General features: G+C 46.0%; 53 protein-coding genes, 3 pseudogenes and 3 other annotated features. Of the genes and pseudogenes, 37 read left to right on the top strand and 19 right to left on the bottom strand.

Annotated features, from left to right (window positions below; all coding sequences use genetic code 11):
- Positions 1–129: 129 nt before the first annotated feature.
- The 6 genes from NSQ83_RS19825 to NSQ83_RS19800 all read left to right on the top strand — a co-directional run bounded on the left by NSQ83_RS19825 (position 130) and on the right by NSQ83_RS19800 (position 7,250).
- Positions 130–1,431 (top strand): HD domain-containing protein, encoded by a 1,302-nt coding sequence (locus NSQ83_RS19825; protein ID WP_327839234.1) that lies wholly within the window; start codon positions 130–132, stop codon positions 1,429–1,431.
- A gap of 35 nt (positions 1,432–1,466) precedes the next feature.
- Positions 1,467–1,967: a YwgA family protein gene (locus tag NSQ83_RS19820; RefSeq protein ID WP_003227524.1), complete on the top strand. Its 501-nt coding sequence runs from the start codon at positions 1,467–1,469 to the stop codon at positions 1,965–1,967.
- 111 nt (positions 1,968–2,078) lie between these two features.
- Positions 2,079–2,549 carry an Rrf2 family transcriptional regulator gene (locus NSQ83_RS19815; protein WP_017696247.1) on the top strand — a complete coding sequence of 157 codons (471 nt, stop codon included), beginning with the start codon at positions 2,079–2,081 and terminating at the stop codon, positions 2,547–2,549.
- A complete protein-coding gene (locus NSQ83_RS19810; protein WP_106073294.1) occupies positions 2,549–3,958 on the top strand; it encodes an MFS transporter in 1,410 nt (469 codons plus the stop codon). Before NSQ83_RS19815 ends, NSQ83_RS19810 begins: the two co-directional genes overlap by 1 nt.
- 46 nt (positions 3,959–4,004) lie before the next feature.
- Positions 4,005–4,233: a binding site (T-box leader), on the top strand.
- 33 nt (positions 4,234–4,266) lie between these two features.
- Positions 4,267–4,488 (top strand) — a binding site (T-box leader).
- Positions 4,489–4,519: 31 nt separating this feature from the next.
- Positions 4,520–4,741 (top strand) — a binding site (T-box leader).
- Positions 4,742–4,794: 53 nt separating this feature from the next.
- Positions 4,795–6,711, top strand: a complete 1,917-nt coding sequence (gene thrS, locus NSQ83_RS19805) for a threonine--tRNA ligase (RefSeq protein WP_106073295.1) — start codon at positions 4,795–4,797, stop codon at positions 6,709–6,711.
- 119 nt (positions 6,712–6,830) lie between these two features.
- Positions 6,831–7,250, top strand: a complete 420-nt coding sequence (locus NSQ83_RS19800) for a MarR family transcriptional regulator (protein WP_003242889.1) — start codon at positions 6,831–6,833, stop codon at positions 7,248–7,250.
- A gap of 42 nt (positions 7,251–7,292) precedes the next feature.
- Here the strand turns inward: NSQ83_RS19800 and NSQ83_RS19795 are convergent, their stop codons facing one another.
- Complete coding sequence (locus NSQ83_RS19795; RefSeq protein WP_003222038.1) at positions 7,293–7,481, bottom strand: 2-hydroxymuconate tautomerase; 189 nt, start codon at positions 7,479–7,481, stop codon at positions 7,293–7,295.
- Between the two features lie 108 nt (positions 7,482–7,589).
- On the opposite strand from NSQ83_RS19795, the gene NSQ83_RS19790 reads away from it, so the two are divergent.
- Together NSQ83_RS19790 and NSQ83_RS19785 are read left to right on the top strand one after the other, a co-directional pair.
- Entirely contained in the window at positions 7,590–8,249 is a 660-nt protein-coding gene (locus tag NSQ83_RS19790) for a site-2 protease family protein (protein WP_080529923.1), read from the top strand.
- A 13-nt stretch (positions 8,250–8,262) separates the two neighbouring features.
- A complete protein-coding gene (locus NSQ83_RS19785; RefSeq protein ID WP_017696251.1) occupies positions 8,263–8,781 on the top strand; it encodes a YwhD family protein in 519 nt (172 codons plus the stop codon).
- A 292-nt stretch (positions 8,782–9,073) separates the two neighbouring features.
- Here the strand turns inward: NSQ83_RS19785 and NSQ83_RS19780 are convergent, their stop codons facing one another.
- The gene (locus tag NSQ83_RS19780; RefSeq protein WP_038427996.1) at positions 9,074–11,149 is read right to left on the bottom strand and encodes a transglycosylase domain-containing protein; all 2,076 of its coding nucleotides are present in this window, start codon (positions 11,147–11,149) and stop codon (positions 9,074–9,076) included.
- A 202-nt stretch (positions 11,150–11,351) separates the two neighbouring features.
- On the opposite strand from NSQ83_RS19780, the gene speE reads away from it, so the two are divergent.
- Positions 11,352–12,182: a spermidine synthase gene (gene speE, locus NSQ83_RS19775; RefSeq protein ID WP_003227543.1), complete on the top strand. Its 831-nt coding sequence runs from the start codon at positions 11,352–11,354 to the stop codon at positions 12,180–12,182.
- Between the two features lie 60 nt (positions 12,183–12,242).
- Positions 12,243–13,115 carry an agmatinase gene (gene speB, locus NSQ83_RS19770; RefSeq protein WP_198878426.1) on the top strand — a complete coding sequence of 291 codons (873 nt, stop codon included), beginning with the start codon at positions 12,243–12,245 and terminating at the stop codon, positions 13,113–13,115.
- 30 nt (positions 13,116–13,145) lie between these two features.
- Here the strand turns inward: speB and NSQ83_RS19765 are convergent.
- The 3 genes and pseudogenes from NSQ83_RS19765 to rapF form a co-directional block, all read right to left on the bottom strand.
- Positions 13,146–13,594, bottom strand: a pseudogene (locus NSQ83_RS19765) (YbaK/EbsC family protein).
- A 115-nt stretch (positions 13,595–13,709) separates the two neighbouring features.
- On the bottom strand, positions 13,710–13,829 hold the full coding sequence (gene phrF / locus NSQ83_RS19760) for a phosphatase RapF inhibitor PhrF (RefSeq protein ID WP_009968329.1): 120 nt from the start codon (positions 13,827–13,829) through the stop codon (positions 13,710–13,712).
- Positions 13,813–14,958 (bottom strand): response regulator aspartate phosphatase RapF, encoded by a 1,146-nt coding sequence (gene rapF, locus NSQ83_RS19755; RefSeq protein WP_029318693.1) that lies wholly within the window; start codon positions 14,956–14,958, stop codon positions 13,813–13,815. The genes phrF and rapF overlap by 17 nt, the downstream gene beginning before the upstream one ends.
- A gap of 2 nt (positions 14,959–14,960) precedes the next feature.
- Between rapF and NSQ83_RS19750 the strand changes: the two genes are divergently transcribed.
- Genes NSQ83_RS19750 through NSQ83_RS19740 form a run of 3 tightly spaced genes read left to right on the top strand, consistent with a single transcriptional unit; the run spans position 14,961 to position 17,959 of the window.
- Positions 14,961–15,191 carry a hypothetical protein gene (locus NSQ83_RS19750; protein WP_069703618.1) on the top strand — a complete coding sequence of 77 codons (231 nt, stop codon included), beginning with the start codon at positions 14,961–14,963 and terminating at the stop codon, positions 15,189–15,191.
- Positions 15,188–16,543: a YncE family protein gene (locus NSQ83_RS19745; protein ID WP_069322965.1), complete on the top strand. Its 1,356-nt coding sequence runs from the start codon at positions 15,188–15,190 to the stop codon at positions 16,541–16,543. The genes NSQ83_RS19750 and NSQ83_RS19745 overlap by 4 nt, the downstream gene beginning before the upstream one ends.
- A 39-nt stretch (positions 16,544–16,582) precedes the next feature.
- Positions 16,583–17,959, top strand: coding sequence for a YncE family protein (locus NSQ83_RS19740; RefSeq protein ID WP_198878427.1), 1,377 nt, complete (start codon positions 16,583–16,585; stop codon positions 17,957–17,959).
- Between the two features lie 5 nt (positions 17,960–17,964).
- Here NSQ83_RS19740 and albG read toward each other — a convergent pair whose 3' ends face one another.
- From albG to sboA, 9 genes are read right to left on the bottom strand one after another with little or no spacing between them, the layout of a single operon-like run.
- A complete protein-coding gene (gene albG / locus NSQ83_RS19735) occupies positions 17,965–18,666 on the bottom strand; it encodes an antilisterial bacteriocin subtilosin biosynthesis protein AlbG (protein WP_015250988.1) in 702 nt (233 codons plus the stop codon).
- Positions 18,663–19,943, bottom strand: a complete 1,281-nt coding sequence (locus NSQ83_RS19730; protein WP_032722698.1) for a pitrilysin family protein — start codon at positions 19,941–19,943, stop codon at positions 18,663–18,665. The genes albG and NSQ83_RS19730 overlap by 4 nt, the downstream gene beginning before the upstream one ends.
- 4 nt (positions 19,944–19,947) lie before the next feature.
- Entirely contained in the window at positions 19,948–21,108 is a 1,161-nt protein-coding gene (albE, locus tag NSQ83_RS19725) for an antilisterial bacteriocin subtilosin biosynthesis protein AlbE (RefSeq protein WP_080287644.1), read from the bottom strand.
- A complete protein-coding gene (gene albD, locus NSQ83_RS19720) occupies positions 21,098–22,408 on the bottom strand; it encodes an antilisterial bacteriocin subtilosin biosynthesis protein AlbD (RefSeq protein WP_198878428.1) in 1,311 nt (436 codons plus the stop codon). The genes albE and albD overlap by 11 nt, the downstream gene beginning before the upstream one ends.
- Positions 22,401–23,120: an ABC transporter ATP-binding protein gene (locus NSQ83_RS19715; protein ID WP_003227564.1), complete on the bottom strand. Its 720-nt coding sequence runs from the start codon at positions 23,118–23,120 to the stop codon at positions 22,401–22,403. Before NSQ83_RS19715 ends, albD begins: the two co-directional genes overlap by 8 nt.
- A complete protein-coding gene (gene albB, locus NSQ83_RS19710) occupies positions 23,117–23,278 on the bottom strand; it encodes an antilisterial bacteriocin subtilosin biosynthesis protein AlbB (protein WP_003222006.1) in 162 nt (53 codons plus the stop codon). Before albB ends, NSQ83_RS19715 begins: the two co-directional genes overlap by 4 nt.
- 12 nt (positions 23,279–23,290) lie before the next feature.
- On the bottom strand, positions 23,291–24,637 hold the full coding sequence (albA, locus tag NSQ83_RS19705; protein ID WP_024573031.1) for a subtilosin maturase AlbA: 1,347 nt from the start codon (positions 24,635–24,637) through the stop codon (positions 23,291–23,293).
- 24 nt (positions 24,638–24,661) lie between these two features.
- Positions 24,662–24,814 (bottom strand): bacteriocin-like protein SboX, encoded by a 153-nt coding sequence (sboX, locus tag NSQ83_RS19700; protein WP_119899890.1) that lies wholly within the window; start codon positions 24,812–24,814, stop codon positions 24,662–24,664.
- Positions 24,771–24,902 (bottom strand): subtilosin A, encoded by a 132-nt coding sequence (gene sboA / locus NSQ83_RS19695; protein ID WP_003222002.1) that lies wholly within the window; start codon positions 24,900–24,902, stop codon positions 24,771–24,773. The genes sboX and sboA overlap by 44 nt, the downstream gene beginning before the upstream one ends.
- Positions 24,903–25,214: 312 nt before the next feature.
- Here sboA and NSQ83_RS19690 point away from each other — a divergent pair, with 312 nt between their 5' ends.
- The 4 genes from NSQ83_RS19690 (at position 25,215) to fnr (ending at position 29,448) form a co-directional block, all read left to right on the top strand.
- Entirely contained in the window at positions 25,215–25,643 is a 429-nt protein-coding gene (locus NSQ83_RS19690; RefSeq protein ID WP_017696263.1) for a DUF1934 domain-containing protein, read from the top strand.
- On the top strand, positions 25,640–27,310 hold the full coding sequence (gene argS / locus NSQ83_RS19685) for an arginine--tRNA ligase (protein WP_038427988.1): 1,671 nt from the start codon (positions 25,640–25,642) through the stop codon (positions 27,308–27,310). The genes NSQ83_RS19690 and argS overlap by 4 nt, the downstream gene beginning before the upstream one ends.
- Before the next feature lie 135 nt (positions 27,311–27,445).
- Positions 27,446–28,633, top strand: a complete 1,188-nt coding sequence (gene narK, locus NSQ83_RS19680) for a nitrate transporter NarK (protein WP_010886631.1) — start codon at positions 27,446–27,448, stop codon at positions 28,631–28,633.
- A 98-nt stretch (positions 28,634–28,731) separates the two neighbouring features.
- A complete protein-coding gene (fnr, locus tag NSQ83_RS19675) occupies positions 28,732–29,448 on the top strand; it encodes a fumarate/nitrate reduction transcriptional regulator Fnr (RefSeq protein ID WP_339238779.1) in 717 nt (238 codons plus the stop codon).
- 31 nt (positions 29,449–29,479) lie between these two features.
- On the opposite strand, the gene NSQ83_RS19670 is transcribed toward fnr, so the two are convergent.
- Complete coding sequence (locus NSQ83_RS19670; RefSeq protein ID WP_014481214.1) at positions 29,480–30,199, bottom strand: YwiC-like family protein; 720 nt, start codon at positions 30,197–30,199, stop codon at positions 29,480–29,482.
- A gap of 143 nt (positions 30,200–30,342) precedes the next feature.
- On the opposite strand from NSQ83_RS19670, the gene arfM reads away from it, so the two are divergent.
- The 9 genes and pseudogenes from arfM to NSQ83_RS19625 all read left to right on the top strand — a co-directional run bounded on the left by arfM (position 30,343) and on the right by NSQ83_RS19625 (position 41,769).
- Positions 30,343–30,819, top strand: coding sequence for a Crp/Fnr family transcriptional regulator ArfM (arfM, locus tag NSQ83_RS19665; protein ID WP_046663998.1), 477 nt, complete (start codon positions 30,343–30,345; stop codon positions 30,817–30,819).
- Positions 30,820–31,009: 190 nt separating this feature from the next.
- Positions 31,010–34,696 carry a nitrate reductase subunit alpha gene (locus tag NSQ83_RS19660; RefSeq protein WP_046663997.1) on the top strand — a complete coding sequence of 1,229 codons (3,687 nt, stop codon included), beginning with the start codon at positions 31,010–31,012 and terminating at the stop codon, positions 34,694–34,696.
- On the top strand, positions 34,686–36,149 hold the full coding sequence (gene narH, locus NSQ83_RS19655) for a nitrate reductase subunit beta (protein ID WP_014481212.1): 1,464 nt from the start codon (positions 34,686–34,688) through the stop codon (positions 36,147–36,149). The genes NSQ83_RS19660 and narH overlap by 11 nt, the downstream gene beginning before the upstream one ends.
- A gap of 25 nt (positions 36,150–36,174) precedes the next feature.
- On the top strand, positions 36,175–36,729 hold the full coding sequence (narJ, locus tag NSQ83_RS19650; protein WP_017696266.1) for a nitrate reductase molybdenum cofactor assembly chaperone: 555 nt from the start codon (positions 36,175–36,177) through the stop codon (positions 36,727–36,729).
- Positions 36,726–37,397, top strand: a complete 672-nt coding sequence (gene narI, locus NSQ83_RS19645) for a respiratory nitrate reductase subunit gamma (protein WP_046663996.1) — start codon at positions 36,726–36,728, stop codon at positions 37,395–37,397. The genes narJ and narI overlap by 4 nt, the downstream gene beginning before the upstream one ends.
- Positions 37,398–37,582: 185 nt before the next feature.
- Positions 37,583–37,787 (top strand): annotated as a pseudogene (locus NSQ83_RS19640) (YitT family protein); the annotation flags it as partial.
- 130 nt (positions 37,788–37,917) lie between these two features.
- Positions 37,918–39,420: a cardiolipin synthase gene (gene cls, locus NSQ83_RS19635; RefSeq protein WP_003242612.1), complete on the top strand. Its 1,503-nt coding sequence runs from the start codon at positions 37,918–37,920 to the stop codon at positions 39,418–39,420.
- An 88-nt stretch (positions 39,421–39,508) separates the two neighbouring features.
- Entirely contained in the window at positions 39,509–41,236 is a 1,728-nt protein-coding gene (locus tag NSQ83_RS19630) for an ABC transporter ATP-binding protein (RefSeq protein WP_042975468.1), read from the top strand.
- 9 nt (positions 41,237–41,245) lie between these two features.
- Positions 41,246–41,769: pseudogene (locus NSQ83_RS19625) on the top strand (dihydrofolate reductase family protein).
- A gap of 41 nt (positions 41,770–41,810) precedes the next feature.
- Here NSQ83_RS19625 and NSQ83_RS19620 read toward each other — a convergent pair.
- The 3 genes from NSQ83_RS19620 to cls (NSQ83_RS19610) all read right to left on the bottom strand — a co-directional run bounded on the left by NSQ83_RS19620 (position 41,811) and on the right by cls (NSQ83_RS19610) (position 44,335).
- A complete protein-coding gene (locus NSQ83_RS19620; protein WP_003227597.1) occupies positions 41,811–42,083 on the bottom strand; it encodes a hypothetical protein in 273 nt (90 codons plus the stop codon).
- A gap of 80 nt (positions 42,084–42,163) precedes the next feature.
- A complete protein-coding gene (gene uvsE / locus NSQ83_RS19615; protein ID WP_198878429.1) occupies positions 42,164–43,126 on the bottom strand; it encodes a UV DNA damage repair endonuclease UvsE in 963 nt (320 codons plus the stop codon).
- A 12-nt stretch (positions 43,127–43,138) separates the two neighbouring features.
- Positions 43,139–44,335 (bottom strand): cardiolipin synthase, encoded by a 1,197-nt coding sequence (gene cls / locus NSQ83_RS19610; RefSeq protein ID WP_339238775.1) that lies wholly within the window; start codon positions 44,333–44,335, stop codon positions 43,139–43,141.
- 154 nt (positions 44,336–44,489) lie between these two features.
- Between cls (NSQ83_RS19610) and NSQ83_RS19605 the strand changes: the two genes are divergently transcribed.
- The 4 genes from NSQ83_RS19605 (at position 44,490) to pyrG (ending at position 50,296) form a co-directional block, all read left to right on the top strand.
- Positions 44,490–46,607: a heterodisulfide reductase-related iron-sulfur binding cluster gene (locus NSQ83_RS19605; protein ID WP_029318706.1), complete on the top strand. Its 2,118-nt coding sequence runs from the start codon at positions 44,490–44,492 to the stop codon at positions 46,605–46,607.
- On the top strand, positions 46,604–47,743 hold the full coding sequence (gene acdA / locus NSQ83_RS19600; RefSeq protein ID WP_217024053.1) for an acyl-CoA dehydrogenase AcdA: 1,140 nt from the start codon (positions 46,604–46,606) through the stop codon (positions 47,741–47,743). Before NSQ83_RS19605 ends, acdA begins: the two co-directional genes overlap by 4 nt.
- A 182-nt stretch (positions 47,744–47,925) precedes the next feature.
- Positions 47,926–48,447 (top strand): DNA-directed RNA polymerase subunit delta, encoded by a 522-nt coding sequence (gene rpoE, locus NSQ83_RS19595; protein WP_003243661.1) that lies wholly within the window; start codon positions 47,926–47,928, stop codon positions 48,445–48,447.
- Between the two features lie 241 nt (positions 48,448–48,688).
- Positions 48,689–50,296, top strand: a complete 1,608-nt coding sequence (pyrG, locus tag NSQ83_RS19590; RefSeq protein WP_217024055.1) for a CTP synthase (glutamine hydrolyzing) — start codon at positions 48,689–48,691, stop codon at positions 50,294–50,296.
- A gap of 81 nt (positions 50,297–50,377) precedes the next feature.
- Here the strand turns inward: pyrG and NSQ83_RS19585 are convergent, their stop codons facing one another.
- A complete protein-coding gene (locus tag NSQ83_RS19585) occupies positions 50,378–50,899 on the bottom strand; it encodes a DUF2529 domain-containing protein (RefSeq protein WP_181217509.1) in 522 nt (173 codons plus the stop codon).
- A gap of 165 nt (positions 50,900–51,064) precedes the next feature.
- Here NSQ83_RS19585 and spo0F point away from each other — a divergent pair, with 165 nt between their 5' ends.
- From spo0F to rho, 7 genes are all read left to right on the top strand, one after another.
- Positions 51,065–51,439: a sporulation initiation phosphotransferase Spo0F gene (gene spo0F / locus NSQ83_RS19580; RefSeq protein WP_003227621.1), complete on the top strand. Its 375-nt coding sequence runs from the start codon at positions 51,065–51,067 to the stop codon at positions 51,437–51,439.
- Positions 51,440–51,619: 180 nt separating this feature from the next.
- Positions 51,620–52,477 (top strand): class II fructose-bisphosphate aldolase, encoded by an 858-nt coding sequence (locus NSQ83_RS19575; RefSeq protein WP_003243339.1) that lies wholly within the window; start codon positions 51,620–51,622, stop codon positions 52,475–52,477.
- 119 nt (positions 52,478–52,596) lie between these two features.
- Positions 52,597–53,235: a fructose-6-phosphate aldolase gene (gene fsa / locus NSQ83_RS19570; protein WP_003227626.1), complete on the top strand. Its 639-nt coding sequence runs from the start codon at positions 52,597–52,599 to the stop codon at positions 53,233–53,235.
- A 378-nt stretch (positions 53,236–53,613) separates the two neighbouring features.
- Positions 53,614–54,903 (top strand): UDP-N-acetylglucosamine 1-carboxyvinyltransferase, encoded by a 1,290-nt coding sequence (locus NSQ83_RS19565; RefSeq protein ID WP_003227628.1) that lies wholly within the window; start codon positions 53,614–53,616, stop codon positions 54,901–54,903.
- 30 nt (positions 54,904–54,933) lie between these two features.
- Positions 54,934–55,899 (top strand): class II fructose-bisphosphatase, encoded by a 966-nt coding sequence (gene glpX, locus NSQ83_RS19560; RefSeq protein WP_003242962.1) that lies wholly within the window; start codon positions 54,934–54,936, stop codon positions 55,897–55,899.
- Between the two features lie 214 nt (positions 55,900–56,113).
- Positions 56,114–56,275: a hypothetical protein gene (locus NSQ83_RS19555; RefSeq protein WP_003227632.1), complete on the top strand. Its 162-nt coding sequence runs from the start codon at positions 56,114–56,116 to the stop codon at positions 56,273–56,275.
- A 30-nt stretch (positions 56,276–56,305) separates the two neighbouring features.
- Positions 56,306–57,589, top strand: a complete 1,284-nt coding sequence (rho, locus tag NSQ83_RS19550) for a transcription termination factor Rho (RefSeq protein WP_003221939.1) — start codon at positions 56,306–56,308, stop codon at positions 57,587–57,589.
- Positions 57,590–57,671 lie beyond the last annotated feature (82 nt).

Raw genomic sequence — 57,671 nt, 5'->3', positions numbered from 1 at the left:
TCAGGCTTTTTTGCTTCACAAGATGTGTTTTTCATGAAGATGGAACAAATCGCCGGGCAAATTCAAGGATGTTTTCAAAGAATAGAGTCGATATAATAGAAACACGGCTAAAAAAAAGAGGGAATGACGATGGCGTATCCAAATGGAAAATTATCAGAAGAAAAAGTGTTTAAAGATCCGGTGCACCGCTATGTTCATGTTCGGGACAAGCTGATATGGGATTTAATCGGAACCCGTGAATTTCAGCGTCTCCGCAGAATTAAGCAGCTCGGCACGACCTATTTGACGTTCCATGGGGCTGAGCACAGCCGGTTCAACCATTCTCTCGGTGTCTATGAAATTGTCAGAAGAATGGTTGATGACGTCTTTAAAGGCCGCCCTGAATGGGATGACAGTGAGCGCGAACTCTGTTTGGCCGCGGCGCTGCTTCATGACCTCGGGCACGGGCCGTTCTCGCATTCATTTGAAAAGGTCTTTCACCTTGACCACGAGGATTTTACAAGAGGTATCATTTTGGGAGACACGGAGGTTAATCAGGTGCTCAGAAAGGTGAGCCCGGGTTTCCCTCAGGATGTTGCTGAAGTCATTGCCAAAACATATAAAAACAAGCAAGTGGTCAGCCTGATTTCGAGTCAGATTGACGCAGACCGCATGGATTACCTCCAGCGCGACGCATATTATACGGGCGTCAGCTACGGCCATTTTGATATGGAGCGGATTCTTCGGGTGATGCGGCCGCGCGAGGATCAGATCGTCATTAAAGAAAGCGGAATGCACGCTGTCGAAGACTATATCATGAGCCGTTACCAAATGTACTGGCAGGTCTATTTCCATCCTGTGACCAGAAGTGCAGAGGTCATATTAACGAAGATTCTTCACAGGGCGAAGCAGCTGCACGATGAAGGCTATATCTTCACTCACGCTCCGGTTCATTTCTATTCTATTTTTGAAGGGAAATTGACACTGGAGGATTATGTAAAGCTGGATGAATCTATTATTTTGTATTACTTCCAGGCCTGGGAGGATGAAGAAGACACGATTTTATCCGACTTGTGCCGCAGATTCATTAACCGCCAGCTGTTCCAATACGTTGAATTCAATCCGAATGAAGAAATGTCGGCTTATTTTGAGCTGACTTCATTGTTCAAAGAGGCGGGAATCGATCCGAGCTATTATTTGGTCGTTGATTCTTCATCAGATCTGCCATACGATTTTTACCGGCCGGGAGAGGAAGAAGAGCGTCTGCCGATCCATCTCTTGACGCAAAACGGCCAAATTAAAGAGCTGTCCAGACAGTCGGCTATTGTGGAATCCATCTCAGGTAAACGGCGGACGGACCACAAGCTGTACTATCCAAAGGACTTGATTTGTGACGGCACTAAACATCCGGAAGCGAAAATGAAAATCCGGCAGCTGCTGGGACTGACATAGAAATTGGAAAGAAGGAAAAAGGAGATGTCGGGAATTTGTTGAAAGAACATGCAAAACTGATGAAGGTGTTCTCGGATTCTGGAGAAATCATCGGGCGAAAGAAGCTGCAGAAAATGATTTATATCGCCAAGAAAATGCAGTTTCCTTTCTATGAGAAATATGATTTTCACTTTTACGGACCATATTCAGAGGAACTGACGCTCCAGATTGAAGAGCTGTGCAACCTTGGATTTCTGCATGAGGTGAAGGAAAAAAAGGGCGGCTACTTTCAATACCGGTATTCGCTGACTGAGACAGGCTCCGCATTTTTAGACCATGCTGATCTGGACATGCCGGATATGAAAGGCTATATCGACAGTGTAAACAGCCGTTCATCACGGTTTTTAGAGCTGGTTTCCACGATCCTTTACTTTGACGGGCTTGAGGATGAGGAAAAGAAAGAAAAAGTCTTTACCATCAAAAGCAAGCAAAAATATACAAATGAAGAATATGACGAAGCGCTTCAATACATAGAGGAACTGAAGCAGATTTGTTAACCATACCAAGCAAAAGAAATGAATCGTTTCTTTTGCTTTTTTTATTGACAAAAGCTGCTAAGAGATTCATTATGGATAATAGTTATCCATAATGAATCAGGAGTTAATAGGATGAAAATGAAATCAGGAATGGAGCAGGCGGTTTCTGTGCTGCTTTTACTGTCACGGCTGCCTGTACAGGCTTCTTTGACGTCAGAGGCAATAAGCCAGCGATTGCGCGTGTCTCCGTCTTATTTGAAGAAGCTGATGAGAACATTGGTTCAAGCAGGTTTGGCAGAATCCTTGCCAGGGACGAAGGGCGGTTTTACCCTGACGAAGCCTTTGGCTGACATTACGCTTTATGATGTTTATCAAGCGGTCGAAGGCAGAGGCTCGATGTATCAGGGGAAAGGCCTGCTGCAATCTGTATTTGAGGGTGAAAGTCACTGTGTGCTGGAGACAGTCATGGGGGAAATCGAGGATAAATGGTCCAATCTTATGAGAGAAGAATCCTTGCAGCATGTCATGGACAGAGTCGGGGAATTGTATGATCTTGAAAAAATAGATGATTGGGTAATCAAGCAAGTGAAAGGGCAATTGTAATGAAAAATAGCGGGTCTATACAAGAATCAACATCATCAACAGGCATATCCGTGCTGATCGTGCTCGCACTTGGTTTCCTCATGGCAACTCTTGATGTGACCGTTGTGAATGTGGCGATGGCTGATATGAAAAACACTCTTTCAATGTCACTTTCAGGTGTAACGTGGGTTGTGGACGGGTACATTCTTACTTTTGCGTCGCTTCTGCTGGCGGGCGGAGCCTTGGCTGACCGTTTCGGCTCGAAGACGATCTATATCTTGGGTCTAGCCGTTTTTGTTCTGGCCTCCTGTCTATGCGCTGCATCTATAAATGGGCAGATGCTGATTGCCGGACGTCTCATACAGGGAATTGGGGCAGCATTGTTTATGCCAAGCTCACTCAGCCTTTTGGCTGCCTCTTACCCTGATGAGCGGGCGCGGGCGAGAATGTTTGGACTGTGGGCCGCGCTTGTTTCCGCCGCTTCAGGCCTTGGGCCCTTTATCGGGGGAGTGCTGGTACAGTTGGCGGACTGGCAGAGTATTTTTCTGATCAATGTGCCAATAGGGGCTGCTGCGCTCATTTCAGCTTACCGAATCCTAAGCCGCGTCCCGGGAAAAAACGGCCGCGTGAACATCACCGGGCATCTGCTTGGCATGATGGCTCTCGGGTTTCTTTCCTATGCTTTGATACAGGGGCCTTCAGCGGGCTGGCGCTCGCCAGTGATTCTTGTAGCATTTACTGCAGCGATTTTGGCATTTGTGCTGTTTTTGCTGCGGGAAATTTCTGCAAAAGCACCCATCCTGCCGGCGTCCTTATACAAAAACGGCCGCTTCTCAGCTGCCCAATTTATCGGGTTTTTGCTGAATTTCGCCCTTTTTGGCGGCATGTTTATGCTCAGCCTTTTTTTGCAGGAAGCAGGAGGGGCAAGTTCCTTTATGGCTGGAGTGGAGCTGCTGCCGATGATGGCGGTCTTCGTGATCGGCAATCTGCTGTTTGCCCGTCTGGCGAATCGGTTTGAAGCTGGTCAGCTTATGTTTGTATCAATGGCGGTCAGCTGTATCATTGCATTGCTGTTGTTTGTGCTGATTTCTCCGGATTTTCCTTATTGGCAGCTGGCGGTGTTGATGTCTGTTATGAACCTCTGTACCGGTATTACAGTTCCTGCCATGACAACTGTGATCATGCAGGCTGCCGGGCAAAGACATGCGAATATCGCGGGTGCGGCGTTAAATGCAAACCGGCAAATCGGAGCCTTGGTCGGCGTAGCGATAACCGGGGTGATCATTCATCTGTCCGCCACTTGGTATGCCGGTGCCGGGTTTACATTTTTGATGATGGGGGCGGCATACAGCCTCGCTGCATTGCTTGTATGGCTGTTTCTGGCTGCCCATAACGGAACTGCTGCGTCAGAAAAAAATGTAAATCACTGATTGCGCTTTGTGGGAATATATAGTAAGATATAAAAAATTATTGAAACAACAGGCACTGATAAGGACACGAGATGCTTTTTACGGTTTCCAGAGAGGGAAGGACAGCTGAGATCTTCCTAACGCAGGGAAAGCAGCTTACCGCCTTTGAGCCGTATCGGGGAAAACAAGTATCTGATACCGTCATGCTGCGTTACAGCATCTTTAAGCCGATCACCATGTGTAATTGATCGGGAATTTGGGTGGAACCACGGATGATCAACACATTCGTCCCTTTTAGAGGGATGGGTGTGTTTTTTTATATGAACTACATAAATGCGTTGAAAAGGACACGAATGATAGTTACGGTTTTCAGAGAGGGAAGGAAAGGTGAGAGCTTCCCAGCTTAGGAATATCATTTACCGCCTTGGAGCAGCATTGGGGAACTGAAGTAACCAATGCCGTCTATGCTGCGTTACAGCACCGAGCCGACAACATAGTATTTGTCGGGAACTTGGGTGGAACCACGGGTTAATCACACACTCGTCCCTATCTGTGGGACGGGTGTGTTTTTTTATGAATTGAATACATGCGATGAAAAGGACATGAATGATAGTTACGGTTTTCAGAGAGGGAAGGAAAGGTGAGAGCTTCCCAGCTTAGGAATATCATTTACCGCCTTGGAGCAGCATTGGGGAACTGAAGTAACCAATGCCGTCTATGCTGCGTTACAGCACCGAGCCGACAATATCGTATTTGTCGGGAACTTGGGTGGAACCACGGGTTAATCACACACTCGTCCCTATCTGCGGGACGGGTGTGTTTTTTTATATACAACAATGAATAAGGAGTGTTCTAAAATGAGTAAACATGTGCACATTCAGCTTCCGGACGGACAGATCCAGGAATATCCGAAAGGCATCACAATCAAAGAAGCGGCTGGTTCTATCAGTTCCAGTCTGCAAAAGAAGGCTGCCGCAGGTCAGGTCAACGGCAAGCTTGTTGATCTCAGCTTTAAGCTGGAGGAAGATGCTGAGCTTTCGATTGTCACACTCGATTCACAAGAAGGCTTGCAGGTGCTTCGCCACACAACAGCGCACGTGCTGGCCCAAGCAGTAAAACGGCTGTACGGCGAAGTGTCATTGGGGGTAGGGCCTGTGATTGAAGACGGCTTCTACTATGACATGAAGCTGGGGAAAAGCTTGGCATCAGGAGACTTAGAGGCCATCGAAAAAGAAATGAAAAACATAATAAATGAGAACCTTGAAATCAAACGTATAGAGGTTTCTTACGAAGAGGCTGAAGAGGTGTTTGCACAAAAAGACGAGCGGCTCAAGCTTGAGATTTTAAAGGATATTCCGCGCGGGGAGGATATCACATTGTACCAGCAAGGGGAATTCGTTGACCTGTGCCGCGGGCCGCATCTTCCTTCTACAGGGATGATCAAGGCGTTCAAACTGACAAGAGTATCAGGCGCTTATTGGCGCGGAGACAGCAAAAATGAAGTCCTGCAGCGGGTGTACGGGGTTGCGTTTCAAAAGAAAAAAGATTTGGATGCGCACCTGCATATGCTGGAAGAAGCGGCAAAACGAGACCATCGCAAGCTCGGCAAACAGTTAGGGCTGTTTATGTTTTCTGAAGAAGCGCCGGGGATGCCGTTTTATTTGCCGAAAGGGCAGATTGTCCGCAATGAGCTGGAGCGCTTCTCGCGTGAGCTGCAAACAAATGCCGGCTACGATGAGGTGCGTACGCCGTTTATGATGAATCAGCGGTTATGGGAGCAGTCAGGCCATTGGGACCATTATCGCGACAATATGTACTTTTCAGAAGTGGATGATACAAGATTCGCAATGAAGCCGATGAATTGCCCCGGCCACATGCTCATCTTTAAAAACAGCCTGTATTCTTATCGGGATCTGCCGATTCGCATGGCGGAATTCGGACAGGTGCACCGCCATGAATACAGCGGCGCTTTAAACGGAATGCTTCGCGTTCGGACGTTCTGTCAGGATGACGCCCATATTTTCGTTCGGGAGGATCAGATTGAGAGTGAGATCAAAGAAGCGATTCGGCTGATTGATGAGGTATATCGGACATTTGGTTTCGAGTATTCAGTTGAGCTTTCGACTCGCCCGGAGGATTCATTAGGCAATGACAGCCTTTGGGAAGCGTCGGAACGTGCCTTAGCACGCGTCCTTGAGGAGCTTGGCCTCTCTTATGAGATCAATGAAGGCGATGGGGCGTTTTACGGGCCGAAAATTGATTTCCACATAAAAGATGCCCTGAAACGGAGCCACCAATGCGCGACTATTCAGCTTGATTTTCAAATGCCGGAAAAATTTGATTTAACATATATCAACGAACACAATGAAAAGGTTCGTCCCGTTGTCATCCACAGAGCGGTTTTCGGCTCAATCGACCGTTTCTTCGGCATTTTGATCGAGCATTACGGCGGGGCTTTTCCAGTCTGGCTCGCACCGCTCCAGGTTCAAATCATACCGGTTTCTCACGTTCACTTAGACTATTGCAGAAAGGTACAGGCGGAGCTGAAGCAGGCGGGGATAAGAGCCGGCATTGATGAGCGCAATGAGAAGCTGGGCTATAAAATCAGAGAATCGCAGGTGCAGAAAATCCCGTACGTGCTGGTGCTTGGAGATCATGAGGAGCAGGAGAATGCGGTAAACGTCCGCCGATTCGGACATCAGCAGAGTGAACACGTTCCTTTCCAAACTTTTAAAGATAAACTTGTCAAACAGGTGGAAAATCGAGGCATGTAGGATAAAAGCTGTGAATTCACATTTTGCTTTTTTGACTTTCCCTATTCGGAATCAGTAAAATAATAAGTAAATCATATCGTTCGTATGTTATGAATGCATCTCGAAATGGGGAAATTTACATGGACCATGACAAACTGGAAGCAAATTTGCTGGATCACGCACTTACAAAATATTTGAAAAGCACGAAGCAATTAGATGAAGCCACCGTTCCGAAACACGTGAATAATGTAAGAGGATTTATTCTGCGGATCATATACAGACATGGGAGCTGCACCATAAAGGATATTTTGAAGGAGGTCACACTGTCTCCCTCTGCCACGACCACAGCTCTGAATCATTTAGAGCAGGAAGGGTTTATTGAGAGATCCAGAAATAACAATGACCGCCGCACTGTATGGATTACTCTTTCTGAATCGGGCCGGGGAGCGGCTGAACAAATGATCGAAAACCGCCAGCAGCTGATTGATGGCATGTTTGAACGTTTAACAGCCGAAGAGAAAAAGACGTTCTTGGCGATTATTGCGAAGCTGGCTCAATAGGGATAATAAAAGCCGGTGCGCGAAGCGCCGGCTTTATAGAGATTATTCCATATCGCTCAGGCGTTTGCCTGCGACGGCATAATGGTCTTTTCTCATTTCTTCTATAAAGACAACAATTTTTTCTTCAGAAGCACCGGTTGTTTCCTTTACGGCTTCTGTTACTTTCTCGACAAGATTGCGTTTTTGCTCGTCTGTACGGCCTTCGAGCATTTTGACAGTTACGTATGGCATGGGTGCTGAATCCTCCTTTATCTCGTTTCCTCTCTTTAGAAAAAGAGGCTTCTTATAGTATACTGAATAAAGTAAATTCTTGCATTTTGAGAAAGAGGGATATCTCACTTGGACCGTTTTTTATATTATCCGTTATCTTTAATGCCATACCTCGTCATCACGCTAATTGTGTCGTTTACGATGCACGAGCTTGCCCACGCTTATGTCGCATACAAATTCGGTGACGATACGGCGAAAAAACAAGGAAGACTGACGCTGAATCCCATTAAACACCTTGATCCGTTCGGAACCATTTTGATTTTGGTGGCCGGCTTCGGGTGGGCGCGCCCCATTCCCGTGAATCGCCGCTTCTTTAAGAAACCCCGGCTTGCCGGTGTGCTCGTATCTATAGCCGGGCCCGTCAGTAACCTGATTCTTGCGTTTATCGGTTTCTTTTTGTTAGTGTTGATGCATGCGTACGGAATGGAAATGCTTGCGGCGTTCAGCACGGGGCTGGATCAGTTTTTTTCCATTTGGATACAGCTGAATCTTGTCTTGTTTTTATTTAATCTGCTGCCGCTTCCTCCGCTCGATGGCTATCGAATTATAGAAGATCTCGTTCCGCCGGGCGTGCGTACCAAAATGACGCAGGCGGAGAGCTACGGCTTTATCGTATTTTTGGTGCTGTTTGTGACACCGCTAGGATCTTACGTGCTGTGGCCGATGCTCAATGCAGGAAGAGATTCGATTTTAAAGCTGTTTTCAGCGATATTTCAACCGCTTTTGTAGGAGGTAGAACTTCATGGAAGAAAAAAAGAAAAAATCAATCGGGTTTAATATTATCAAAAGTGATCCGACAGACGGACACGGCGGTTTTGGCGTAGGGGCACTCAGCCTTGATAACATTTCTCCCGTATTCGTTGATGTAGAAGAAAAAGAAGCGTTCGTAGACATCGGCGCCATGCATGCCCGCAGCACCGTTGAAAAAGGAATTAAATTTCTCCCGAATAAAGAAGAAGTGCCGAACGGAAAACCATACTGGCTTGTGTGGGTAACGATTGACAGAAAAGAAGAGGGGCCTTATTACGCTGGTGTGACAGCCTGTGAAATGACGGTCGACAGAAGCATCAGAAGAGGCTACAAGTCGCTGCCTGAGCATGTGAATTTGATGGATAAATCCATGAAACGGAAAATCATCGTTGATAAAATGGACGACAGCTCGAAGCATGTACTAGGCGAATTTCTGAAAAAGCATGATCAGGGCCTATGGGACCGTTCCTCAGATGAGTTAAAAAAGAGCCTGCTTCCGGAAAACAATTAATTTATGAATTTTCTGTGAACTTTTAAAGTATTTGAGATATTTTTCGTAAACATTGAGTAAACTGGTGATACAGAAATAGGACATGGAAAATCCCGAGCCGAAACAAGACTCGGGGTTTTTCATTTTTAGGGGGATATGAGTCGGCGACTGGGAGATGAAAGCCAGCGCCGAAGAAATGAGAAATTCACCACTTTATCCCAAAACTGATTGTTCAGCTCGATTGTTTAACATTCTTCCATCGATTATGAAGGAACCATACGAATAACCCGGCCTCCGATGAGCCGGGTTATTTTCAATGATGTCGCCCCAGCCATTTGTCCCACCACTTTTTCTCGGAAGCGGGCTTTTCTTTGGATGGAAGCCGGTCTTTTGTTTGTTTTGCGGGTTCTGCCCCGTAGCACATGTTTGCTGGTTCTGTGCCTTTCACAAAATATGTGTAATGCTTAGCGGCACAGCCGGGACCTGATGAGTAGCCTGTTTCCGGATCAATGTACACACCGGTTACGCCTTTTGGCGGCTTGAACGCGGTTTCTGGTTCGCCTTTGAGCGCGTCCTCCATGAAGTCCGCCCAAATGGTTTTAGCATAGCTTTTTTCTTCGACCGAGTCGATGGTGCTGTTTTTGTCATAGCCGGTCCAAACACCTGCGGCCAGCTTCGGATTGAAGCCGATCATCCAGCTGTCTGCGCTGGTGGTTCCTGATTTTCCGGCATACGTTCTTGTCAGGCGGTTGGCTATCGTTCGCCCCGTTACCGACGTATATCCATTTAAATCGGTATCAAACATGCCTGTCATCATACTCGCTGTGACAAAAGCGGCTTTTTCATCAAGCACTTGTTTATGCTGATTCGGGTTTTCGTACAGCACGTGGCCGGCTGCGTCCGTTACCCTTGAAATAAAAGTCGGTTCGATTTTCTTTCCGCCATTTGCGAGCATGGCATAGGCGTTGACCATCTCAATCGGACGCACGGGTTCGGTGCCGAGTGCCAGAGACGGCAGTGCTTGAAGAGGGGCGGTAATGCCGAATTCCTTTGCCGTCTTTACAAGTTTGTTCGTGCCGAGAAAAAGATGCGTTTTCACAGCGTAAATATTGTCGGAAAGCGCCAGCGCCTGCAGAAGCGTAATCGGCTTGTTGGCATAGTATCCGTTATAGTTGCTTGGAGAATAGGTTTCTCCCTTTGCATCAATTTGAAACTCGGTTTCTTCGCTTTTCATCAAAGTGACTGGCGTAAATCCGCTCTGAATCGCTTTATAGTACAGCAACGGCTTGATCGTCGAAGCAGGCTGGCGCTTCGCCTGTGTCGTCCGGTCAAACGGGCTTTTTTGATAATCCCTGCCGCCGACAAGGGCGAGAACGTTTCCGGTGCGGGGATCAATGGCTGAAAACCCGACTTGAATGTCAGATCCAGCGTTAACTGTTTCGGTAATGGTCTCCTCGGCGATGCGCTGCATCCGCTTATCTACCGTTGTATAGACATTTAACCCACTTGTTTCAATTTGCTCCCGTGTCATGCCGAGCTTTTTCTCCAGCTCTCTCATCGCATTGTCATAGAAATAAGGAGCCTTTCTCTTGGAAACTTGTTTATTCAAAGGCTGATAGGAAAGAGGTTCCTTGATCAATTCATCCGCTTTCTTTTGGCTGATCATCTGCTGCTTTTCCATCATCCGCACAATCGTTTTCTGGCGTTCCTTGGCCTTCGTCTCATTGACATACGGTGAATAGCCGGAAGGGCCTTTCGGGATTCCTGCCAAAAGCGCCGCCTCCGCATCCGTCAGGTTTTTGGCATGTTTGCCGAAATACAGGCGGGAAGCTGCTTCAATGCCGTAGGCGCCGTGTCCGTAGTAAATCGTATTTAAATAGCCTTCTAATATCTCGTCCTTAGAATAGTTTTGTTCCAGACGGATCGTGTAGAACGCCTCATTCCATTTCCGTTTCCACGTTTTGTCGTGTTCAAGGTATAAGTTTCTCGCATATTGCTGGGTGATGGTGCTTGCACCCTGAACCTTGGCAAATGCTTTCAGGTCAGCAAGCGCCGCGCCGGCCATGCGTTTATAATCAAAGCCGTGATGATCGTAGAAATTCTGGTCTTCAATCGCCACTGTCGCTTTTACGATCGTCGGATTCATGTCCTTTAAGGGGACCCAATAGCGCTTTTCGCCGTAGTTCGTTTCCCCGAGCTTTGAGCCGTCACTCGCATACAAAATCGTGGATTGCGGCACTTGCACCGAGGGAGCGCCCTGGTATTTGGCTATCAAAATGACAGTCATAAACACGGCAGCTGCCGCCAAGGCCGCAAAAGCCCCTAAAAAGATAAAGGCGCGAACGGTTTTCAGCGTCAGTCTCAGCCGTTTATTTGTCATTGCATCCACAACGGGTTTCCCCCTTTTTTTATGTTTCTACTATTATGAGAAAAAAAGATCGTTTTTAAACATCGCAGAACAGGACGCATCTTTACTTTTTCCCCGCCATCCTCTATACTTTTTCCTTAGGTGAAAATGAGATTTCAACCGAGAATAAAAGCTGATAAGACGCTTACAATAAATGAATACAGCCTCGAAAGGGAGATGACAATTGAGCGAACTTTGGTACACAGAGAAGCAGACGAAAAACTTTGGCATTACGATGAAGGTTAACAAAACGTTACATACAGAACAAACGGAGTTTCAGCATTTAGAAATGGTGGAAACAGAAGAGTTCGGCAACATGCTGTTTTTGGACGGCATGGTGATGACATCTGAAAAAGACGAATTCGTTTATCACGAAATGGTGGCGCATGTGCCATTATTTACGCACCCAAATCCGGAGCACGTTCTTGTAGTCGGCGGCGGTGACGGCGGCGTTATCAGAGAAATCCTGAAGCACCCAAGCGTGAAAAAAGCGACACTTGTAGATATTGACGGCAAGGTGATCGAATACTCTAAAAAGTTCCTTCCTTCTATCGCAGGCAAACTGGATGATCCGCGCGTTGACGTGCAGGTAGATGACGGATTTATGCACATTGCAAAATCTGAAAATCAATATGACGTCATCATGGTAGATTCGACTGAACCAGTCGGACCGGCTGTAAACCTGTTTACAAAAGGATTCTACGCAGGAATCGCTAAAGCGCTGAAAGAAGACGGCATTTTTGTCGCACAGACGGACAACCCATGGTTTACACCGGAATTAATCACAAATGTACAGCGCGACGTGAAGGAAATCTTCCCGATTACGAAGCTGTATACGGCGAACATTCCGACATATCCAAGCGGTTTGTGGACATTTACAATTGGCTCGAAAAAATATGATCCGCTTGCAGTGGAAGACAGCCGTTTCTTCGATATTGAGACGAAATATTACACAAAAGATATTCATAAAGCGGCGTTTGTTCTGCCGAAATTTGTGAGTGACCTGATTAAATAATGAAGGTATGGCGCAGGAGCGAATCTTGCGCTTTTTTACAGGAAAGCGAGGGTATTATAGATGAGATTTGATGAAGCTTATTCAGGAAAAGTATTTATCGCGAGCCGTCCCGAGTGGGAAGAGGCGGACGCCATTCTTTACGGCATGCCGATGGACTGGACAGTCAGCTATCGCCCGGGCTCACGCTTTGGTCCAAGCAGAATCCGTGAGGTGTCAATCGGCCTTGAGGAATACAGCCCATATTTAGACCGCGATCTGGCTGACTTGAACTTCTTTGACGCCGGCGACATTCCGCTGCCGTTCGGAAATCCGCAGCGAAGCCTTGATATGATTGAGGAATACGTGGACAGCATTTTAGAAAAAGGGAAGTTCCCAATGGGTATGGGCGGGGAGCACCTCGTGTCATGGCCTGTCATTAAAGCGATGTACAAGAAATATCCAGACCTTGCGATTATCCATTTTGACGCACATACAGATCTTCGTGTTGATTATGAGGGAGAACCGCTTTCTCACTCCACGCCGATCCGTAAGGCGGCAGAATTGATCGGACCGCACAATGTGTATTCATTCGGAATCCGTTCCGGCATGAAAGAAGAGTTTGAATGGGCGAAGGAAAACGGCATGCACATCTCAAAATTTGAGGTGCTTGAACCGCTGAAAGAGGTGCTTCCGAAGCTGGCGGGCCGTCCGGTTTATGTCACAATTGACATTGACGTATTAGACCCTGCACACGCACCGGGTACAGGAACGGTTGACGCCGGCGGCATCACGTCTAAAGAATTGCTTGCATCCGTCCATGAAATCGCGCGTTCAGAGGTAAACGTAAAGGGCGCTGACTTAGTGGAAGTCGCGCCGGTATACGACCACTCAGAGCAAACGGCAAACACAGCCAGCAAAATCATCCGTGAAATGCTGCTTGGGTTTGTGAATTAAGTAAACATCCAGACGATGTCTGGATGTTTTTTATTCCCAGTCTTTACAAACATCAATCCACACTTTTGAGAAAGAAAATTCGGATAATTCTCCTCGATAGCTGAGTTTCTGCTGCCGCATGCGGGGAAAACAGTCTCAAACCGTTTCAGTGATACATCAAGATAAACCTCAGGATCATAAGCCAAACCAAAGGGGCAAACTCCTCCAATTTCATGGCCTGTCTGCTCCAGTACCTCATTAGGAGAGAGCATTCTTGCTTTAAAGCCAAATGTTTGCCTGAACGTTTTGTTGTCGATCTTGGCATCGCCGGCTGCCACAATCAGAATCGCCTGATATCCTTCCCCTCTGAAGGACAGGGACTTGGCGATTCTAGCCGGGTTTACGCCGATCGTCTCAGCTGCCTGTTCAACTGTCGCACTCGACGTTTCGAACTCCGTCACATCATTTTCTCGATTCCACTGTGTAAAGTGGGTTCTCACACTTTACAGAGACATGCTGCATTTCCACTCTCTTCAAGATTATTGAAAAAAAATCATAGCATGAATTGGGAGATTGGGTAAAGAGGGGACAAAAAAAACCGCCGATGGACGGCGGTTAAATCATTCCTCGTTGTGCAACTTCAATTTGGTGTGTAGGTGCATTTGCAATAGTTGTTGCCACGAACACAGTGCTTAGAGCCAGACAAGAGAGTAATAGTTTAGACTTCAATTTCATACAAACTCACTCCTCCTTGAATAAGTTGCCTTACTTGTTCCACCTTCAAAAAATAAGCAGAAGCTTTTTGAAAATTTTTACGTTCATGATAATATTTTGCCACATCAATAGCGAAATCTTCAAGATCAGCATACAACATTTTACTTTCGAGAAAATCAAAAAATCCTTGAATTGCTTCTTCATCCGGGCCTGATAAGTATAAAGATTTCAAAAATTCAAACTCTGATAAATATATTACATCTCCGGCCTTTTGTGAATAAGCCATTCCCTTACTATGATATTCATGAGCTTTATCCATTTTTCCTAATTTATAATGGATCTGTGTAATTAAAAAATACGCTTGAGGTAAGGAAGGAAGAATATTTGATTCTTCAAAAACAGCTATTGCTCTTTTGAAATATGTTATGGCATCCTCATATTGGCTTTGGCTGTTTTTACAAAGCCCGATATTGTACAAAGTTCTTCCCATTAATTGGGGCTGCTTTTCAGCTTCTGCCATAGAATAAGCTTTTTGAAAATGTGAGACGGCATCCTCATACTGTTTTAAATCTAAAAAATTGGTGGCAAATAAAGAATGACACTGCAGCAATCTTATATTATAAGCTTCATTTTCTTTGTATATTTCATATGCTTGCCGTGCATAGTCCATTGAAAAATACGTTTGTTTCATATAGTAATAAGATTCAGACATCTTAAAGAAAAACTCAGCTTTCTCTATCCGATCCTTAACGAATATCAGCTTGCTTTCGGCCTTTTTGAAAAATTTAATAGCCGACAGATATTCCCGCTGATCCAGCTCATACATGCCTCTGAAGAAATTAAAATAGTACTCAAGCAGACCAGTTAAACGAGCCTGTTTTTTATCAATCTCAAGCAGCAGATCAGACAGTCTCGGCTGTTCCTCAATCCTCATTTTTTCTAACGGTTCAAGGTACTCAAGCATTAGGTTGTGCCGAAACTCCATCAGTGAATAGTACAAATGAAGGTCTTGATCTTCTTCCATTTGATCCAGCTCTTGCTTGATTTCTCGTCGCAAATATTCTGCATCGGGTATGCTGAATCGGCGTATGTACATATACCATTCGTTAATCTTTTCTCCGATGGAAGAAGAAGATATGACACCTGTCACGTTTGCAAATCCCTCCCTTCATAATTCTATATATGTCATATTTTATCATCAACATTCTTGTGAGAAGCGCAAAAAAACCGCAATTTTTTCTTTCGTTACACCGCATGTTTGGAGATATATTTTCAAAAAGAAGCGTTTACCCTCAGCAATTTGTACAAGCAAACACGTTAACCTTCCATATTCTGTTATATCTGCGTGAGCAGTGTATGTCTGAAAAGGAAGTGAAGGAATGAGAAAAAACAAGCTTTCCTTTAAAGAAAAAGCAGGAGCAGAACAAGAAGAGTGCTTATGTTTTTGTGAGGGAGAAGCAAGCCGAGAAGCCATGTTTCAAGCGCCGATTGAATTACCTGAAGGATTTGTCGTTGATCCGGCTGAAGCTGTTGCAAACGTGACGTGGAATGCAGACAGCCTTTCTTGTGTCAGTGACCGTTGCTTAATTCAAACGGGGCCAGAGCCTGATGAGGTCGGTGTTCAATTTGCAGTGCGCCTGCAGGGAACCGTTACGCTACTCGTCAGTGTCTCACCTGTGCGAAATCAATATGGACAAGGGGACGGGGCTGTTTCCGTCATTCACAATGCAGAAATCGATCAAGTCGTCTATTATTCCGATGAACCGGATGATTGCCCGGATATCAGTGACATCACGATTGAGAACCTTGTTGTTGTTCCGCCGTTTTACGGCAGTCCTTTATCGGTGACGGGGACGATTGTGCTTGTACCGGAGCCGGAACCCGTCTACGCGTTTACAGCGAATCCAAATGATCAATCAGTTTCTGTGATTGATACAAACACCCATACTGTTGTGACAACGATTGCTCTTCCGTACAATCCGGCAGGTATTGAAATTACGCCAGATAAAAGCGCTGTGTTTGTCTTACATCCCAACAATAATGTGATTTCTGTCATCGATTATGACACATTAACAGTGACAGCAACTATATTGCTGGATCAGCCGCCTCGATTGATTAGATTTATCCCTAATCATGAGTTTGCTTATGTTTTCACCGGTACTGCGGTTTATGTGATTGGAATTGATACGTTAACTGTGGATAGGTCGATTCCTGTGGAAGGATATGATGTTGCAATCGATCCCAATGGGTTATTCGCCTATGTTCTGAATTTTGGAATAGTGCAAAAAGTGGACCTAACTACCGGTGAAGTCACAGGAACAATTGAACGAGAGCTTATCGTATCAACCATAGAAACAAATTGGCCGGAGCGGTATGCCTATGTATTAGAACAAGAATTCTTTTTTAATTATTTGACGGTTATTGATTTAAATACGTTTACCATCAGCAGCACCCAAGAGCTGGAGTATGAAGGGGAATATCGAATGTTTACGAGTGGAGCAGAGGTGTATTTATATGACGGCTTCACTGGCAATTTATATTCTGTCAGTCCAAATGGAGCAGGCGTTATAGGAAATGTTCCGCAGTCGGCAAGAGACTTTGCGTTTACCCCGAATGGCGAGTTTCTGTATGCAACTCATGTTCTAGAACAGAGCATCACTGTTTACAACACGGATGATTACTCCGTGGAGACTGTCATATCTCTTGGGGTTTCACCGGGAGCTATTGCGATTTAATCAACTATATGTTGTGCATTTCTAAAAGGACGTGAAATCATGAAAAAGAATGATCTTTCTGCTTTACAGGAAAATTGTTTCTGTTTTTGTGATGAGGAAATTAGCCGAGAAGCGCCGTTTCAAGTGCCGATAGATATCCCTGAGGGCTTCAAGGTTGATTCGGCCGAAGCGTCAGCGGCTGTTACATGGAGTACAGACAATGTGTCCTGTATCAGTGAGCCTTGCTTAATCCAGACTGGGCCGGAACCAGAAGATATCGGTGTTCGATATGCTGTGAGAGTACAAGGGACCATTACGCTTCTTGTCAGTGTGTCGCCTGTACGAAATCAATATGGACAAGGCAATGGGGCGGTTTCTGTGATTCATACTGAAGAGATTGATCAAGTTGTTTATTATGCAGCACAGTCTGACCGCTGTCCTGATTTTAGTCAAATGACAGTGGAAGATCTGCTCATTGTACCGCCTTTCTACGGCAGTCCGCTTACGGTGACCGGGACACTTGTTTTACCGCCATCACCAGACCCTCAATCGTATGTGTTTACTGCCAATACTGGAGACAGCACGGTTTCGGTTATTGATGCAGATTTAAACACTGTTGTAAAAACAATCCCTTTTTCTGACGTGCCAACTAATCTAGGCGTTACTTTCGATAAAGCATTCACGTATGTCCTCCATGGAAATACCAACCTTGTCTCAGTGATTGATAATAAAACATTAACCATCATAAATACCATTACTGTTGGAGGAGGGCCGAGAAAGATCGAATTTGATCCAACAGATGAGTTCGCATACGTGATGGCCGCCGGATCTATATATGTGATTAACACGGCCTCTCAATCGGTCATTGATGTCATTCCGATACCCGGCGCTTTAGACTTTGCTCTTGATCCGAATGGACAGTATGTCTATACCGCTAATGGAAGCAGTTGGTCGGTTGATAAATATGATGCAAATACTGGGCAGTTGGTAGAAAGTATCATAGATTCATTTGAATTTCCCAGTTTAATTGCAACTCCTTACGCTGGAAATTTTGCGTACGTGTTGAATGGTGAGCTGTGGCCGAAAGGTGTAACGGAGATTAGTTTGTCTCCATTAAGCAGGGGAGGGGACTTCAGCCGTTTATTTGAAACGCTGAGGACGATTGTATTTTCTCTCGATAGCACTAGAGCTTATTTTCTAGAGCCATATAGTGAACCGTTTCTTATTAATAACTTATATGTAGTTAATACGGCCAGACAGAGGATCATTGCAAACGTGTCTCTCCCCGGCGCTTTTGACCTCGCCGTAACGCCGGACAAACAGTATATTTATGCGGCACAGCCCAACGACAATGCTGTGACCGTGTACCGCACAAGTGATTATACAGCCGTGACGGTGATTCCGGTTGGCGCGGGTCCGTCTGCGATTGCGATGTAGCTATTTTATAGATCAAGAGAAGCGGTGCTGCGATAAGAGAATCGTTTATAAATAAATGATCCGATTTGCTGAATGGTAGCCAGGATAATCAGAAACAGCAGTTCACTTATAGAGAAACTGAGCATCCACCAAATCCCGGCTGCTGCCAGCGCTCCCGCAAACACTTTTCTGAACAGGCTGCCGTGCCGGAAAAGCTGCCGCAAATATGTTCGCATGCAAAACAATAAATACAGAATCAGTAGCATCGCAAGTCCCATTGAAAGGGCAGGGGGCGTGTGAAGGCGGAAAGGGACGGCTTTAACGATTTCGAACATGCAGCCGAATATGATGACTTGGCACAACACGGCAGCCATCACGTATGTTTGGCGGACGTTTTTATAGCTGTCACGCAGCGATTTGACGTCTTCTGCATATCGGCTGCACAAGTTGTGTTGCTGAAAGTCACAGCAGCTTTGATGAGACTGTGTGAGTTTCTGAAAAGCTGCTGTCATGTTTTTCACGGATTGGGTGACATAATGAAGATAGAGAAAAGCAGGCAGCATCAGGAGGGCAGCGGTACAAGCCAGCAGCCCGAGCCGCACAGCATCATTGTTGATCATCTGTACATATTGGGCGGCGGCTTCGGCAACGGCCTGAACCCAGCCGAAGGAATAAGCCGCCATACCTATAAGCAGCAATAAAAGGGTAAAGACAGTGTTTTTTTTCATTGTCTGATCGCCTCTTTCTGAGAAATGTGAATGATCGCTTTGTTAGAAGATGCCATTGCATCAATGAGAGACAAGAAAACCTGCGCATCCATATCTTGAATGATGTGGTACATGTCAAGAAACGAGCAATCGCACCTGTCACACTCGGCTGCCCACTCGAAGCATTTACGCACATAATCGCTGTCATAAATGATCGCGTCTGTCAAAGAGTCCTTGCCGTATTGAAGCCAGGCGGCAACCTGTTCTTTCTTCTGTGTGACATAGTATGAAGCCACATCGATATAAGCTGAAGAATGGGTCCCTTGACTGTGAAGGATCAAGAAACCGCCATCCTCATAGATATAGGTCTCGGCTGACAAACGATCGATTTCTAGGCGGTACGTTTGCTGAATCTCTTGAAAAAACGGTGAATCTAATTGAAATAGAATACGAGCCGCGATATCCCAATAAAGCTTTATCGCCAACAGATCGTTTTGCCCGGGAAGTGCGCCGATCTGTAATCCGGTCCATGTATCTTCCATCCGCTCCTCATCACCCAGCACCATTTTTTGTGAGAGGGCTGGAGGGCATGCCGGGATGATTTTTCTTTCAGCATGATAATCCGGACGCTTTTCCAGCTGGAGGTGAGGAGGCAAAAGCGTTTCTGTATTTTCTGAGCCCCCAATCAAAAACAGCGTCATCCGATGGGCTTGGTAGGCAGCCTTATAGGCTTTTTGTAAATCACTGATGTCCAGCGCCTCAATATCTTCGATTCTGCCTGCGGGGAAAACGGCAGCTGGTGAGGAGGGAGAAAGCATGCTGATCAGCTGATAATGATATGAGAGCTGATGGTTAAGGTGTGCTGTTTGAATTTCGCTTGTAATCACAGCTTTTTCCTGAGCGACAATCTTCTTGTCAAATGAGTGGTTCCATAAAGCATCAAGCAGGATGGGGATCGTTTGTCTGAGCCGATCCGGTAATGAGGTAAACATGAAATTGGTATCGGTGTAGGTAGTGAATGCGTTTAAAAGCGCGCCATGCGCAAAAAAATCACTGTACAGATTGCGGCCGTTATGCCAGAAGAGAAGATGCTCTAAAAAATGCGCTGTGCCATACGGAAGCAGTGTATCACCGGATTCTGCCCGTATACATACATCCCGGCTTCCAAAATCGATTTTTACATTGCACAGCCGCAGGTGGGCGCGGGGGAATTTCAATCTGAATATTTTTAGTCCGCTGTCTGTGTATCTGATATCGGTTCGTTCATCCAGTTGTTGAAAAAAGGCTTTCTTTTCCATCTCTTCATCCCCTTACTACATGAGCTCCGATATAATTGATGGTCGCTATGAATTGCAATACATCACGGCATGTAACCGCTGAGATGCCATCCAGCAAGGCTTCTTTCGTGCAGGAGAAGCGGCGCAGGATCCCCATATAGGCCAATAGACCTTCGGGAGAATCGAATTGCAGCAGCAATTCATTGCGTAAAAACTGCTTTGCCTGTTCTAGTTCCCGCTCATCTGTATGAAAAGCTGAGACAGCTTCCAAAACGCGCGGGGGAATGTCTATCTCATGAAGCTGATCTGTACATATTGAAACAAGCAGCAAATTGTTCATGACATCGTAACGGGTGATAACGTGATAGACTGCCAGATCCTTCTCTCTGAAGTGCTTGAATAAAGCGGAATGGCCGTACTTTCCCAGTAATCCGTCTATTAGCTGTATTTTGATATAATCGCTGGCATCTTTCATCTCTCCGCAGTCAAATCCGAGTGTCAAGACGGAAGGACCTGCAGCGCTGCGTGTCTCTGTTTCAAAAACATGCCGGTTTACGGGTATTCTTCCGGACGTTACAGCGGACGTTTGCGGGGCATGTCCCCGAACATCACATGCTTGTACTTGTCCCAATATGTTCAGCTGTTTTTGCTGGGACACTAAATCAACGATAAAGTCCGTTGCGTCGAGAAACCGTTTAGGATGAATCGCCTCTATCCTGTCTTTCCGGCCAAACATGCCTGTGCCGTACATCGGGTTTCCGAAGACCTCCTCAGCCAAGCGAGCCGCCGAGTAGGAGAAGGGATCAGTGAATTTCTTTTCGATTTTCAGCAGCAGCTCATTCCTGGCCTTTTCAAATGCTTCGAATGAAAGAGAAGAAGGGAAAGACAAGTCTGCAAAAGTTTTCATCAGGGCGTCAACATGAAGATTCCCGTTATATAATGGGTGAATCAAACGGGTCCCGCAGGTTTTCAGCTGCTGATCAAAAAAGAGATTCGCTGAGTACATGAAACGGCTGCCGGCAGCATAACCAAAAGCGTCAATGATTTGCTCCTTCAGGTATGCGGCGGCGCCGTAAAAATAAATCGTTTCTTCCTCAGGTTCCGCCGCGCTTTCGATCGGTTTCAGAAAGCTCGCGGCGATTGAAATAGTTGAAAATTGATGAGTCTTCAGCAGGTTAACTTCCAAGCCGTTCTCTTTTGCTTGTATCAAAGAAACCACCATCCTGTTTTTGCAGGTAATAGACTATGACCAGACCGGCTATCGGAATGACCGCCAAGGATACAGCGGTGCCGGCTAATGTGGCTAAGAATAGGGGAAGACAAAACAGATAAGACCGATATTTTGAGAAACCGCTCCATAGCTGCTGCTCCGTCTGCCAGCTGAAGGAGGGCCTTTTTTCATCTGCAGTTAACCTGATAAAAGCTCCCGCCAGCAGCAACTCAATGCACTGCAAAAAAGTGAGAACTGAAATCGGACGGCCGCTGATGAAACCCACAATCATCACGACAAGGAGAAATCCGCCTGCCAATAGGCCTGAATAAAAGCGATATTTCGCCCAAAACATCGTTTTCCGCTTGATCGGAAGCGTGATAAGCAGCATCCGGTCATTTTTTTCAATCGAATACAAAAGGGCGATCGGCGAGCAGATGAGCAAAAGCGCGGAAATCACGATATAAACCACTTGCTGATTGAAGATGCCGGTATTCATCATCTGGAACGAAAAGAAGCCGCTGAACGCCGCCATGACCGCGTAATTTAACAGCATCGCTTTAGAAGAGATAAATCGGTTCCATTCTCTTTTGTAAAACGAAAATTCAGATCGCCGCATAAATGAATGCATCTTGCTCTGCTGCGGAGGCGCCTGCAGAAAGACAGGAAAGTCAATGACCACTGCCCACAGGATATGAACCGCGCAAAGCGGAATCGTGGCGGCCGGCATAAAAGCGGCGCTGAGGCATACACAGGCGAATATCGCCGCATGCAGCAGAAACATCCAGTTCTTCTTTTTGGCGAAATAGTTGCTTAGCACAACTCCGAAAATAATGGAGTAAACGGTAAAAAACGAAAACCTGCCGAGCCAAAACAATGTTTGCGCCCCTGACAGCGTTCCGTTTCCAAATAAGAACAGCGGTAAAATAAAAAAGAATAAAGTTCTTCTCAAACAGGTATCGACAAACAAAACGACACTCTGGGCGAGCCAAAAGCTCCGTGAAGAAATCGGCAGCAGGCAGCTCAGTTTCATATAAGATTCCTTCCATTGAGATGTCACAGAAAGAAACACCATATATGCGTTCATTAAGAGAAGCGCGAGTATGATATACGTTTTGCGCAACACCGATTCATCAATGCCGGCCTGGCGGATCAGCCCGATTTCAAACACGGCCAGAATGACAAGGCCTGCGGCAATGCGGATGGCGTCCTTTTTCCCTTGCCGGCTGTAAAGCTGTTTGAACAGCAAAGACATGATGGGGATTATGTTATTCATGGCCGATCACCTCGAAAAATTCCCGCCGCAGATCGGTCTCCTCTCCAATCGGAATGACCTTTTGGATCTGTTTGTTGTGAAGAATAGCCGCGTAATCACAAAATCTTTGCACGACATCGAGCAGATGAGAAGAAAACAAAATGGTCCCGCCTGCTTCACAGTACTCGCGCATTTTCTGATAAAAGACCTCTATCGATTCCACATCCAAACCGACGAGCGGCTCATCCAAAATAAACAGGGGAGCGCGCAGCAATAAGCCTGTCATCAATACAACCTTTTGCCTGTTCCCCAAGGACAGCTCTGAAATTCTCCTGTTGATGTATTTCGAAAAATGAAAGGCCTCGGCCAAACTGGCAAACTGCTGCTCTGAAAAATCCTTTTGATAAAGCGAATGGACGAAAGACACATAGTCCTTCGCCGTAATTTCTGTAAATAGCAGCGGATAATCGGCGGCGAAGTAACGGTGAGTCTTCAGCTGATCTGATGTTTTCTGCGGCATGCCGGCCTCCGCTTCAATTCCACACAGTGTAAAGCGCCCGCTGAAATTGCGGTTCACGCCTGTCAGCGTATTAATCAGTGTCGTTTTTCCGGCGCCGTTTACCCCAAGCAACCCGTAAACGGCGCCTTTTTCTAAATGTAAATCTACTTGTTCTAAGATGACGTTGTCCCGTTCATACCAAACGGATACATCGTGTATATCCAAAATGCTCATCGCGAGTCAGCCTTCCGCGCGCGCATCCCGAACAGAATGGCAATGGCAATGAAAATCAGCGTAAACAGATAATCGCTTTTGACAAAATAGACGACTGCGCCGATGACAAAGATAAATGAAAGGATATACAGTAAAATTCTTCTTTGTGCTGGTGACAAATCGTTTCCCTCCTAAATAAGCTGGACCACGTCTTCTAATTGTTCATTTTTCGCCCAAGAGCAAATGTTTTTCCGGTGATATTTGTTAGAGTTCAGCCCTTTTAAGTAACAGCCTCCGCAATAGCCGCTGAACGGGCATTTGTCTTTCATGCAATGTTCGCTGAACCGCGGCGCCTGCGCTTGCCACAGTTTATGGACGAGAGGGGAGTTAAAGATGCTTTCATAGGAATCATGAAAAATATTTCCCAATGAAAATTCCTTTGGAAAGAGGGCGCAAGGACGTACTTCGCCGAACGGGCTGATCACAATGGACTTCCAGCCAGCGCCGCAATTTGCCGCGCGTTTTCTCTCATAAGGAATAATCGGAATCAGATCTTTAAACTCATCAATCACATTTTGCTCGTATTCCATAAACTTGCGGTGCTGCTCGGCGTCTTTCGTTGGATGGACAATATCCCTGCCTCTTCCGAAATCGTCAACCCAATTGTAAGAAAACGCCTTCGCCCCGAGATCCCGAACCTTTTGGGCCATATCGTGGATTTCCCACATGTTTTTTTCGAAGACAGACATGGCGACTCTGACAAATATACCGTGGTCACTCAACAATTTTATCGTTTTACAAGTTTGGGCAAAAGAGCCTTTTCTCCCTCTAAAGGAGTCATGGACCTCGGAATTGACACTATCAAGAGAAATGCCGACGATGATTTTTTGCTTGTAAGTCTTCAAAAGCTCCAGGCTCTCTTTTCGCATGAGTGTTCCGTTTGTTAAGACAGCGACTTTTTTGAACTTTTTACACACATAGTCAAGAATCTCATTGGCGTTTGGATGGACAAAAATTTCCCCGCCTGTGATTTCGCATGTCAATACACCGTTATCAAACAGCATATCAGCCGTTTTTTTGAATTGCTCAATCGACACGGTGCCGAGCGCTTCAGGTGAGCTTTCCAAATAACAGTGGGCGCATTTCAAATTACAGCGGTGCGTCAGTTCAAAGGTGGCGTGCAGGGGCATCGGAAATTCATTGCTTCCGCTCGTGGTGATGGTATGGCGGCTTGCCCGGTTTCCAAGCTGAATAACCTGCTTGTTCTGGAGCATGTTGAGCATGTCGTAATACCAATCTTTATGGTCTTCCGGTGATTCATCATACACTGCACATTGCTCAGCTAAAATCTGCTCAGCTGTTTTTTGGCCATCCATGCGCATGCAAAGCTCGTAAGCCGTTTTGTTGAGATCCAAATACTCAAAGTCAGAAATGGAGACATTATCGCGCAAGTAGTCGATTTCTAACACGCCGCCCTCAGGAAGCTGGTGAACTCTTACACTTTCATTAATAAATGGAAACATCTGCTCTATAAACAAAATACCATCCCCTATACATATGATTCAAATAAAAAACGATTGTGTATGTATATCCAAGAGGTAGATTTTAGTTAAAAATTGTAATTTACTTAAAAAGGGCATAGTAGAATGACTATGCCCTTTTGGGAGATCCTTACCCCCATAGACCGAATAGACCTGTTGCACCGGCAATTTCAAAATCAGGGATAGGACCGTCCACTAGACAAGCGGCTCCGATCGAGCATGTTGCACAACCTTTGTTTTCTACAATGACAGCTTTTTTCATAATTGAATCCTCCCTTTATTTGTTTTTCTAGCAGATCTATGTTGTACTTTTATCTTAAAACTATCAAATTACTAATTCAATACATATATTTTGAAAAAAATGTGAAAAGGAAATGATAGATTTCGGAAAAATGTAACATTTCCTAAAGGTAATTAGTGATATGACTTTCTCTTCTATATAAGGAAATGCTTTTTATGAGGTTTATCTTCAAATCTGATGAGCAATGATGGTAAGATAGAAGCAGTTGAAGTTTACAAACCGAATGATTATACTATTCAAGTCAAAGTGGAATGATGAAAAGGACGTGTCAGAATGAAGCAAGAGACACCGATAACACTCCATGTGAAGTCTGTGATCGAGGATGACGGAAACCAAGAAGTCATCGAATTCCGCACCACCGGATTTTACTATGTAAAACAAAATAAAGTGTATCTATCTTATTATGAAGAACACGACTTAGGCAAAGTCAAAACGATTGTGAAAGTAAGCGAAGGCGAAGTCCTGGTCATGAGGTCAGGCGCTGTCAAAATGAATCAGCGTTTCATAACGGGAGCTTCCACAATTGCTAAATATAAAATGTCATTTGGTGAGCTTGAGCTGAAAACAAGCACAAAATCGATTCAATCTGATCTCGATGAAGAAAAAGGCCGTATCAGCATCGCATATGACATGCATGTCGGAGACGAGCAGGAGCATTTACATAATATGACGATCACGTATGAGGGAGGAACTCACGCATGAACATTGCGGAACAAATGAAGGACGTGCTGAAAGAAGAAATCAAAGCGGCCGTTCTGAAAGCGGGACTGGCTGAAGAAAGCCAGATTCCCAATGTTGTTTTAGAAACACCGAAAGATAAAACACACGGCGACTACTCAACGAATATGGCGATGCAGTTGGCAAGAGTGGCAAAAAAAGCGCCGCGTCAAATCGCTGAAGAGATTGTCGCTCATTTTGATAAAGGAAAGGCTTCGATTGAAAAACTGGATATCGCCGGCCCGGGTTTTATCAATTTCTATATGAACAATCAATATTTAACAAAGCTGATTCCGTCTGTACTGGAAGCGGGGGAAGCATACGGGGAAACAAACATCGGAAACGGTGAACGAGTTCAGGTAGAATTCGTATCAGCGAATCCGACGGGAGACCTTCACCTCGGGCATGCGCGCGGGGCGGCTGTCGGCGATTCCTTGTGCAACGTGCTTTCAAAAGCGGGTTACAATGTAAGCCGCGAATACTACATTAACGATGCGGGAAACCAAATCAACAATCTGGCGCTTTCTGTTGAAGTCCGTTACTTTGAAGCACTCGGATTGGAAAAACCGATGCCGGAGGATGGCTACCGCGGCGAGGATATCATTGCGATCGGAAAGCGTCTCGCTGAGGAATACGGTGATCGTTTCGTTAACGAAGAGGAAAGTGAACGCCTCGCGTTTTTCCGTGAATACGGCCTGAAATACGAGCTGGAAAAGCTTCGCAAGGACTTGGAAAACTTCCGTGTGCCGTTTGATGTGTGGTATTCAGAAACATCACTGTACCAAAATGGAAAAATCGACAAAGCGCTTGATGCGCTCCGCGAAAAAGGCCATGTCTATGAAGAAGACGGCGCGACTTGGTTCCGTTCCACGACGTTCGGCGATGATAAAGACCGCGTATTGATCAAGAAGGACGGCACGTACACGTACCTGCTTCCTGATATCGCGTATCATAAGGACAAGCTTGACCGCGGCTTTGATAAGCTGATCAACGTTTGGGGCGCCGATCACCACGGCTACATCCCGCGTATGAAAGCGGCAATCGAAGCGCTGGGCTATGAAAAAGGAACGCTTGAAGTAGAAATCATTCAGCTCGTTCACCTTTACAAAAACGGCGAGAAAATGAAAATGAGCAAACGGACCGGTAAAGCCGTAACGATGCGTGACCTGATTGAAGAAGTCGGCTTGGATGCCGTGCGTTACTTCTTTGCAATGCGAAGTGCAGACACCCATATGGATTTTGACTTAGATCTTGCTGTATCAACATCTAACGAAAACCCTGTGTATTATGCACAATACGCGCATGCACGTATTTGCAGCATGCTTCGCCAAGGGGAAGAGCAGGGACTTAAACCGGCGGCAGATCTTGATTTCAGCCATATTCAATCAGAAAAAGAATATGATCTGCTGAAAACGATCGGCGGCTTCCCAGAGGCAGTGGCGGAAGCAGCGGAAAAACGAATTCCGCACCGTGTCACAAACTATATTTATGATCTGGCTTCTGCTCTGCACAGCTTCTACAACGCAGAGAAAGTCATCGACCCTGAAAATGAAGAGAAGAGCCGCGCGCGCCTGGCTTTAATGAAGGCAACGCAAATTACGCTGAACAATGCGCTTCAGCTGATCGGCGTATCGGCTCCGGAAAAAATGTAATCACGATCAAAAGGACAAAGTCTTCGGGCTTTGTCCTTTTTTTATGAGAAAAACGTGTGATGTAATTCACAATCCTGTTTGCCGAGTTTTTGTATGATAAGACTGATTATTGAATCATTGAAAGGGGCAAGCCAAATGATCAACCGTCAACACATTCAATTATCGTTACAGTCATTAAGCTTGGTGGCAGGGTTTATGGTTTGGGTGCTGATTTCATCACTCATTTCCCAAATCACATTAGATATTCATTTAAGCAAGGGTGAGATTTCTTTGGTGACGGCAATTCCTGTGATCCTCGGGTCGCTTCTCCGCATTCCTTTAGGGTATTTAACGAACAGGTTTGGCGCGCGGCTCATGTTTATGGTCAGCTTCATCTTGCTTTTATTTCCTGTATTTTGGATCAGTATCGCGGATTCTCTGTTTGATTTAATCGCAGGCGGCTTTTTCTTAGGGATCGGGGGAGCGGTGTTTTCCATTGGGGTGACCTCCCTCCCGAAATATTATCCGAAAGAAAAGCACGGTGTCGTCAATGGGATTTACGGTGCAGGAAATATCGGGACAGCCGTTACGACATTTGCAGCGCCGGTTATCGCTCAAGCCGTCGGGTGGAAATCAACCGTGCAAATGTATCTGATTTTGCTGGCTGTCTTTGCCTTACTGCACGTATTGTTTGGCGACAGGCATGAGAAGAAGGTCAAAGTTTCTGTTAAGACTCAAATCAAAGCTGTTTACCGAAATCATGTGCTATGGTTTCTGAGCCTGTTTTATTTTATTACGTTCGGTGCCTTTGTCGCCTTCACTATCTATCTGCCGAACTTTCTGGTGGAGCATTTTGGGCTGAATCCTGCAGATGCCGGCTTGCGGACGGCTGGCTTTATTGCGGTTTCTACGCTGCTCAGGCCTGCGGGCGGATTCCTGGCTGATAAAATGAGCCCGCTCCGCATCTTGATGTTTGTTTTTGCCGGGCTTACATTATCAGGCATTATCCTATCGTTCTCGCCGACAATCGGCCTTTATACGTTTGGATCATTAACCGTGGCCGTCTGCTCAGGCATAGGAAACGGAACTGTTTTTAAACTGGTGCCTTTCTATTTTTCGAAGCAAGCGGGGATTGCCAATGGGATTGTGTCTGCCATGGGCGGTTTAGGCGGCTTTTTTCCTCCGCTCATATTGGCGAGTGTATTTCAGGCAACAGGCCAGTACGCGATCGGGTTTATGGCGCTTTCAGAGGTGGCGTTAGCCAGTTTTGTCCTTGTCATATGGATGTATTGGCAGGAAAGAATGAAAACACACACGGAGAGAAACAGCCAGAGCATCAACTAACACTGGGGCATTCACAAGATTGTTAGTTTTTTCTCGATGGGTACAAATCAATTCACGTTACAATAAACACACAACGTGACTTTCTTCGAGGTGAGCTCATGAATTTTCTCTCTGTTCGACCATCTGATAGTGATCTTATATCCAGCGATCTGTATGAATTGCTGGAATCGATCAGCACGAAAAGAAAAATGGAAAAACACACGTATTTGTTTCGGGAAGGAATGGATGCAGAAGAGCTTTATCTGATTCAATCAGGACTCATTGAAATCGGCAAGCTGACATCTGACGGAAAAGACCTGACGCTTAGAATCTGCCAAAAGCATGATATCGTCGGAGAATTAACACTTTTCACTGAAGAACCAAGGTATATGCTCAGTGCAAAAGTACTAGAGGATGGCGAGGTGCTCGTCATTAATAAAAATAAGCTGGAAAAAGAATTAATCCAAAACGGCGCTTTGACATTTGAGTTCATGAAATGGATGAGCACGCACCTCCGGAAGATTCAGTCCAAAATCAGGGATCTGCTTCTTCATGGCAAAAAGGGGGCGCTCTATTCTACCCTTATCCGCTTATCAAACAGCTACGGAGTGGAGCGAAGCGACGGCATTCTGATTAACATTGTCCTGACAAATCAGGATTTGGCAAAGTTTTGCGCGGCTGCACGGGAAAGCGTCAATCGTATGCTCGGAGATCTCCGCAAAAAAGGGGTTATTTCGATAGACGAATCCGGAAAAATTATTTTGTACAAGCGGGACTATTTACGATGTGAGATTGAGTGTGAAAATTGCCCGCTGGAGATTTGCAATATTGACTGAAAAAAACAAGGACAGCGGTGTCCTTGTTTTTTTACCTTGTGATAAACAGGCACATGACGGCAAGAAAGAAGCAGGCATTCACGATTTCAAGAATGCCAATCGTTTTTACGGGCCAATCCCTTCCATGAAAAAACCATGCCCGCAAGCTGCTCGGGATAAAAGCGAGAAACGCCCATCCTGCTCCGAAAAGAGCGGATAAAAAGGGGAGCAGCAGGTGATATCCCCATGACCAGTATGCAAATGCCCTGTTTTTTCTCTCGCGGATCACCGATTTCACATAAAAGGAACTCCCGATAAAAAATAAAGCAGACTGCAAGAAAATAAACCAAGCCCAGCCGTCAAGGGTTCCCATCCCCAGCCAGCAGCTCGCAAACCCGCCCGAACAAAAGAACAAGACACCTGCAACATCATTCAATAAGGCTCGTTCGTTTTTTCTGCGGGCAAAATACATATGTATGAGAAACAGCGGCAGTAAAGAAACGCCCACCCAGATGAGAGGCGGCTTATGAAAGACCGAGATCATCAAAAAGCAGCAGGCGGGAAAACCGTAATAACACATCCACTTTTGATATGGTTTGCTTTGTTTCTTTTTTAAGGCAAGCGTAACGGGATAAACCGCTAAGTATAGGAAAAGCCAACCAAGGAAGAGCGGAATATGCCAAATAACGGGGCCTCCCTTGACCATGCCGAGTAAAAATGGGATCAGCAGCATCGCCCACGCCCCGTGCTGCTTCGGAATCAGCGCCTTCATCGAAATCCTCCTTTTTTCTTTCATTATAAATGCATTCACCCTCCTGATAAGTGACATTCATCATACAGGCTGTGAAATACATCACTGCTGTACAGGCTCAGTCGAGCTACACTAAAGCTATCCTTAGCACAGGAGGTTTTCCTATGAATCAGTGTGACTATTTATTATTTCTGAAACAACTTCCTATGTTTAATGAAGTGCCTCTATCCATTGTCGAAACCTTGCTGAAAAACGGCACGTTTATCCGCGGTTCATGTGATCAGTCTCCATCTTTTCTTCATTCTCAATCTGTTTATATTGTATTAAAAGGCAGTGTCCGTTTTATGGACACAAGGCTCCCTGAAGGGTCGAAAACCGTTGCGCTGTGGGAAAAAGGCGATGTGTTGCCGATTGATGAAAAAGGCGGGCTTTATTTATCGCCCTTTATCTCAGTCAATGCCACTTCAGACATTCTGATTCTCAACATCCCATATTACATATTTAAGAAAATGATGTCTTATCATCCGCAGCTGCAAATGAACTTTTTGGCTATGCTTCAGCAAAATGTTTTTTGTTCCTATCAATTATTTTTGCGGTATTTGCATACATCACAGGATGAAAACGCCGAGCCCGGTTCTTAAATAGAGCCGGTTTTTTTGATCTTTGAAAGGCGGCTAATGACCCAAGCGTTCTGCCTGAACGCAGCCTTCCTTCTCCTTTGTGTGAACATTTTGTGAAAAAAGCGGAGTGTGTGACATAGTTCACAAGGAAACACGCTGTCTCTGTTTATAGTGAACTTAGCATCACCTGACTCGGAAGGAGTGAACTCTCATGAAGAAAAAGAAAAGGAGTCCGTTGTTTAGGAGATTGAATTATTTCTCTCCTATCGAACACCATTCAAATAAACATAGCCAAACCACCCGCGAAGATCGCGATTGGGAGAATGTATACAGAAACAGATGGCAGTACGACAAAGTCGTTCGCTCCACCCACGGCGTTAACTGTACAGGGTCTTGTAGCTGGAATATTTATGTGAAAAACGGAATTGTCACGTGGGAAGGGCAAAATTTGAATTATCCATCAACAGGCCCGGATATGCCTGATTTTGAACCGAGAGGCTGCCCGCGGGGGGCCAGTTTTTCATGGTATATCTACAGCCCGCTGCGTGTGAAATATCCATACGTGCGCGGTGTACTGATTAATTTATGGCGGGAGGCACTGCAAGAACATCAAAATCCATTGGAAGCCTGGAAATCGATCGTCGAAAACCCTGAAAAAGCGAAGTCCTATAAACAGGCGAGAGGGAAAGGCGGTTTTGTGCGTGCTGAATGGCCGGAGGTGCTGAAGCTGATTTCAGCCTCTCTGCTGTATACAGTGATGAAATACGGGCCTGACCGAAACGTCGGTTTTTCTCCGATTCCGGCCATGTCCATGATCAGCCACGCATCAGGCTCCCGGTTTATGTCGTTAATCGGAGGCCCTATGCTCAGTTTTTATGACTGGTATGCGGATCTTCCTCCAGCATCCCCGCAAATTTGGGGTGACCAGACGGACGTTCCGGAAAGCAGTGATTGGTACAATTCCGGCTATATTATCACATGGGGCTCCAACGTTCCGTTAACGAGAACGCCTGACGCGCATTTTTTGGCGGAGGCCCGCTATAAAGGCGCTAAGGTCATTTCGATCAGTCCAGATTTTGCGGAATCCTCAAAGTTCGCGGATGACTGGCTGAGTATTCGCCAAGGGACTGACGGGGCGCTTGCGATGGCGATGGGTCACGTTATTCTGCAGGAATTTTACGTGAACCAAGAAACTGAACGTTTTATTGAGTACGCGAAGCAATACACTGATTTTCCATTTCTCGTCACTCTGTCAAAAGAAAATGGCGTATACACAGCGGGACGGTTTCTGCATGCGAAGGACATCGGGCGGAAGACAAAGCATGATCAGTGGAAGCCTGCGGTTTGGGATGAACAGACAAGTTCATTTGCCATACCCCAAGGGACAATGGGCTCGCGCTGGGACGGGCAGCAGAAATGGAACCTGCACATGATTGATGAAGAAACCGGGGAACCGATTGAACCCCGTCTCTCTGTGCTGGGAATAGAGGACGAAATCGGCACGGTGCGCATCCCGTATTTTTCAAATGACGGAAACAAAGTGCTCGAGCGGGATCTTCCTATTAAAAAAATGAACCTGAACGGTGAAGAAACGTACATCACGACCGTGTTTGACTTGATACTGGCTAACTACGGCGTGAACCGGGGCATCGGCGAACGATCGGCTGTCTCCTATGATGACCCTGAGCCGTTTACGCCTGCCTGGCAGGAACAAATGACAGGAATCAAAAAAGAAGCTGTCGTTAAGATTGCCAGAGAGTTTGCCCAAAATGCGATCGATACAGACGGCCGGTCCATGATTATCGTAGGGGCCGGCATTAACCACTGGTTCAACTCCGACACGATCTACCGAGCAGTGTTAAATCTTGTTTTACTTGTAGGCGCCCAAGGCGTAAACGGCGGAGGCTGGGCCCATTACGTGGGGCAGGAAAAGCTCCGACCTGCTGAAGGGTGGCAGACGATTGCAACTGCAAAGGACTGGGAGGGCGTGCCCAAGCTGCAAAACGGCACCTCATTTTTCTACTTTGCGACAGATCAGTGGCGTTATGAGGACCAGCCGATCAGTGATTTGGCATCACCGATTGCTGCGTCATCCCGCTACAAGCACCACGCTGATTACAATGTGCTGGCCGCGCGGCTGGGGTGGCTTCCGTCTTACCCGACTTTCAATCAAAATGGCATCGATCTGTATAAAGAAGCTGAAAAAGCAGGGGCAGCAACACCTGAAGACGTTGGTGCGTACGTGGCCTCACAGCTCCAAGAGAAAAAACTGAAATTCGCGATTGAAGATCCTGATAATGAAGTGAATTTTCCAAGAAATCTCTTCGTATGGCGGGCAAATCTGATCTCAAGCTCAGGAAAAGGGCATGAATATTTTCTCAAGCATTTGCTGGGGACGACGAACGGCTTGATGAATGACGACAGCGACAGCATCCGCCCTGAAGAAATCAAATGGCGGGAGCAGGCGCCGGAAGGAAAGCTCGACTTGTTAATCAATCTTGACTTCCGAATGGCCGGTACGGCGCTGTATTCCGATATCGTGCTGCCGGCGGCGACATGGTATGAAAAACACGATCTCAGCAGCACAGATATGCATCCGTTCATTCATCCATTTGCTCCGGCGATCTCAGCTCCGTGGGAATCGAAGTCAGACTGGGATATTTTCAAGGCGCTGTCAAAAGCCGTTTCCGATCTGGCAGAAGAAGTCAATATGGAGCCGGTGAAAGAAGTGGTTGCGACGCCGCTGCTCCACGACACCATGCAGGAATTGGCCCAGCCATTCGGCAAAATCAATGACTGGAGCAAGGGCGAATGTGAAGCCATTCCGGGAAAAACGATGCCGAACATCCAAGTCGTTGAACGGGATTACAAACACATTTTTCATAAAATGACCGCACTCGGTCCTAACGCTGCTTTAAAGCCGAGCGGAACAAAAGGGATGAGCTGGTCAATAGCCGATGAATATGAATCACTCAAACAGAGACTGGGAGAAATCACCTCAGACAGCGTGGCAAAGGGATGTCCAAATATAAGTGAAGCAAAGCAGGCGGCAGAAGCGGTTTTAACCCTATCATCCACTTCGAATGGAAAGGTCGCCGTAAAAGCATGGGAATCACTTGAAAACATCACAAACCTGAAGCTGAAAGACCTGGCGGAAGAACGCGAGGAAGAATGCTTTACGTTCGAACAAATTACAGCCCAGCCGAAAACGGTGATCACGTCTCCGGCGTTTTCCGGCTCTGAAAAAGGAGGGCGCAGGTATTCGCCGTTTACAACAAATGTTGAAAAATTAATTCCGTGGCGGACGCTGACAGGCAGACAATCCTATTATGTCGATCATGAACTGATGATGGAATTCGGTGAAACGATGGCGACATTCAAACCGATCCTCCAGCATCGCCCGTTTCTGAGCAAGCGGCCTGATCAAGAGGGAAAAGAAATCGTCCTCAATTATTTGACGCCGCATAATAAATGGTCTGTCCACAGCATGTATTTTGATTCTCTGCCGATGCTGACGCTGTTCCGCGGCGGGCCGACCGTGTGGATGAATAAAGATGATGCAGAGGACACGGATATCAAAGACAACGATTGGATTGAATGCTTTAACCGAAACGGTGTTGTCGTCGCGAGAGCCGTTTTGTCTCATCGGATTCCTAAAGGAATGGCGTTTATGCACCATGCCCAGGACCGCCACATCAACGTGCCCGGCACAAAGCTGACGAATAACCGCGGAGGCACCCATAACAGCCCGACAAGGATACACGTCAAGCCGACCCAGATGATCGGGGGCTATGCTCAGCTCAGCTACGGCTTTAATTATTACGGTCCAACGGGGAATCAGCGCGACCTGAACGTCGTCATCCGCAAGCTGAAGGAGGTCGATTGGCTTGAAGATTAAAGCGCAAATCGGTATGGTCATGAACTTGGATAAATGCATCGGCTGCCACACGTGCAGCGTCACCTGCAAAAACACGTGGACAAACCGTTCCGGTGCGGAATATATGTACTTCAATAATGTAGAAACAAAGCCGGGCATCGGCTACCCGAAGCAATGGGAGGACCAGGACAAATATAAAGGCGGCTGGACATTGAAAAAAGGAAAGCTCGAGCTGAAATCGGGCTCGAAAACCAATCGGCTTGCAGGCCTTTTCTATAATCCGAATCAGCCGTCGATTGATGATTACTATGAGCCCTGGAACTATGATTATGAAACATTAACGAACAGCCCGCAGAAAAAACACCAGCCAGTAGCACGCCCGAAATCGTCCTTGACGGGGGATTTCATGAATATCGAATGGGGTCCGAACTGGGAGGATGATCTCGCGGGCGGCCACATAACGGGACTTGAAGATCCCAATGTACAAAAGATGGAGGAATCGATCAAAACAGAATTCGATGAGGTTTTTATGATGTATTTGCCCCGTATTTGCGAGCACTGCATCAACCCGGCGTGCGTCTCATCCTGTCCATCCGGCGCCATGTACAAACGCGAGGAGGACGGCATTGTGCTTGTGGATCAAAATGCATGCCGTTCATGGAGATATTGCGTCTCATCCTGTCCTTATAAAAAAGTCTATTTTAACTGGCAAACGAACAAAGCGGAAAAATGCACACTCTGCTTTCCGCGTTTGGAGGCGGGACTGCCAACCATCTGCTCTGAGACGTGTGTTGGCAGAATCCGCTACCTCGGCGTCATGCTGTATGACGCGGACAAAGTGGAGGAAGCGGCATCTGTTGAAAATGAAAAGGATCTCTACCATTCCCAATTGGACGTTTTTCTTGATCCAAATGATCCTGAGGTTGCCAAGCTGGCAAAAGAACAAGGCATTCCGGCTGAATGGATAGAGGCTGCGCAGCAATCGCCGATCTATAAAATGATCATTGACTGGAAGATTGCGCTGCCGCTTCATCCAGAGTACCGCACGTTGCCCATGGTGTGGTACATTCCGCCGCTCAGCCCGATTATGAATCTCTTTGAAGGAAAAGGCAGCCGGCAATCCGCGGAAGATATTTTTCCGGCTATCGACCAAATGAGAATCCCGATAGATTATTTGGCGCAGCTGTTAACAGCCGGTGATACGGATCATATTCGGTCAACGTTGAAGAAAATGTCTGTCATGCGCCAGTATATGAGAGCGATCCAGACGAATAAATCAATCGACCCGGAACTGATCTCCAGTGTCGGCTTAACAGAACAGCAAATTGAAGATATGTATCGGCTGCTTGCGATTGCCAAATATGATGACCGCTTTGTGATACCGAGCAGTCATCGAGAAGAAGTTTCAGATTTATATGCTGAACAAGGGAGCTGCGGCTTATCATTTTCAGGCGGCCCCGGCTCCTGTTTCTAACTTTTGATAAATGAGGTGTAACAAGATGAACACCACAGACCGGCAAATGACGTTCTCCGCTCTTTCCACTCTTCTCTCTTATCCGGATGAAGAGTGGAGAGCCGAGATTCCCGATTGGAAGGCTCTTATCCATGAAATCAGCAACCGGCAAATCCGGGAGAAGCTGCTGCACTTTTTCGAAGCGTCAGCCAGCTTTTCACCGGAAGCGCTGATTGAACACTATGTCTATACATTCGACTTTGGGAAAAAAACAAATATGTATGTCACCTACTTTAACTCGGGCGAGCAAAGGGAACGCGGCGTTGAATTGCTGCATTTAAAAAACACATACGAGCAATCCGGTTTCCTGCCGACAGAGAAAGAGCTGCCTGATTATCTGCCGCTGATGCTGGAATTTGCTGCGGCTGCAGAAATTGAAGCAGCGAGAAGCGTGTTTGAGAAATATCTGTCCAATGTGAGGGAGCTGGCATCCCGTCTCGAAAAAAATGACAGTATATACGCTGAACTGCTGCACGTGCTGCTGGCCGCGCTTGAAAACATTGGCGTACGTGAAAGCGTTGAAGGGGCTGTTCAGGCATGAGCGGGCAGATCCTCTGGGGTATTATGCCATACATTGTATTGACAATCTTTATCGGCGGCCATATTTACCGCTACCAGCATGACCAATTTGGCTGGACGGCGAAATCAAGCGAGATGTTAGAAAAGAAAAAACTTGCGGCGGGCAGCACACTTTTTCACTGGGGACTGCTGTGCGTTGTCGGCGGGCATGTCATGGGGATTCTGATCCCGGAAGGCGTGTATGCTTCCCTTGGCATTTCAGAGCATATGTATCACAAAATGGCGATTGGCGCTGGCTTGACGGCGGGCATTGCGGCATGTACCGGACTTGTCATCCTGACGTACAGAAGGCTGTTTGACAAAAGAATCCGCAAAACGAGCTCGCCATCCGATATCCTTACGCTGCTCCTGCTGCTGTTCATGATGCTGTCGGGCGTTGCGGCCACGTTTCTCAACATTGATTCGAAAGGATTTGATTACCGGACCACAGTCGGGCCGTGGTTCAGGGAAATCGTTTTGTTCAGGCCTGACGCCTCTTTGATGGAGAGTGTCCCGCTATGGTTTAAGTTTCATATTGTGATAGGCTACGTCGTTTTTATCCTGTGGCCGTTTACAAGATTGGTTCATGTGTTCAGTCTGCCGCTCAAGTATCTGACCCGCAGCTACGTTGTATATCGGAAACGCTCGTGAAAATCCCCCTTGAAGAGGGGGATTTTTTTATCTTGATGAAAACATAAGATATCTTCTGAAAAGGTAATGGCTGGGCGGCCGGGAATCCTGTTGTGTTTGTATTTGGAAATAACATCAAGAATAAAACGGATTTTACTCATTTTAAACCGGCGGAACAGCAGATTATGACTCAGCCTGACTAACTCCTTATTTTCTTTCTGATCAATATCCCGTTTTATATATTTTTCTCATCAGAATGGGTATCAAATTTACTCTATCCACCGTATTTGCAGTCACAGCGCCGCCTTCTTTTCGGCGCTTGCCGGAGTGCTGAGCGGGTTCGGCCTGCCGCTCATGTTGTCACTCGGCGTTGCCAATAGTCTTGCTTTATTTCTGCAGAAACGATGCGGATGAATTCCCTGACAGTTAGTTTTCTCTAAACCTCTCCTCTTTTGGCGGAGAGGTTTTTTACTTACAAGGTTTATCGATTAGAAAAAAGAGGTAATACAGAGGTAATTGAATCAGATTGGAGAGAATCAGGATGCTGAAAAGGAGACTGGAATTTTTCTTTTTATATATGATGCTCATCGGGGCATATGTCATTTGGTTTTTTCCGGTTTCCAGGCTTGAGTTTTACGGAGGATTGCTTTGCTATATAAGCATTATTTTGTTCAGCATCTATTCATTAATTCTTGAAAACCGCACCTCGCAGCACACGCTGCTATGGATCCATATTCTTGTCTTTTTTCCAATCGTCGGCTACGTGTTTTATCTGTTTTCGGGACAGCTTTATGTAAAGGGAAAGCTGTTTAAGACAAAACGAATGTACAACAGGGAAAAGCTCAGGAAGCTGTTTGACAAGGAGGAAACGCCCGAAGTGACAGGGTTGAAGGACAATCAAGAGAGGTTCTTTACATATTCCATCAGGGCTGCCCATATGAATATCAATACGAAAAGCAACATCAAAGTGCTGAAAAACGGCGAAGAAACCTTCCCGGACATTTTCAAAGCAATGAGAAAAGCGGAATCTTACATACATATTGAATACTACATGTTTAAATCAGACATGCTCGGACGCGGCATGATGGATATTATGATGGAGAAAGCGCGCCAGGGTGTCGAGGTGAGGTTTTTATACGATGCGGCAGGAAGCATGAAGCTAGCAAGAAGAGATATTATGAGAATGAAACAAGCGGGGGTGGACATCGTCCCGTTTTCTCCGCTGAAATACGGGTTTTTCAACCAGAAGCTGAATTTCAGAAATCACCGGAAAATCGTGATCATCGATGGGAAAACCGGTTTTGTGGGTGGATTAAATGTTGGGAAGGAATATATCAGCAGAGATCCGTACATCGGATTTTGGAGAGATACACACCTGCGGCTTGAGGGGGAAATTGTGCAAACGCTCCACGCTATCTTTATGCTGGATTGGGAATACGTCTCCAATGAAGTGTTAATTGATCAAGAGGAGTACAATACCCCGGTTCCCGTGGAAGGAGGAGGCATTTATCAAATTGTCGCGACAGGCCCTGACATGAAGGAAAGCATGAGCGATCTTTATTATGAAATGATTTCTTCAGCGCAGAAATCAATATGGATCGCCACGCCCTATTTTGTCCCCAATGAATCCATTCGCACGGCGCTAAAAGCAGCGGCGACAAAGGGGGTAGAGGTAAGGGTTATGGTGCCGGAGAAGAACGACAGCTTTTTGACCCAATACGCGTCGAGGTCCTATTTCCCGGAGCTGCTCCTTGAGGGCATTGAAGTGTACTCCTACCAAAAAGGCTTCATGCATCAAAAAGTCATGATCATTGATGGCGATCTCGCCTCCGTCGGTACCGCGAATATGGACATGCGCAGCTTTCAGCTCAACTTTGAAGTGAATGTGTTCTTCACGGATGCCGAAGCGATCCGAACCCTTGAGGCCCATTTTGAAGAAGATATGCAGGAAAGTGAAAAGCTCAGCCCTGTCGGCTTTTATAAAAGAGGCGTGGCTGACCGGACAAAAGAGTCATTTGCCCGCCTGTTTTCAGGTGTTCTGTAAGAAAAAAGAAATCTGATCTTTCAAAACAGCCCGTGTATAGTATAATTGAGAAATATTATCAGTTATTTATACATTGGGGGAAGATAGGGTGCTGCGGCAATTTTTTTCATATTATAAACCATATAAAACGTTGTTCTTTCTCGACTTTTTCTCAGCGATCGCGGGAGGTTTAATGGAGCTGAGTTTTCCTTTGATCGTCAATTATTTTATTGATACCTTGCTGCCGGGCAGGGACTGGGGACTGATCATCGCGACCTCAATCGGGTTATTTGCGGTGTACGCGCTCAGCTCGGCTCTTCAGTATATCGTGACCTACTGGGGACACATGCTTGGTATCAATATTGAGACTGATATGAGAAAGTCGCTTTTTGACCATTTGCAAAAGCTCTCGTTCAAATTTTACGACAACAACAAGACGGGAACGCTGATGTCGAAGCTCACGAACGATTTAATGTATATCGGTGAAGTCGCCCATCACGGTCCGGAAGACTTATTCATTGCGGTCATGACCATTCTCGGGGCGTTCGGAGTGATGCTGTTTATTAACTGGCAGCTTGCTTTATTAACGTTTATCATTATGCCGATCGTCATTTGGCTAGCACTTTATTTCAACAAAAAAATGACCAAAGCATTTACCACGCTGAACAAGGATATCGGAGACTTCAGCGCGCGTGTAGAAAATAACATCGGCGGCATCCGGCTTGTGCAGGCGTTCGGAAATGAAGCATTTGAAAAAGAACGCTTCGCCGTCAACAACCAGCGTTTTCGTGTCACAAAGCTTTCTTCCTACAAAATCATGGCAAAAAACGGTTCAATCAGCTATATGCTGACCCGGTTTGTCACGCTGTTTGTCCTTTTGTGCGGGACGTGGTTTGTCATTCGCGGCTCCTTATCGTACGGGGAATTTGTGGCGTTTGTGCTCCTGACGAATGTGCTGTTCAGGCCTATTGACAAAATTAATGCCATTATCGAAATGTATCCGAGGGGGATCGCGGGTTTCAAAAGCTATATGGAGCTCATGGAGACAGAGCCGGATATTCAGGACTCGCCTGATGCGAAAGATGTTTCCGGCCTGAAGGGCAATATCCGCTATAAACATGTTTCGTTTGGCTATGATGGCCATCACAATGTCCTCAATGACATCAACCTATCCATTCAAGCGGGGGAAACGGTGGCGTTCGTTGGTCCATCAGGTGCGGGGAAATCAACGCTTTGCAGTCTGCTTCCGCGTTTTTATGAAGCGTCGGAGGGCGACATTACGATTGACGGCATCAGTATAAAAGACATGACGCTTTCTTCGTTGCGCGGGCAGATTGGCGTCGTGCAGCAGGATGTTTTCTTATTCTCGGGCACGCTTAGAGAAAATATCGCCTACGGCCGATTAGGCGCATCAGAAGAAGACATTTGGCAAGCTGTGAAGCAGGCGCATCTGGAAGAGCTCGTCCATAACATGCCCGATGGATTGGATACTATGATTGGCGAACGCGGCGTGAAGCTTTCCGGCGGGCAAAAACAGCGTCTGTCAATTGCAAGGATGTTCTTGAAAAATCCGTCGATCTTGATTCTCGACGAAGCCACCTCAGCCCTTGATACAGAGACGGAAGCGGCGATCCAAAAGGCGCTTCAAGAGTTGTCTGAGGGGCGCACGACGCTTGTCATCGCCCACAGGCTGGCAACGATCAAAGACGCGGACAGAATTGTAGTCGTCACAAACAACGGTATTGAAGAACAAGGCCGTCATCAAGACCTGATCGAAGCCGGAGGCCTATACAGCAGGCTGCATCAAGCGCAATTCGGGCAAATGGTGCATCGATAGGAGGAGAACATGGAAAGAAAAACTGTGCTGTACATTGCTGTTTCATTGGACGGGATGATCGCAAAAGAAGATGGAAGCATCGATTGGCTGGATGAATTTGAAGGTGAAGGTGACAACGGCTACAGTGATTTTTATCAGACTGTTGATACAGTCATTTTAGGGCGGAGCACATATGAGCACGTTAAAGTGCTAACACCGGTTTTCCCGTATCAGGATAAAACCTGCTATGTTTTTACAGGATCGCCCGACAGTTATCAAGATGAACATGTGACGTTTATCAATGAGGGAGCCAGAGCCTTCACTGCCCGTTTGAAACAGGAAAAAGGCCCAAACATCTGGATAGCTGGCGGGGCAGAGCTGGTGAATGCCTTTATGAAAGAAGATGCCATCGACGAATTCATCATCACTGTTTTCCCGTCGTTTTAGGAAGCGGCATCCCGCTGTTTCACGAACTAACAAATGAAACAAAACTGCGGTTAAATGGGACAAAACAATTTGGACAAGCGGTTCAGCTCCATTATGTAAGAGCATAAGAAAAAGGATAGACAGATGTCTATCCTTTTTTGTATGTAAGTTAGAGCGCTTCTCTCTCAGCAGGCTCGATGAGATTTTGGAATTTTTCAATGAGCTGTGATGCTTTTGTTCCTTCAACTACGATTAGATATTCCTTTTCATTATGAGCCATGCGGAACGTTTCAAGCTCAATTAAGCTTTTGATTTTGCACATCGTTTTCTTTGAATAAATATAAACCTCGTGGCTTCCGGAATGGCACATTTTATAAAGATGAATCAAATTTCTTAAAGTAAAGGCCTGTGCGGCTACTTTCAGAGACTTGATATTTTTCATGATCTTTCTCCTCCATCGATTGTTGTCTTATATAGCCTAAGTTCCCAAAGCTGACAAGTCGTAAACCTATTTTTGCACATTTATGACTTCCATTGCAGCGCACCGCCCCCGATGCGTTTGACACCGCGGATGGAGCTTAATTCATCCATCAAGCGGAGAAGCGCCTTGTCTTTCTGCTTTGCTTCAATCATGAAATCAATATTCGTTCCCCATTGCCTAAAGCGTTCCAACAGCGGCAGCAAAAAGTTGGCGTCAACATAATCGGCATGGCTGCGTATCGCTTGCTCCGATTTTGGGGAAGACAAGTGAACCTTTGGCTGAAGGCCGATCCGCTCCCACGTTTTGATCATGCGGGGCAGTGCTACATTCAGGTCGGCGTGATCGTCTGGATTGGCGTAAAAATGATGAAAGTCAAAGACAAACGGAACATCCTCCTGCTCACAGACCTGAAGCGTTTCTTCTGTTGTATATGTTTTATCATCATTTTCAAGTGTCATCCGCTCTTTGATCTCCTGCGGCAGCTGTTTTATATTTTGATGAAATTGTGCAGTGGCGGTGTCTTTATTTCCGTAAGCGCCGCCAATATGAATGTTGATAACGGAGCGATCAGCAATGCCCATGGCCTCAAGCATGCGGTAGTGATACGCCATATCGGTTACCGCATTTTTTGTGACGGATTCCTTCGGGCTCGTAAACAGAGTGAATTGATTTGGATGAAAGCTTGTTCGCAGTTGATGTGTTTTAACAAGCTCTCCAATCTCCCGAAACTCTTTTTGAAACGGTGTTACAAAATCCCACATCACGTCGGGATACGTAGCCAGCGGCACAATCGAACTGGAAAAACGGTACAAAGGAATGCCGTGGCCGATGATATAGTGAAGGGTTCTCATCGTATTACGCAAATTGGCTTTTGTCACAGTCAGAAGCGCTTCTTTTCTTTCAGTCTTTGAAAGCTTTGAATACCGCGCGAATGTCAATGTTTTAGCGGGAGACGCATCCCAAAGGCTCATCGCATTTGAAACGAACCCGAATCTGAAAATCATAGGAACTCTCCTTTATAAGAAATAAGATAATGCCCTGCCGAGCCATTCCGCCGGGCGCTGCCTGAATGTGCGCTTGCTGAAATCCTCCATCGTCAGCAGCTCCGACTTTTTCATATCCTCCTCAATCGTGGCATAGACTTCACTTGTAAACGCTTCGTCATCAATTTCAACATTCACCTCTTCATTTAAGAACAGGCTTCGTTTATCGAAGTTGGCTGTTCCGATAATGCTGAGATGGTCGTCTATGATGAGGGCTTTTACATGATAAAACCCTTGATAATAACGATAAATAAGGCAGCCGGCATCCAAGAGCTCCGAATAATACGTAAAAGCTGCTTCTCGTACCAGCGGATGGTCTGATTTCATCGGTACAATGATTCTCACGGATACGCCGTTTTTTCTTGCGTTAATAAGGGCCTCTTGAAGCGGTTTTGATGGAATGTAATAAGGCGTGCAAACCGTAAGGCGATTCTTCGCTTGGGCAATGTTGGCCAAGTATATGTTTTCAAGGGAATAACCATCGGTCGCATATATCTTGTGAGAAATAGTCCCTTGCTGAAGCTTTGGCCAAACATCCGAACCCAGAACGATTCCGGTATTACGTTTTAGATCAGAAGCAAAAAGCGTTTGAAGATCATGTACGCCTTCTCCGATCATGCGCAGATGATAATCCTCCCAATTGCCGAACTTCGCTTTCTTTCCAAGATATTCTTCGGCGATATTAAACCCGCCGATATAACCGATTTTTCCGTCTATCACCGTAATCTTCCGGTGATTCCGTTTTTGCATGTGAAAAAAGAAAAAAGGAAAACGGGGACGATTCATCACATGGACATGGACGCCGGCATTTTTCATCGTCTGCAGCGCCGTTTTTTTAATTGCCCGGCAGCCCGCCCAATCCAGAAGCAAATAAACGGAGACGCCAGCTTGGGCTTTTGTTTTCAGCAAGGTATACATATTGTGGCTGACCTCATCATTTTTCATAATAAAAAACATCATGTGAACAGAAGAGGCGGCCTGGCGAATATCATTCATCATCCGCTCAACGAGATCAGCGCCGCAGTGGATCAATTCGATGTCACTCTTCTTTTTTGAAAAAATAGGCTCGTACGCCTTTTTTCTGTATCCGGCACGGCCCATGAAGATATCAAGCAGAATCAAGGCAAAGAAAATAACGACAATGATCATAATCACGATAAATACCTTCATACCGGCACTCCTTTCCGTAGTAAAGGTAGTGTGCCCGAACAGCAGGAATTTAATTATTGACTGAACACTCATTCATTATTTATCATAAAGATAATCTTATACAGATTCGGGGGTAGGGGATCGCGGTCTTTATCAGTAAAAAGGGGGAATTGGAATGAGCGGCTTTCTCATCGCAAATGCATTATTATTTCTGATTGTAACCGCTTACGCTGTCTATTTGTTTGTGTACTTGGTCAAAACGAGACTGGCCTACATCAAGCTCGGCCAGAAAGAACAATTTGATCAACGGTTCAAGGAACGGCTTCACGCCATATGGGTGAATGTATTCGGACAGAAAAAACTGCTCAAGGACAAGAAAAGCGGAATCATTCACGTCATGTTTTTCTACGGATTTATATTGGTTCAGTTCGGAGCAATTGACTTTATCATCAAAGGACTGGCTCCCGGCCGGAATCTGCCGCTTGGCCCGGTCTATCCCGCCTTCACCTTTTTTCAGGAAATTGTTACGTTTCTCATTTTAATTGCTGTTGGGTGGGCATTCTACAGACGTTATATCGAAAAGCTCGTGAGGCTGAAACGCGGTTTCAAAGCCGGACTCGTTCTCATTTTTATCGGAGGATTAATGCTGACCGTTCTGCTTGGGAACGGGATGAATCTGATTTGGCATGAGCATGGGCTTTCTTGGAGCGAGCCAATTGCCTCAGGTATTGCGTTTATGCTTAGCGGTGTCGGGAAAACAGGCGCGGCGGTGATTTTCTATATCGCATGGTGGATCCATCTCCTATTTTTGCTTAGCTTTTTAGTGTACGTGCCTCAGTCGAAGCATGCCCATTTAATCGCCGGCCCGGCAAACGTCTTTTTCAATCGAATGGAATCTGCCGGAAAACTTGAAAAAATTGATTTTACCGACGAAACGAAAGAAAGCTACGGAGCGGGAAAAATTGAGGATTTCAGACAGTCTCAGCTGCTTGATCTATACGCGTGTGTCGAGTGCGGCCGCTGTACCAATATGTGTCCTGCAACAGGCACCGGAAAAATGCTGTCTCCGATGGACTTGATTTTGCGTCTCAGAGACCATCTCACGGAAAAAGGCGCTGCCGTCACCTCGCGCTCCCCATGGGTGCCCGCAGCAGCGTTTCGGCATACGAGAGGCAATCAGCTGGCTGCGGCGTCAGCGGGCAGCGGATCGCAGGAAGCCGCAGCGGCGCTTGATTACAATCCAAGCTTGATCGGCGACGTCATCACAGAGGAAGAAATTTGGGCATGCACCACTTGCCGGAACTGTGAGGATCAATGCCCGGTCATGAATGAGCACGTGGATAAAATCATCGATCTCCGCCGCTACCTCGTACTGACAGAAGGAAAAATGGACAGTGACGCCCAGCGCGCAATGACAAGTATTGAGCGGCAGGGGAATCCGTGGGGACTCAACCGCAAGGAACGTGAAAATTGGCGTGACGAGGCGCCGGATGCTGAGATTCCGACTGTAAAAGAAATGAAAAAAGAAGGAAAAGAATTTGAGTACCTTTTCTGGGTAGGCTCCATGGGGTCTTACGACAACAGAAGCCAGAAAATCGCAATTTCCTTTGCCAAGCTGCTCAATCACGCGGGCGTGTCCTTCGCGATCCTCGGCAATAAAGAAAAAAATTCAGGAGACACGCCGCGCCGCCTCGGAAATGAATTTTTGTTCCAAGAGCTGGCTGAGAAGAATATTTCTGAATTTGAAAAAAATGATGTCAAAAAAATCGTTACGATCGATCCCCATGCATACAATTTATTTAAAAATGAATATCCGGATTTCGGATTTGAAGGCGAGGTTTATCATCATACAGAAGTGCTGGCCGAGCTTGTGAAAAACGGAAAATTAAAGCCGCAGCACCCGCTTCATGAGACGATTACCTTCCATGATTCGTGCTATTTGGGCCGGTACAATGAAGTCTATGATCCGCCGAGAGAGATTTTGAAAGCCATTCCGGGCGTGCAGCTTGTTGAAATGGAGAGAAACCGGGAAACCGGCATGTGCTGTGGAGCTGGCGGGGGATTAATGTGGATGGAGGAAGAAACAGGCAACAGGATTAACGTCGCCAGGACAGAGCAAGCGCTCGCAGTCAACCCATCGGTGATCAGTTCCGGCTGTCCGTACTGTCTCACAATGCTTGGGGACGGCACAAAGGCGAAGGAAGCCGAAGACCAAGTCAAAACGTACGACGTCGTCGAGCTTCTGGCTCAATCCGTTTTAGGCGCTGATCTGAAAATGGGGGAGAAGCAATGAATTTTTCATTATCAGAAGAACATGAGATGATACGAAAATTGGTGCGCGATTTTGCGAAGCATGAGGTGGCCCCGACAGCGGCAGAACGGGACGAACAAGAACGCTTCGATCGCGAGCTGTTTCGGGAAATGGCAAATCTGGGGCTGACGGGAATTCCATGGCCTGAAGATTACGGCGGAATCGGAAGTGACTATTTGGCCTACGTCATCGCGGTGGAGGAGCTGTCAAAAGTGTGCGCATCCACCGGTGTGACGCTTTCCGCCCATATCTCTCTTTGCAGCTGGCCGCTGTTTGCCTTTGGGACGGAGGAGCAGAAGACAGAGTACTTAACACAGCTGGCCCTCGGAGAGAAAATCGGCGCATTCGCATTGACCGAAGCACGGTCTGGTTCTGACGCCGGCAGCATGAAAACAACTGCTGAACGAATCGGCGATGACTATGTATTAAATGGTTCCAAAGTGTTTATCACAAACGGCGGCGTTGCTGATATTTACATTGTTTTTGCCGTCACCGATCCCGAGAAAAAGAAAAAAGGCATTACCGCTTTTATAGTAGAAAAGGATTTTGAAGGATTTTTTACAGGCAAGAAAGAAAAGAAGCTGGGCATCCGTTCTTCACCGACAACGGAAATCATGTTCGAAGATTGTGTAGTGCCCGCATCAAAGCGTCTCGGACAAGAAGGAGAAGGCTTCAAAATCGCGATGAAGACGCTTGACGGAGGCAGAAACGGCATAGCTGCACAAGCCGTAGGCATCGCCCAAGGAGCGCTTGATGCGGCGCTTCAATATGCAAAAGAGCGAAAGCAATTCGGAAAATCGATCGGCGAGCAGCAGGGCATCGCTTTTAAACTCGCGGATATGGCGACAATGATAGAAGCTTCAAGGCTATTGACCTATCAGGCTGCGTGGTTAGAATCATCGGGCCTTCCATATGGAAAAGCTTCCGCCATGTCCAAACTGATGGCTGGGGATACGGCGATGAAGGTAACGACCGAAGCCGTGCAGATTTTCGGCGGCTACGGCTATACAAAAGATTATCCGGTAGAACGCTATATGCGTGATGCAAAAATCACGCAAATCTATGAAGGCACTCAAGAAATTCAAAGACTGGTCATCTCCAGAATGCTCGCGGATTAACGGAAAACATCTCTCAGTCGGATCACTCTTGTAAAATTATTTAAATTAACGCTGTTAAGGGTAGCATATTCTGTTTTATTTTGTTTATAATGAGAGGTATGGTTTGTATAAGAACGATACAAAATCGCTTTCATTATTGATAAAACAGATACATATAAGTAATAGAAAGGGAGTGTCCGACCTTGGGTATCAAACAATATTCACAGGAAGAGCTAAAGGAAATGGCTTTAGTTGAAATCGCTCACGAATTATTTGAAGAACATAAAAAACCAGTTCCTTTTCAGGAGCTTTTAAATGAAATCGCATCTTTGCTCGGCGTGAAAAAAGAAGAGCTTGGAGACCGCATTGCTCAATTTTATACAGATTTAAACATTGACGGCCGCTTCCTGGCGCTTTCTGACCAGACGTGGGGGCTTCGCAGCTGGTATCCGTATGATCAGCTTGATGAAGAAACTCAGCCGACAGTCAAGGCGAAAAAGAAAAAAGCGAAGAAAGCAGTCGAAGAAGATCTTGATCTTGACGAGTTTGAAGAGATCGACGAAGACGACCTTGATTTGGATGAAGTTGAGGAAGAACTCGATCTTGAAGCCGACGATTTTGACGAAGAAGATCTTGATGAAGACGACGATGATCTTGAGATCGAAGAAGATATTATTGATGAAGATGATGAAGACTATGATGATGAAGAAGAGGAAATTAAATAGTATCAGATTTCATCTTCAAAACGATCTTGACTTTCATAGTCGAACTAGGTAGTATGTATTTTGGGCTCTTCAAAAACGAAGAGAGAACATAGTACGTTATGCTCCCTTTCAAGAAATTGAAAGGGAGCTTTCTTATTTTCACCCCTCATTTTTCTTATAAATCATTTAAAAGGCTAAATGATTTTTTATAAAATAGTACATTTTAAAAATGTAGCTAAGAGCGAAGAGAGGAGCAAACGAAATGACGAAATATATTTTTGTAACCGGGGGAGTTGTATCCTCACTTGGAAAGGGTATTGTAGCAGCTTCATTAGGGCGTTTGCTGAAAAACCGCGGACTGAACGTGACGATTCAAAAATTCGATCCATACATCAACGTTGACCCGGGAACAATGAGCCCGTACCAGCACGGTGAAGTATTCGTAACGGATGACGGCGCTGAAACAGACTTGGACCTTGGTCACTATGAGCGTTTTATCGACATTAACCTGAATAAATTCAGCAACGTGACAACAGGTAAAATCTATTCAACAGTTCTTAAAAAAGAACGCCGCGGAGATTACCTTGGCGGAACCGTACAGGTCATTCCGCACATCACAAACGAATTGAAAGACCGTGTTTACCGCGCAGGGAAAGAGACAAACGCAGATGTTGTCATTACAGAAATCGGCGGTACTGTCGGAGACATCGAATCACTGCCATTCCTTGAAGCGATCCGCCAAATGAAGAGCGACATCGGCCGTGAAAACGTAATGTACATCCACTGTACGCTCGTACCTTACATTAAAGCTGCTGGCGAATTAAAAACAAAACCGACACAGCACAGCGTAAAAGAATTGCGCAGCTTGGGCATTCAACCAAACATCATCGTCGTTCGTACAGAAATGCCGATTTCTCAAGATATGAAAGATAAAATCGCGCTATTCTGCGACATCGATACAAAAGCGGTTATTGAATGTGAAGATGCGGACAACCTTTACTCCATTCCGCTGGAGCTTCAAAAACAAGGGCTTGATAAGCTTGTTTGCGAGCACATGAAATTGGCATGCAAAGAAGCGGAAATGTCCGAGTGGAAAGAGCTTGTTAACAAAGTCAGCAACCTGTCTCAAACGATTACAATCGGCCTTGTCGGCAAATACGTTGAGCTTCCTGACGCATACATTTCTGTTGTCGAGTCTCTCCGCCATGCGGGCTATGCGTTTGACACAGATGTAAAAGTGAAGTGGATCAACGCGGAAGAAGTGACAGAAAACAATATCGCAGAACTCACAAGCGGAACAGACGGTATCATTGTGCCGGGCGGATTCGGAGACCGCGGTGTTGAAGGCAAAATCGTCGCGACAAAATACGCGCGCGAAAATAACATTCCGTTCTTGGGCATTTGCTTGGGCATGCAGGTGGCGTCTATTGAATACGCACGAAACGTATTGGGCTTAAAAGGCGCTCACTCAGCGGAAATTGATCCGTCAACTCAATACCCGATCATTGATCTTCTTCCTGAACAAAAGGATGTGGAGGATCTCGGGGGAACGCTTCGTCTCGGCCTTTACCCTTGTAAGCTTGAAGAAGGCACGAAAGCCTTTGAAGTGTATCAGGATGAAGTGGTGTACGAGCGCCACCGCCACCGTTATGAGTTTAACAATGAATTCAGACAGCAAATGGAAGAGCAAGGCTTCGTATTCTCAGGCACAAGCCCTGATGGACGCCTTGTTGAAATCATCGAGCTGAAAGAACACCCTTGGTTCGTGGCTTCTCAGTTCCACCCAGAGTTCAAGTCAAGACCGACAAGACCTCAGCCTCTATTCAAAGGCTTTATCGGAGCGTCTGTCGAAGCTGCAAATCAGAAGTAATAAAAAAGACTTGCCGTTTGTCAAAAGCGGGCAAGTCTTTTTTATTTGTTTCCGGCAAGTTCCAGCATGTACAATAAGATATTATGCATACTCTTGCAGAATTTCTTTTAGTGTAAACGATAAAGCGTGATAGACATACAGTGCAGTCATTAAAGAGGGAAACCCGTAACGGGTGCCTTCTTCATCAGGAACAAGCGGCATTTTTAATTTAGAATCAATATGCACATCACAATACTGTTCTATTCCCGCACTGTCTTTGGCTGCGGGCGATACGCATACGACTCCCGCACCTTTTTCATAAAGCTCTTTTGCGAGGGCCTGTTCTTCGGCTGTGCCCGTCCCTGAGCAAAACATCAGCACCCTGTCGCTTTCTGTCACTTCCTCAGCGCTTTCTGGAAAGGCTTTGACAGATGGGAAGGGTTCTTTGCTTTCGGTGGCCTCAAAAAAGACGCCCTGAAGCTCATTCGCTCCGTATAAATAAATGGAATGCCCGCTGATCACCGCTTGAGCAAGCAGCCGCGCCCCATCTTCAATCGCGTCAGATTCCTTATCCTGAATGCGGGAAAAAATACCTGTTAACTGCGTCGTGAATATTTTCAACATAAGTGAATCCTCCTTTATAACGTACAATATCAGTATACAACAAAAGAGAAAATGCTCAGAAAATGTCGTAAAGTAGACTATTATAATTAAAGGAAATAGGAAAATCAAACAGAATACATACAATACTGCTTACTTTTGACGAAAATCATAATATTGGGGTGTAAAATGATGAATGAAAAAATTTTAATCGTTGATGATCAATACGGCATTCGTATTTTGCTAAATGAAGTGTTCAATAAAGAAGGCTACCAGACGTTTCAGGCTGCGAACGGCCTGCAGGCGCTTGACATTGTGACAAAAGAACGGCCCGACCTTGTGCTTTTGGACATGAAAATTCCCGGCATGGACGGAATCGAAATCTTAAAACGGATGAAGGTCATTGACGAAAACATCCGGGTCATTATCATGACGGCATACGGAGAGCTCGACATGATCCAGGAATCGAAGGAATTGGGCGCCCTGACGCACTTTGCAAAGCCGTTTGACATCGACGAAATCAGAGACGCCGTCAAAAAATATCTGCCCCTGAAGTCTAACTGACAAAAAGAAGAAACAAATGAATCATGTCATTATGTTGCCGATTTGTCGAAAAGTTGGTATCCTAGTTATGGAGAAAAAGCGATCTGAGTATTTACATATGACAGCAATATATGGGTCATGCTAGGGTGGAAAGCTTTTTTCGCTAGAAGACAATCAGGCTACATAAGGAGGACATTCGACATGCCTTTAGTTTCTATGACGGAAATGTTGAATACAGCTAAAGAAAAAGGGTACGCTGTAGGACAATTTAACTTAAACAACCTTGAGTTTACTCAAGCGATTTTACAAGCAGCTGAAGAAGAAAAATCTCCAGTGATCCTTGGTGTTTCCGAAGGTGCGGGACGCTACATGGGCGGCTTCAAAACAGTCGTTGCTATGGTAAAAGCACTTATGGAAGAGTACAAAGTGACAGTTCCTGTTGCGATTCACTTAGACCATGGTTCAAGCTTTGAATCTTGTGCGAAAGCGATTCATGCAGGTTTCACATCTGTAATGATCGACGCTTCTCACCATCCATTTGAAGAAAACGTAGCAACAACTGCTAAAGTTGTTGAGCTTGCTCATTTCCACGGAGTATCTGTAGAAGCTGAGCTTGGAACAGTAGGCGGACAAGAAGATGACGTTATCGCTGAAGGCGTAATCTACGCTGATCCTAAAGAGTGCCAAGAGCTTGTTGAGCGCACTGGCATCGACTGCCTTGCACCTGCATTAGGTTCTGTTCACGGCCCTTACAAAGGTGAGCCAAACCTTGGCTTCAAAGAAATGGAAGAGATCGGAAAATCAACTGGTCTTCCGCTAGTTCTTCACGGCGGTACTGGAATTCCGACTGCTGACATCAAAAAATCAATTTCACTTGGTACAGCTAAAATCAACGTGAATACTGAAAACCAAATTTCTTCTGCAAAAGCTGTTCGCGAAACATTGGCAGCTAAGCCTGACGAGTACGATCCACGTAAATACCTTGGACCAGCTCGTGAAGCGATCAAAGAAACAGTTATCGGTAAAATGCGTGAATTTGGTTCTTCAAACCAAGCTTAATTCAATTGGAACTTTTTATAGCCGCCTGACAGCTTGACAGGCGGTTTTCCGTCTATCTTTAGAAAGCGCAATCATATTCGCAGTTCAGAAAATTTCTTAATCAGGGAGGCTTTTTGAAAATGTTATTCTTTGTTGATACAGCCAATATCGATGAAATTAGAGAAGCGAATGAATTAGGAATTCTCGCCGGTGTAACGACGAATCCTAGTTTAGTAGCAAAGGAAGCTAACGTATCATTCCACGACCGTCTTCGCGAGATCACAGACGTCGTGAAAGGGTCTGTAAGCGCAGAGGTTATTTCTTTGAAAGCTGAGGAAATGATCGAGGAAGGAAAAGAACTGGCGAAGATCGCTCCGAACATTACGGTGAAAATCCCAATGACGTCTGACGGTTTAAAAGCGGTAAGAGCACTTACTGACTTAGGCATCAAAACAAACGTTACATTGATCTTCAATGCCAACCAGGCGCTTCTTGCTGCCAGAGCGGGGGCAACATATGTATCTCCATTCCTGGGACGTTTAGATGACATCGGCCACAACGGGCTTGACCTGATTTCAGAAGTTAAACAGATTTTTGATATTCACGGCCTTGACACGCAAATCATTGCAGCGTCAATCCGCCATCCGCAGCACGTGACAGAAGCTGCTCTTAGAGGGGCTCATATCGGCACAATGCCGCTGAAAGTCATTCATGCGCTCACTAAACACCCGTTAACAGACAAAGGAATCGAACAATTCCTGGCAGACTGGAACAAATAATGAAAGGGGCGGCAAACAGCTTTATGCCTGTTTGCCGCGGCCTTTGTATTTCACCGACCTGATACAGCGGATCTTCAGATGCTGACGCCGCTTTACAGAGAAGGAATCATTGGGCTGCAGAAGCTGATATCGGAATGAAGGGTATGCGTACTGCTTTTGCCGGATGACGACGATGTCTCTCGAGCCGGCGGGTCTCTGTGCATCTTTTGAAACCTGTACCCCCCAAAGCTTCGCTATTTTCTTCCTGATATTTTACAATGTGTTGTATTCTTTCTCTTCGAATTGGCTAGATTTTGGACATGAGCTTTATTTGCAGAGACAGAATAAAATGACATTTTATTTAGCTCCGCAGCTATCTTCTTATGGAAGGAGACTATCATGGAAAAGTTGAATATTGCCGGCGGTGACTCGTTAAACGGTACAGTACATATCAGCGGCGCTAAAAACAGCGCTGTTGCGTTAATACCTGCAACCATTTTGGCAAATTCCGAGGTGACAATTGAAGGGCTTCCAGAGATTTCAGATATTGAAACGCTGCGTGACCTGTTAAAGGAAATCGGCGGCAACGTGCATTTTGAGAATGGGGAAATGGTTGTTGACCCTACGTCGATGATCAGCATGCCGCTTCCTAACGGGAAAGTAAAAAAGCTTCGCGCGTCATATTATTTAATGGGGGCGATGCTCGGCCGCTTCAAGCAGGCGGTCATTGGATTGCCTGGCGGCTGTCACTTAGGGCCCCGTCCGATTGATCAGCATATCAAAGGCTTTGAAGCACTCGGAGCTGAAGTAACCAATGAACAAGGCGCCATTTATTTGCGAGCTGAAAGGCTGAGAGGCGCACGGATTTATTTAGATGTCGTAAGCGTTGGGGCAACGATTAACATTATGCTCGCCGCTGTTTTGGCAGAAGGGAAAACGATCATCGAAAACGCTGCCAAGGAGCCTGAGATCATTGACGTCGCGACATTGCTTACCAGCATGGGCGCCAAAATCAAAGGTGCGGGCACCAATGTGATTCGAATCGACGGCGTGAAGGAACTGCACGGCTGCAAGCATACGATCATTCCGGACAGAATTGAGGCCGGGACATTTATGATTGCAGGGGCTGCAATGGGCAAGGAAGTCATTATCGATAACGTCATTCCCACTCATCTAGAGTCGTTAACGGCAAAGCTGAGAGAAATGGGCTATCATATCGAAACAAGCGACGACCAGCTTCTCATTGTCGGCGGGCAGAAGAACTTAAAGCCGGTTGACGTCAAAACCCTCGTATACCCGGGGTTTCCGACTGATTTACAGCAGCCGATGACGGCGCTCCTGACAAGGGCGAAAGGGACGAGTGTCGTCACAGACACCATCTACTCGGCAAGATTCAAGCACATTGATGAGCTGAGACGAATGGGTGCCAATATGAAAGTAGAAGGCAGATCTGCCATCATCACAGGTCCTGTCGAGCTTCAAGGCGCAAAAGTGAAGGCAAGTGATCTGCGTGCCGGAGCCTGCTTGGTGGTAGCCGGACTGATGGCTGATGGCGTCACGGAAATTACGGGACTGGAGCATATTGACCGCGGATACAGCAGCCTTGAGAAGAAGCTTGAGGGGCTTGGAGCGACAATTTGGCGTGAAAGAATGACTGACGAAGAAATAGAACAGCTTCAAAATTCATAATGGTTTCTTGTGAGAGGAGATCGTGTTGAAATGGAAAGAAGTTTATCAATGGAATTGGTACGTGTGACAGAAGCTGCGGCATTGGCATCAGCAAGATGGATGGGCCGGGGAAAAAAAGATGAGGCTGATGAAGCGGCAACAAGTGCAATGAGAGACGTTTTTGATACAGTGCCGATGAAAGGGACCGTTGTAATCGGTGAAGGGGAAATGGACGAAGCGCCAATGCTGTATATCGGGGAAAAACTCGGAAACGGGTACGGCCCTCGCGTTGATGTCGCAGTTGACCCTCTTGAAGGCACAAACATCTTAGCAAGCGGCGGCTGGAACGCGCTGACGGTTATCGCGGTCGCAGACCATGGCACGCTTCTGAATGCTCCTGACATGTATATGCAAAAAATCGCAGTCGGTCCGGAAGCGGTGGGCTGCATTGACATCGAAGCACCTGTCATTGACAACCTTAAAGCGGTGGCAAAAGCGAAAAACAAGGACGTTGAGGACGTCGTTGCCACAATTTTAAACCGTGAAAGACACGCAAAAATCATTTCCGAGCTTCGTGAGGCCGGCGCCAGAATCAAATTGATCAATGACGGCGATGTCGCAGGCGCCATCAACACGGCTTTCGACCACACGGGCGTTGATATCCTGTTCGGATCAGGCGGCGCTCCTGAGGGTGTGCTTTCCGCTGTTGCGCTAAAAGCACTCGGCGGAGAAATCATTGGTAAACTTCTTCCGCAAAGCGAAGAAGAAATCACTCGCTGTCACAAAATGGGCCTTGATTTAAGCAAAGTCCTTCGCATGGAAGACCTTGTGAAGGGTGATGACGCGATTTTTGCAGCTACAGGGGTTACTGACGGCGAGCTGTTAAAAGGAGTTCAATTCAAAGGCTCTGTCGGTACAACTGAAAGCTTAGTTATCCGTGCAAAATCGGGCACTGTTCGTTTCGTTGACGGCAGACACAGCTTGAAAAAGAAACCAAATCTTGTAATCCGTCCATAACAAACAGAAAAAGCGGGTGTGAGCCCGCTTTAACTTTTGCAGAAAAGCGTCAACTCTATCAATTCCGTGTCAAAACCTTATTTCAGTTGAATAATTTTTTGAAATAAGGTAAAAATAAAGAGTGCTGCGAATTTTACTGCGTAATACCTTCTTTTAAGCACTAGGAAAGTTTCAATTTCTACCGCATACAGACGATATAAGTATTGATCTTCTCATGTTTTTGTCCTCGCTTCCTTCAAAACTCATTAAGACAATCCTTTTAACAAAAGCGCCGATCATGGGTGGAAGTGTTACCGATAGAAGTTCCTTTATGTTAAAAAAAGAATGTGCTTTGGCGGATGTTGTGCAAAAGCAGCAGATGACATGTTCAGAGTAAGATATTGACTATGAAAAGCGTGGTGTTTTTATGAAAGACGTATCTATTTCCTCTTTGGAAAATATGAAATTGAAAGAGCTTTATGAACTTGCAAGACATTATAAAATCTCCTATTACAGCAAACTGACAAAAAAAGAACTCATTTTCGCCATTCTGAAAGCGAATGCAGAACAAGAAGATCTGCTGTTTATGGAAGGCGTTCTTGAGATCATCCAGTCTGAAGGTTTCGGCTTTCTGAGACCGATTAACTACTCTCCAAGCTCAGAAGACATTTACATCTCAGCTTCACAAATCCGCCGTTTCGATTTGCGGAACGGAGACAAAGTATCTGGCAAGGTTCGCCCGCCAAAAGAAAATGAGCGTTACTATGGACTTTTGCACGTTGAAGCAGTAAATGGGGATGATCCCGAATCTGCAAAAGAGCGTGTGCATTTCCCGGCTCTTACGCCACTTTACCCGGATCGTCAAATGGTGCTTGAAACAAAGCCGAACTTCTTGTCTACAAGAATTATGGACATGATGGCGCCGGTTGGATTTGGGCAGCGCGGATTGATTGTTGCGCCGCCGAAAGCCGGAAAAACGATGCTGCTGAAGGAAATTGCCAACAGCATTACAGCGAACCAGCCTGAAGCAGAGCTGATCGTGCTTTTAATTGACGAAAGACCTGAGGAAGTAACCGATATCGAGCGCTCTGTAGCTGGGGATGTCGTCAGCTCAACGTTTGATGAAGTGCCGGAAAACCATATCAAAGTGGCCGAGCTTGTGCTTGAACGTGCGATGCGTCTCGTGGAACACAAAAAAGACGTCATTATCCTGATGGACAGCATCACACGGCTTGCCCGCGCCTACAACTTAGTGATTCCGCCAAGCGGAAGAACGCTTTCCGGGGGGATTGACCCAGCGGCGTTCCACCGTCCGAAACGCTTCTTCGGGGCTGCGAGAAATATCGAAGAGGGCGGCAGCTTAACCATCCTTGCTACGGCTCTGGTCGATACAGGTTCACGTATGGATGATGTCATTTATGAAGAATTCAAGGGAACAGGCAACATGGAGCTCCATCTTGACCGCTCTCTTGCCGAGCGCCGCATCTTCCCTGCCATCGATATCCGCCGTTCAGGAACGCGCAAAGAAGAGCTGCTTGTGCCTAAAGAGCATCTTGATCGTTTATGGTCTATCCGCAAAACGATGTCTGATTCACCTGATTTCGCAGAAAAGTTCATGAGAAAAATGAAAAAAACCAAAACAAACCAGGAATTTTTCGATATTCTCAATCAAGAATGGAAACAGGCAAATCTATCATCTGCAAGAAGGTAAATTGTATTTGCAAAAGAAGTAAATCACTGATATAATTTTCTCATATGCGTTTCGGACAATGCTCCGAAATAATAACTCTGTT

Source organism: Bacillus sp. PS217 (genome assembly GCF_037963535.1).
Classification (GTDB): domain Bacteria; phylum Bacillota; class Bacilli; order Bacillales; family Bacillaceae; genus Bacillus; species Bacillus subtilis.
This window is presented reverse-complemented; position numbering and strand designations above follow the sequence as displayed.

Coding starts and splice junctions, on each gene's coding strand:
- NSQ83_RS19825 (WP_327839234.1), top strand. CDS start 130: ATGGCGTATCCAAATGGAAAATTATCAGAAGAAAAAGTGTTTAAAGAT.
- NSQ83_RS19815 (WP_017696247.1), top strand. CDS start 2,079: ATGAAAATGAAATCAGGAATGGAGCAGGCGGTTTCTGTGCTGCTTTTA.
- NSQ83_RS19810 (WP_106073294.1), top strand. CDS start 2,549: ATGAAAAATAGCGGGTCTATACAAGAATCAACATCATCAACAGGCATA.
- thrS (WP_106073295.1), top strand. CDS start 4,795: ATGAGTAAACATGTGCACATTCAGCTTCCGGACGGACAGATCCAGGAA.
- NSQ83_RS19800 (WP_003242889.1), top strand. CDS start 6,831: ATGGACCATGACAAACTGGAAGCAAATTTGCTGGATCACGCACTTACA.
- NSQ83_RS19795 (WP_003222038.1), bottom strand. CDS start 7,481: ATGCCATACGTAACTGTCAAAATGCTCGAAGGCCGTACAGACGAGCAA.
- NSQ83_RS19785 (WP_017696251.1), top strand. CDS start 8,263: ATGGAAGAAAAAAAGAAAAAATCAATCGGGTTTAATATTATCAAAAGT.
- speB (WP_198878426.1), top strand. CDS start 12,243: ATGAGATTTGATGAAGCTTATTCAGGAAAAGTATTTATCGCGAGCCGT.
- phrF (WP_009968329.1), bottom strand. CDS start 13,829: ATGAAATTGAAGTCTAAACTATTACTCTCTTGTCTGGCTCTAAGCACT.
- NSQ83_RS19745 (WP_069322965.1), top strand. CDS start 15,188: ATGAGAAAAAACAAGCTTTCCTTTAAAGAAAAAGCAGGAGCAGAACAA.
- NSQ83_RS19740 (WP_198878427.1), top strand. CDS start 16,583: ATGAAAAAGAATGATCTTTCTGCTTTACAGGAAAATTGTTTCTGTTTT.
- albG (WP_015250988.1), bottom strand. CDS start 18,666: ATGAAAAAAAACACTGTCTTTACCCTTTTATTGCTGCTTATAGGTATG.
- NSQ83_RS19730 (WP_032722698.1), bottom strand. CDS start 19,943: ATGGAAAAGAAAGCCTTTTTTCAACAACTGGATGAACGAACCGATATC.
- albD (WP_198878428.1), bottom strand. CDS start 22,408: ATGAATAACATAATCCCCATCATGTCTTTGCTGTTCAAACAGCTTTAC.
- NSQ83_RS19715 (WP_003227564.1), bottom strand. CDS start 23,120: ATGAGCATTTTGGATATACACGATGTATCCGTTTGGTATGAACGGGAC.
- sboA (WP_003222002.1), bottom strand. CDS start 24,902: ATGAAAAAAGCTGTCATTGTAGAAAACAAAGGTTGTGCAACATGCTCG.
- NSQ83_RS19690 (WP_017696263.1), top strand. CDS start 25,215: ATGAAGCAAGAGACACCGATAACACTCCATGTGAAGTCTGTGATCGAG.
- argS (WP_038427988.1), top strand. CDS start 25,640: ATGAACATTGCGGAACAAATGAAGGACGTGCTGAAAGAAGAAATCAAA.
- narK (WP_010886631.1), top strand. CDS start 27,446: ATGATCAACCGTCAACACATTCAATTATCGTTACAGTCATTAAGCTTG.
- fnr (WP_339238779.1), top strand. CDS start 28,732: ATGAATTTTCTCTCTGTTCGACCATCTGATAGTGATCTTATATCCAGC.
- NSQ83_RS19670 (WP_014481214.1), bottom strand. CDS start 30,199: ATGAAGGCGCTGATTCCGAAGCAGCACGGGGCGTGGGCGATGCTGCTG.
- arfM (WP_046663998.1), top strand. CDS start 30,343: ATGAATCAGTGTGACTATTTATTATTTCTGAAACAACTTCCTATGTTT.
- NSQ83_RS19660 (WP_046663997.1), top strand. CDS start 31,010: ATGAAGAAAAAGAAAAGGAGTCCGTTGTTTAGGAGATTGAATTATTTC.
- narJ (WP_017696266.1), top strand. CDS start 36,175: ATGAACACCACAGACCGGCAAATGACGTTCTCCGCTCTTTCCACTCTT.
- narI (WP_046663996.1), top strand. CDS start 36,726: ATGAGCGGGCAGATCCTCTGGGGTATTATGCCATACATTGTATTGACA.
- cls (WP_003242612.1), top strand. CDS start 37,918: ATGCTGAAAAGGAGACTGGAATTTTTCTTTTTATATATGATGCTCATC.
- NSQ83_RS19620 (WP_003227597.1), bottom strand. CDS start 42,083: ATGAAAAATATCAAGTCTCTGAAAGTAGCCGCACAGGCCTTTACTTTA.
- uvsE (WP_198878429.1), bottom strand. CDS start 43,126: ATGATTTTCAGATTCGGGTTCGTTTCAAATGCGATGAGCCTTTGGGAT.
- cls (WP_339238775.1), bottom strand. CDS start 44,335: ATGAAGGTATTTATCGTGATTATGATCATTGTCGTTATTTTCTTTGCC.
- NSQ83_RS19605 (WP_029318706.1), top strand. CDS start 44,490: ATGAGCGGCTTTCTCATCGCAAATGCATTATTATTTCTGATTGTAACC.
- acdA (WP_217024053.1), top strand. CDS start 46,604: ATGAATTTTTCATTATCAGAAGAACATGAGATGATACGAAAATTGGTG.
- pyrG (WP_217024055.1), top strand. CDS start 48,689: ATGACGAAATATATTTTTGTAACCGGGGGAGTTGTATCCTCACTTGGA.
- NSQ83_RS19585 (WP_181217509.1), bottom strand. CDS start 50,899: ATGTTGAAAATATTCACGACGCAGTTAACAGGTATTTTTTCCCGCATT.
- spo0F (WP_003227621.1), top strand. CDS start 51,065: ATGATGAATGAAAAAATTTTAATCGTTGATGATCAATACGGCATTCGT.
- NSQ83_RS19575 (WP_003243339.1), top strand. CDS start 51,620: ATGCCTTTAGTTTCTATGACGGAAATGTTGAATACAGCTAAAGAAAAA.
- fsa (WP_003227626.1), top strand. CDS start 52,597: ATGTTATTCTTTGTTGATACAGCCAATATCGATGAAATTAGAGAAGCG.
- NSQ83_RS19565 (WP_003227628.1), top strand. CDS start 53,614: ATGGAAAAGTTGAATATTGCCGGCGGTGACTCGTTAAACGGTACAGTA.
- glpX (WP_003242962.1), top strand. CDS start 54,934: ATGGAAAGAAGTTTATCAATGGAATTGGTACGTGTGACAGAAGCTGCG.
- NSQ83_RS19555 (WP_003227632.1), top strand. CDS start 56,114: ATGTTTTTGTCCTCGCTTCCTTCAAAACTCATTAAGACAATCCTTTTA.
- rho (WP_003221939.1), top strand. CDS start 56,306: ATGAAAGACGTATCTATTTCCTCTTTGGAAAATATGAAATTGAAAGAG.